This window comes from Amycolatopsis sp. NPDC039088 (genome assembly GCF_055598845.1).
The window spans coordinates 1-57,671 of record NZ_JBVKAE010000041.1 but is presented as its reverse complement, the minus strand read 5'-3'; the positions used below and the strand labels follow the sequence as shown (position 1 = coordinate 57,671).

43 protein-coding genes (1 of these 43 running past the window's edge) are annotated in these 57,671 nt (G+C 69.3%); 16 read left to right on the top strand and 27 right to left on the bottom strand.

Going from position 1 to position 57,671, the window contains the following annotated elements; genetic code table 11:
* The 10 genes from atpA to ACZ7KI_RS36470 form a co-directional block, all read right to left on the bottom strand.
* A protein-coding gene (gene atpA / locus ACZ7KI_RS36515; protein ID WP_470277576.1) for a F0F1 ATP synthase subunit alpha crosses the window boundary here: on the bottom strand, positions 1–371 show its 5' end (the start). Its footprint begins 1,267 nt before the window's first position; the window shows 371 of its 1,638 coding nt (coding positions 1–371); it begins with the start codon at positions 369–371; the stop codon falls past the left edge of the window.
* A 53-nt stretch (positions 372–424) separates the two neighbouring features.
* Positions 425–1,246 (bottom strand): F0F1 ATP synthase subunit delta, encoded by an 822-nt coding sequence (locus ACZ7KI_RS36510; RefSeq protein WP_470277575.1) that lies wholly within the window; start codon positions 1,244–1,246, stop codon positions 425–427.
* A 6-nt stretch (positions 1,247–1,252) separates the two neighbouring features.
* A complete protein-coding gene (locus ACZ7KI_RS36505) occupies positions 1,253–1,813 on the bottom strand; it encodes a F0F1 ATP synthase subunit B (RefSeq protein ID WP_470277574.1) in 561 nt (186 codons plus the stop codon).
* Positions 1,814–1,846: 33 nt separating this feature from the next.
* Positions 1,847–2,101, bottom strand: a complete 255-nt coding sequence (locus ACZ7KI_RS36500; RefSeq protein ID WP_044852450.1) for an ATP synthase subunit c family protein — start codon at positions 2,099–2,101, stop codon at positions 1,847–1,849.
* A 61-nt stretch (positions 2,102–2,162) separates the two neighbouring features.
* The gene (gene atpB / locus ACZ7KI_RS36495; RefSeq protein WP_470277573.1) at positions 2,163–2,960 is read right to left on the bottom strand and encodes a F0F1 ATP synthase subunit A; all 798 of its coding nucleotides are present in this window, start codon (positions 2,958–2,960) and stop codon (positions 2,163–2,165) included.
* Positions 2,961–3,339: 379 nt separating this feature from the next.
* Positions 3,340–3,795 carry a hypothetical protein gene (locus ACZ7KI_RS36490; RefSeq protein ID WP_470277572.1) on the bottom strand — a complete coding sequence of 152 codons (456 nt, stop codon included), beginning with the start codon at positions 3,793–3,795 and terminating at the stop codon, positions 3,340–3,342.
* 56 nt (positions 3,796–3,851) lie between these two features.
* The gene (locus ACZ7KI_RS36485) at positions 3,852–5,003 is read right to left on the bottom strand and encodes a glycosyltransferase family 4 protein (protein WP_470277571.1); all 1,152 of its coding nucleotides are present in this window, start codon (positions 5,001–5,003) and stop codon (positions 3,852–3,854) included.
* Positions 5,004–5,075: 72 nt separating this feature from the next.
* The gene (locus ACZ7KI_RS36480; protein WP_470277570.1) at positions 5,076–5,726 is read right to left on the bottom strand and encodes an L-threonylcarbamoyladenylate synthase; all 651 of its coding nucleotides are present in this window, start codon (positions 5,724–5,726) and stop codon (positions 5,076–5,078) included.
* Positions 5,727–6,365: 639 nt separating this feature from the next.
* Positions 6,366–7,379, bottom strand: coding sequence for an NAD(P)H-dependent glycerol-3-phosphate dehydrogenase (locus tag ACZ7KI_RS36475; protein ID WP_470277569.1), 1,014 nt, complete (start codon positions 7,377–7,379; stop codon positions 6,366–6,368).
* Positions 7,379–8,083: a lysophospholipid acyltransferase family protein gene (locus ACZ7KI_RS36470; RefSeq protein WP_470277568.1), complete on the bottom strand. Its 705-nt coding sequence runs from the start codon at positions 8,081–8,083 to the stop codon at positions 7,379–7,381. The genes ACZ7KI_RS36475 and ACZ7KI_RS36470 overlap by 1 nt, the downstream gene beginning before the upstream one ends.
* Positions 8,084–8,179: 96 nt before the next feature.
* Here ACZ7KI_RS36470 and cofC point away from each other — a divergent pair, with 96 nt between their 5' ends.
* From cofC to ACZ7KI_RS36455, 3 genes are read left to right on the top strand one after another with little or no spacing between them, the layout of a single operon-like run.
* Complete coding sequence (gene cofC, locus ACZ7KI_RS36465; RefSeq protein WP_470277567.1) at positions 8,180–8,809, top strand: 2-phospho-L-lactate guanylyltransferase; 630 nt, start codon at positions 8,180–8,182, stop codon at positions 8,807–8,809.
* A gap of 58 nt (positions 8,810–8,867) precedes the next feature.
* Positions 8,868–11,186, top strand: a complete 2,319-nt coding sequence (locus tag ACZ7KI_RS36460) for an RNA degradosome polyphosphate kinase (protein ID WP_470277566.1) — start codon at positions 8,868–8,870, stop codon at positions 11,184–11,186.
* Complete coding sequence (locus ACZ7KI_RS36455; RefSeq protein ID WP_470277565.1) at positions 11,183–12,118, top strand: NUDIX hydrolase; 936 nt, start codon at positions 11,183–11,185, stop codon at positions 12,116–12,118. The genes ACZ7KI_RS36460 and ACZ7KI_RS36455 overlap by 4 nt, the downstream gene beginning before the upstream one ends.
* Positions 12,119–12,206: 88 nt before the next feature.
* Here ACZ7KI_RS36455 and ACZ7KI_RS36450 read toward each other — a convergent pair whose 3' ends face one another.
* The 4 genes from ACZ7KI_RS36450 to leuC form a co-directional block, all read right to left on the bottom strand.
* A complete protein-coding gene (locus ACZ7KI_RS36450; protein ID WP_470277564.1) occupies positions 12,207–14,960 on the bottom strand; it encodes an AfsR/SARP family transcriptional regulator in 2,754 nt (917 codons plus the stop codon).
* A 176-nt stretch (positions 14,961–15,136) separates the two neighbouring features.
* Positions 15,137–15,808: an HU family DNA-binding protein gene (locus tag ACZ7KI_RS36445; protein WP_470277563.1), complete on the bottom strand. Its 672-nt coding sequence runs from the start codon at positions 15,806–15,808 to the stop codon at positions 15,137–15,139.
* 253 nt (positions 15,809–16,061) lie between these two features.
* Positions 16,062–16,664: a 3-isopropylmalate dehydratase small subunit gene (gene leuD, locus ACZ7KI_RS36440; protein WP_470277562.1), complete on the bottom strand. Its 603-nt coding sequence runs from the start codon at positions 16,662–16,664 to the stop codon at positions 16,062–16,064.
* 32 nt (positions 16,665–16,696) lie between these two features.
* On the bottom strand, positions 16,697–18,115 hold the full coding sequence (gene leuC, locus ACZ7KI_RS36435; RefSeq protein ID WP_470277561.1) for a 3-isopropylmalate dehydratase large subunit: 1,419 nt from the start codon (positions 18,113–18,115) through the stop codon (positions 16,697–16,699).
* A gap of 79 nt (positions 18,116–18,194) precedes the next feature.
* On the opposite strand from leuC, the gene ACZ7KI_RS36430 reads away from it, so the two are divergent.
* Positions 18,195–18,896, top strand: coding sequence for an IclR family transcriptional regulator (locus tag ACZ7KI_RS36430; RefSeq protein WP_005158149.1), 702 nt, complete (start codon positions 18,195–18,197; stop codon positions 18,894–18,896).
* 96 nt (positions 18,897–18,992) lie between these two features.
* Here ACZ7KI_RS36430 and ACZ7KI_RS36425 read toward each other — a convergent pair whose 3' ends face one another.
* Positions 18,993–19,385, bottom strand: a complete 393-nt coding sequence (locus ACZ7KI_RS36425; RefSeq protein ID WP_470277560.1) for a hypothetical protein — start codon at positions 19,383–19,385, stop codon at positions 18,993–18,995.
* Between the two features lie 62 nt (positions 19,386–19,447).
* Positions 19,448–20,428, bottom strand: a complete 981-nt coding sequence (locus ACZ7KI_RS36420) for a helix-turn-helix transcriptional regulator (protein ID WP_470277559.1) — start codon at positions 20,426–20,428, stop codon at positions 19,448–19,450.
* 64 nt (positions 20,429–20,492) lie between these two features.
* On the opposite strand from ACZ7KI_RS36420, the gene ACZ7KI_RS36415 reads away from it, so the two are divergent.
* Positions 20,493–20,942: a hypothetical protein gene (locus ACZ7KI_RS36415; RefSeq protein WP_470277558.1), complete on the top strand. Its 450-nt coding sequence runs from the start codon at positions 20,493–20,495 to the stop codon at positions 20,940–20,942.
* 51 nt (positions 20,943–20,993) lie between these two features.
* Here ACZ7KI_RS36415 and ACZ7KI_RS36410 read toward each other — a convergent pair whose 3' ends face one another.
* Genes ACZ7KI_RS36410 through ACZ7KI_RS36400 form a run of 3 tightly spaced genes read right to left on the bottom strand, consistent with a single transcriptional unit; the run spans position 20,994 to position 23,968 of the window.
* Positions 20,994–21,656 carry a winged helix-turn-helix domain-containing protein gene (locus tag ACZ7KI_RS36410; RefSeq protein WP_470223017.1) on the bottom strand — a complete coding sequence of 221 codons (663 nt, stop codon included), beginning with the start codon at positions 21,654–21,656 and terminating at the stop codon, positions 20,994–20,996.
* Between the two features lie 9 nt (positions 21,657–21,665).
* The gene (locus ACZ7KI_RS36405; RefSeq protein ID WP_470277557.1) at positions 21,666–23,315 is read right to left on the bottom strand and encodes a right-handed parallel beta-helix repeat-containing protein; all 1,650 of its coding nucleotides are present in this window, start codon (positions 23,313–23,315) and stop codon (positions 21,666–21,668) included.
* A complete protein-coding gene (locus ACZ7KI_RS36400) occupies positions 23,315–23,968 on the bottom strand; it encodes a helix-turn-helix transcriptional regulator (RefSeq protein WP_470277556.1) in 654 nt (217 codons plus the stop codon). Before ACZ7KI_RS36400 ends, ACZ7KI_RS36405 begins: the two co-directional genes overlap by 1 nt.
* A gap of 178 nt (positions 23,969–24,146) precedes the next feature.
* Between ACZ7KI_RS36400 and ACZ7KI_RS36395 the strand changes: the two genes are divergently transcribed.
* The 4 genes from ACZ7KI_RS36395 to ACZ7KI_RS36380 are packed head-to-tail and all read left to right on the top strand — an operon-like array spanning position 24,147 to position 27,331.
* Positions 24,147–24,812, top strand: coding sequence for a response regulator transcription factor (locus ACZ7KI_RS36395; RefSeq protein WP_470277555.1), 666 nt, complete (start codon positions 24,147–24,149; stop codon positions 24,810–24,812).
* The gene (locus ACZ7KI_RS36390; RefSeq protein ID WP_470277554.1) at positions 24,809–26,062 is read left to right on the top strand and encodes a sensor histidine kinase; all 1,254 of its coding nucleotides are present in this window, start codon (positions 24,809–24,811) and stop codon (positions 26,060–26,062) included. Before ACZ7KI_RS36395 ends, ACZ7KI_RS36390 begins: the two co-directional genes overlap by 4 nt.
* 10 nt (positions 26,063–26,072) lie before the next feature.
* Positions 26,073–26,429, top strand: coding sequence for a hypothetical protein (locus ACZ7KI_RS36385; RefSeq protein WP_470277553.1), 357 nt, complete (start codon positions 26,073–26,075; stop codon positions 26,427–26,429).
* The gene (locus ACZ7KI_RS36380; protein ID WP_470277552.1) at positions 26,414–27,331 is read left to right on the top strand and encodes a DUF6177 family protein; all 918 of its coding nucleotides are present in this window, start codon (positions 26,414–26,416) and stop codon (positions 27,329–27,331) included. Before ACZ7KI_RS36385 ends, ACZ7KI_RS36380 begins: the two co-directional genes overlap by 16 nt.
* A 57-nt stretch (positions 27,332–27,388) precedes the next feature.
* On the opposite strand, the gene ACZ7KI_RS36375 is transcribed toward ACZ7KI_RS36380, so the two are convergent.
* The 4 genes from ACZ7KI_RS36375 to ACZ7KI_RS36360 are packed head-to-tail and all read right to left on the bottom strand — an operon-like array spanning position 27,389 to position 42,749.
* On the bottom strand, positions 27,389–29,578 hold the full coding sequence (locus ACZ7KI_RS36375; protein WP_470277551.1) for an ADP-ribosylglycohydrolase family protein: 2,190 nt from the start codon (positions 29,576–29,578) through the stop codon (positions 27,389–27,391).
* A gap of 5 nt (positions 29,579–29,583) precedes the next feature.
* The gene (locus ACZ7KI_RS36370) at positions 29,584–42,051 is read right to left on the bottom strand and encodes a toxin glutamine deamidase domain-containing protein (RefSeq protein WP_470277550.1); all 12,468 of its coding nucleotides are present in this window, start codon (positions 42,049–42,051) and stop codon (positions 29,584–29,586) included.
* Positions 42,052–42,066: 15 nt separating this feature from the next.
* The gene (locus ACZ7KI_RS36365) at positions 42,067–42,420 is read right to left on the bottom strand and encodes a hypothetical protein (RefSeq protein WP_470277549.1); all 354 of its coding nucleotides are present in this window, start codon (positions 42,418–42,420) and stop codon (positions 42,067–42,069) included.
* The gene (locus tag ACZ7KI_RS36360) at positions 42,417–42,749 is read right to left on the bottom strand and encodes a YbaB/EbfC family nucleoid-associated protein (RefSeq protein WP_470277548.1); all 333 of its coding nucleotides are present in this window, start codon (positions 42,747–42,749) and stop codon (positions 42,417–42,419) included. Before ACZ7KI_RS36360 ends, ACZ7KI_RS36365 begins: the two co-directional genes overlap by 4 nt.
* Before the next feature lie 170 nt (positions 42,750–42,919).
* Here ACZ7KI_RS36360 and mycP point away from each other — a divergent pair, with 170 nt between their 5' ends.
* The gene (gene mycP, locus ACZ7KI_RS36355; RefSeq protein ID WP_470277592.1) at positions 42,920–44,182 is read left to right on the top strand and encodes a type VII secretion-associated serine protease mycosin; all 1,263 of its coding nucleotides are present in this window, start codon (positions 42,920–42,922) and stop codon (positions 44,180–44,182) included.
* A gap of 488 nt (positions 44,183–44,670) precedes the next feature.
* Here the strand turns inward: mycP and ACZ7KI_RS36350 are convergent, their stop codons facing one another.
* Both ACZ7KI_RS36350 and ACZ7KI_RS36345 read right to left on the bottom strand, forming a co-directional pair.
* Positions 44,671–44,979 (bottom strand): hypothetical protein, encoded by a 309-nt coding sequence (locus ACZ7KI_RS36350; protein WP_470277547.1) that lies wholly within the window; start codon positions 44,977–44,979, stop codon positions 44,671–44,673.
* Between the two features lie 19 nt (positions 44,980–44,998).
* Positions 44,999–45,328 carry a hypothetical protein gene (locus ACZ7KI_RS36345; protein WP_470277546.1) on the bottom strand — a complete coding sequence of 110 codons (330 nt, stop codon included), beginning with the start codon at positions 45,326–45,328 and terminating at the stop codon, positions 44,999–45,001.
* A 129-nt stretch (positions 45,329–45,457) separates the two neighbouring features.
* On the opposite strand from ACZ7KI_RS36345, the gene eccCa reads away from it, so the two are divergent.
* The 5 genes from eccCa (at position 45,458) to ACZ7KI_RS36320 (ending at position 52,992) form a co-directional block, all read left to right on the top strand.
* On the top strand, positions 45,458–49,429 hold the full coding sequence (gene eccCa / locus ACZ7KI_RS36340; protein ID WP_470277545.1) for a type VII secretion protein EccCa: 3,972 nt from the start codon (positions 45,458–45,460) through the stop codon (positions 49,427–49,429).
* Between the two features lie 83 nt (positions 49,430–49,512).
* Positions 49,513–49,890: a hypothetical protein gene (locus tag ACZ7KI_RS36335; protein WP_470277544.1), complete on the top strand. Its 378-nt coding sequence runs from the start codon at positions 49,513–49,515 to the stop codon at positions 49,888–49,890.
* 9 nt (positions 49,891–49,899) lie between these two features.
* Positions 49,900–51,330, top strand: coding sequence for a hypothetical protein (locus ACZ7KI_RS36330; RefSeq protein WP_470277543.1), 1,431 nt, complete (start codon positions 49,900–49,902; stop codon positions 51,328–51,330).
* Between the two features lie 12 nt (positions 51,331–51,342).
* The gene (locus ACZ7KI_RS36325; RefSeq protein WP_470277542.1) at positions 51,343–51,759 is read left to right on the top strand and encodes a hypothetical protein; all 417 of its coding nucleotides are present in this window, start codon (positions 51,343–51,345) and stop codon (positions 51,757–51,759) included.
* A 9-nt stretch (positions 51,760–51,768) separates the two neighbouring features.
* Positions 51,769–52,992 (top strand): hypothetical protein, encoded by a 1,224-nt coding sequence (locus tag ACZ7KI_RS36320; RefSeq protein WP_470277541.1) that lies wholly within the window; start codon positions 51,769–51,771, stop codon positions 52,990–52,992.
* Between the two features lie 73 nt (positions 52,993–53,065).
* Here ACZ7KI_RS36320 and eccB read toward each other — a convergent pair whose 3' ends face one another.
* Positions 53,066–54,499, bottom strand: coding sequence for a type VII secretion protein EccB (eccB, locus tag ACZ7KI_RS36315; protein WP_470277540.1), 1,434 nt, complete (start codon positions 54,497–54,499; stop codon positions 53,066–53,068).
* A 4-nt stretch (positions 54,500–54,503) separates the two neighbouring features.
* Complete coding sequence (gene eccD / locus ACZ7KI_RS36310; protein ID WP_470277539.1) at positions 54,504–55,886, bottom strand: type VII secretion integral membrane protein EccD; 1,383 nt, start codon at positions 55,884–55,886, stop codon at positions 54,504–54,506.
* A 102-nt stretch (positions 55,887–55,988) separates the two neighbouring features.
* Between eccD and ACZ7KI_RS36305 the strand changes: the two genes are divergently transcribed.
* Positions 55,989–57,413 (top strand): serine/threonine protein kinase, encoded by a 1,425-nt coding sequence (locus ACZ7KI_RS36305; RefSeq protein WP_470277538.1) that lies wholly within the window; start codon positions 55,989–55,991, stop codon positions 57,411–57,413.
* Positions 57,414–57,671 lie beyond the last annotated feature (258 nt).

The following is a 57,671-nucleotide window of genomic DNA, read 5'->3' as shown; positions in this document are numbered from 1 at the left end:
ATCTCGCCGAGGCCGTCGATCGGGGCGCCCAGCGGGTTCACGACGCGGCCGAGGTAGCCCTCGCCGACCGGAACCGAGAGGACCTGACCGGTCCGCTTGACCTGCTGGCCTTCGACGACGGTCTCGAAGTCACCGAGGATCGCGGCACCGATGGAGCGCGCGTCCAGGTTCAGCGCCACCCCGAGGACCCCGCCGGGGAACTCGAGCAGCTCGTTGGCCATCGCCGAGGGCAGGCCCTCTACGTGGGCGATGCCGTCACCGGCGTCGATGACGACGCCAACTTCTTCCCGGCTCACGTCCGGGGCGTAACTCGAGACGTAGTTCTCGATCGCGCTACGGATCTCATCCGAGGAGATCGTCAGCTCCGCCATTTCAATCCCGCTCTCGCTTCGTTCGTGCCAGTGTGCAAAGTCGTTGTGGTGGGTCAGCCGGCCAGCCGGCGACGCAGGGCGTCGATGCGCCCCGCGGTGCTGCCGTCGATGACCTCGTCGCCGACGCGGACGACGAGTCCGCCGCCCAGTGACGGGTCGACCTCGACGTGCAGCGCGAGCTGCCGCCCGTAAAGGGCGTTGAGCTTCTCGCTCAGCCGAGCGTGCTGCTCGTCGGACAGCGCGCTCGCGCTGGTCACCTGGGCGACCGAGCGCTGACGGCGTTCCGCGGCCAGCTGGACCAGCCGCTCGAGGGCGTTGGCGACCCCGCGGCCCTTGGCGCGCAGGACGACCTGCTCGACGAGGGTCTCGGTGACCACGTCCACCTTGTCGGCGAACAGGGTGCGGACGAGGGTCCGCTTCGCCTCGGCGGGAGCGGTCAGGTCGGACAGCGCCTGTTCGAGCTCCGGCGCACCCGCAACGATACGAGTGACCCGGAACAGCTGGTCTTCGACAGCGTCGATGTTCCCGGACTTCTCCGCACTGGTGAGCAGCGCCGAGCGGCCGAGGGCCTCGAGCCCGTCGGTCATTTCGCGCGGGCTCGACCAGCGGCTGCCGGCCACGGAGTCGAGCACCTGCAGGGCCGGTTCGGAAACCTTGCCCGCGAGGATCCCGCGAGCGAGGCCGATCCGGGCTTCGGGCGTCGCCGAACCGTCGGCGACGGCCCGGCGCAGGCCGATCTCCCGGTCCAGCAGGGCGACGACCGAAAGCAGCTCGTCGCCGACCGTCGCCGGGTCGGTACCCGCGGCGGCCAGTACCTCGCCGAGACGATTCTCGGCGAGGTCGAGCGCTTCACGGCTCGCAGCATGCAGCGTCATTCTGGTCTACTTTCCCGCTCCGTTGGAGGCGCCCGCGGTCTCCAGCTCGGCAAGGAACCGGTCCACGGTGCCGTGGCGGCGCGCGTCGTCCGCGAGCGACTCGCCGACGATGCGGCTGGCCAGCTCGACGGAGTTACGGCCGAGTTCGGCGCGCAGCTCGGCGATGATCTGCGCCTTCTGGGCCTGCAGCTGAGCCTGGCCCTGGGCGACGATGCGCTGGGACTCGGACTCCGCCTCGGCCCGCAGCTCCGCCTTGATCTGCTCGGCTTCGAGCCGGGCGTCGTCGCGGATCTTCGCGGCCTCGGAACGGGCTTCCGCCAGCTGCGCCTTGTACTGCGCAAGGTTTTCTTCGGCTTCGGCCTGTGCCTTCTCGGCCCGCTCGATGCCACCCTCGATCAGCTTGGTCCGCTCTTCGTAGGCCGTCTCGAAACGCGGGACGACGTACTTCTTCAGAACGAACAGCAGCAGAAGGAAGGCGATGAAACCGAGGATGAGCTCGGGAATGTGCGGCACGATCGGGTTGGGCGGCGCTTCGGCGGCGGCCAACGCCAATTCGGTCTTCAGCACAACGTCTCCTTAAGCGGTGAGCGGAACTCAGCCTTAGGCGGAGGCGAGGAAGTAGATGACGATACCGATCAGCGCGAGCACCTCGGTCAGCACGAAGGTCGAGAAGGCGATGCTCTGCAGCTTGCCCTGCGCCTCCGGCTGACGGGCGGTGCCGTTGATGACCGCGGCGAAGATCAGACCCACACCGATACCGGGGCCGATCGCGCCGAGGCCGTAACCGATGGCGGCGAGACCCGGGTTGATGTTGGTAGCGGCCTCGGCAGCCTGCGCAAGAACGATGTTGCTCACGTGCGTTTCCCTTCAAACTCGGTCCGCGCGACTCACGCGGATCGGGGGCTTTTGGTGTTTCTCAGTGCTCCGACGCCAGCGCGGCGCCGATGTACCCTGCGGACAGCAGTGCGAAAATGTATGCCTGCAGGACCTGGATGAATGCCTCCAGGAAGGTCATCGCGATGGCGAAGAGGAACGCCACCGGCGACGCGACCTTCACGATTCCTTCGCCCTCGGTCAGCAGGAAGCTCCCGCCGAGCGTGAAGACCATGATGATCAGGTGACCGGCGAACATCGCGGCGAACACCCGGATGGCCAGGGTGGCCGGTGCGATGAAGAACTTCTGCGCGAACTCGATGGTGGAGTACAGCGGCAGAACGAATCCGGGAATACCGGCCGGCGCCAGTTCCTTCTTCAGGTAACCCTTGAAACCGTGGCGTTTGAACCCGACGTAGTGGTACACCGGGTAAACGACAAGGAACGCGAGAGCGACCGGGAAGCCGATTCGCGCCATAGTCGGGAACTGGAAGAACGGGAGGATCCCGAAGATGTTGTTCACCAGCACGAAGCTGAAGAGGCCGAGCACGAGCGGGATGAACGGCTTGAAGTCGGCAGAGCCGATCTGTTCCCGCGCGATGTTGTTGCGGCCGAAGTTGTAAATCGATTCGGCGATGAACTGTCCCTTGCCCGGGACGACCTTCAACCGGCGCGAAGACACCATGAAGTAGGTGACGAGGATGATCAGGGAGATGACCACCAGCAACATCGGCTTGGTGAAGCTCAACCAATAGCCGGAGCCGAACAACGGCGGTAGGTTGAAGTCTTTGACGCCAGGCGGCGTGAACTCCGCACCCTCGGCTAGTACCAGCGCGCCCACTGGGCTCCTTCCGGTTCTCCCGGCCGGCGTTCACTCCGCCGGGGGAATCGTCACGATCTGGACTTAACGTACCCGACACGTATCGGGCCGTCGGAGGCGGCCACCCCACGTTGTGCTGAACACGGTTTCACGTTCCGCACACGAGGATTCTCGATGCAGTGCTCCCGGGAGACAGACGCCTACCAGCGGGTACGAGGGGACGATTCAACACCGTCGCCACACTGCTGTTCGGGGTTCGTCATCGGGAGCCGGCAGCCGAGGCCGCCGCCCATACGCGGACCATATCAGCAGGTACCGGCGGGCCGTACAGGCGTACTACATTGCCCCCGATCGGCCGAGGACCTAGGTCCCGACCCAGGTCAGGACCTCGGTCCCGCGATCAGCGGGAAGCGGGGATGATCGTCGGGATCTTGGTCTTGCGGAACGCGGCGAACTCCACGGCCGCGGCCACGAGAATCGCGACGATCATGGTGACGCCCAGCGCCATCGGGTGGATCGAGGTCACTCCGCGAAGCAGGCTCAGCGCCGCGAAAAGCAGGACGATCTTGAGCACGTAACCACCGAGAGCGATCACCATCACGAACATCGGGTCCATCCCCGCGCTGAAGCGCATGAGGCCCAGCGTCGCGAGCGCGGACACGATGGCGAGCACGCCGCCGATGACCGAGCCGAGCAGCCCGGGGAGTCCATTGAGGATGGTGAAGACCACGATGCACACGAGCACCGCGGGCGGGACCAGCATCAGGGACGCCTTCATCATCGCGTTGGCCGCCTGCAGAACCACCTTGGCGTGGGGGTTCTCCTCCGCCTCGACGGTCTTTTCGGTCTCGCTCACAGAAAGCTCCCTGGTCGTCTCAGCCCGCCAGTGTAGGCCCGCGCCGATCCCCGCTTTCAAGCAGTCCGGTTCCGCGACCGCAGCCTCGGGATGACCGACACCAGGGTCGCCAGCAGGAAGCCGAATCCGACAATCCAGAAAACCGCGGCACTGTCGAACAACGTCACGGAAACGGCGCCGAACGCGAGCAGGCCCGCCCACAAGTAGATGAGCAACACCGCGCGGCGCTGCGAATGGCCGATCTCCAGCAGGCGGTGGTGCAGGTGCATCTTGTCCGCGGCGAACGGGCTCTCGCCGCGACGGGTGCGGCGGATGACCGCCATGATCAGGTCGAGCAGCGGCACGAACAGCACCGCGGCGACCACGACGAGCGGTGAGAGCAGCGCGAGCGCGTCCTTACCGCTGAACTGCGGGTACGGCACGCGGCCCGACGCGGACGTCGTCGCACCGGCCAGCATGAGCCCGATCATCATCGAGCCCGAGTCGCCCATGAAGATCTTCGCGGGCTGGAAGTTGTACGGCAGGAAGCCCAGACAGGCCCCGGCGAGGGTGGCCGCGATGAGGGCGGGCGGGTACGCGCCGACGTCGCCACCCGAGGAGTCGAGCAGGCCGAGGGAGAACGAGCACGTCGCCGCCGCGGCGATGAAGCCGAGGCCGCCGGCGAGACCGTCGAGGCCGTCGACGAAGTTCATCGCGTTGACCATGACGACCACCAGCACGACGGTCAGCAGCGCGCCCTGGTTCTTGTCCAGCACCAGCACCTGGCCGAAGGACTCGCCGCCACCGCCCCACGGCACCCAGAACGACACCCATTGCACGCCGAAGATCACCAGGATCCCGGCGCACATGACCTGGCCCGCCAGTTTCGTCCAGGCGTCCAGTTCGAAGCGGTCGTCGAGCGCGCCGATCAGGGAGATCACCCCGGCGGCGAGCAGGACGCCCAGCGAGTCGAAGGAGAAGTCGAAGCCGCGGCTCAGCGCGGGCAGCTGGTGCGCGAGCCCCATCGCGGCGGCGACGCCGAGGAAGATGCCGATCCCGCCCATCCGCGGGATCGGGGTGACGTGGACGTCACGGGCCCGCGGGTTGGCGATCGCGCCGATCCGGATGGCGACCCGGCGCACCACGCCGGTGAGCAGGAAGGTAACGGCCGCCGCGGTGAGGGCGACGAGGAGGTATTCCCGGATCGGGAGGCCTTGCGTAGGAGGCATGGTGCGTTACGCCGCCGAGGTCCAAGTCACTCGAACACGCTACCGCGCTGGGGGGATACGCCCGGACACGGTCTAGGCGAGTGACTCCGCGGGCACACCCAGTACTTCCGCGACCGCGGCGCGGCTGACCGCGCCCTCCCGCAGGATGACCGGGTCGTCGCCGGTGAGGTCGACCATCGTGGACGGAACGGGCGCGCCGGTGGATCCGGCGTCGAGGTACACCGCGACGCTGTCACCGAGCTGGTCGACCGCTTCCTGCGCGGTGGAGGCGGGCGGCTGACCGGACACGTTGGCGCTGGAGACCGCCATCGGGCCGACGTCACGCAGCAGCTCCAGCGCGACCGGGTGCAGCGGCATGCGCAGCATCACCGTTCCGCGTGACTGGCCCAGATCCCACTGCAGGCTCGGCGCGTGCGGCAGGACGATGGACAGGTCACCGGGCCAGAAGGCCTCCATGAGCGCGCGGGCCTGCGGCGGCGTGCCGAGCACCAGTCCGTCCACAGTGGACCAGGAGCCGACGAGGACGCCGACCGGCATGTCCGGGCCGCGGTTCTTGGCCCGCAGGAGCGACTGGACGGCGCCGCCGTCGAAGGCGTCCGCGCCGATGCCGTAGACCGTGTCGGTCGGAAGGACGACGAGGCGGCTGGAGCGCACCGCGCTCGCCGCCGCGGCGAGCCCGTCGGCCCGCGTTTCACGCTTGCTGCAGTCGTACACCGCGCTCATGGCCTGTGAGCCTAGCCTGCGGCCTCGTGAGTGGTAATGACGGTTCTATTGAGGGGTAAGGCAAACGTGTCGTGTCTCGGGCGAGACGGTGATCTCGCTAGTCACGCCCTACCGAAGTACATGAGGGCCCCCTTCCTTGCGCCTAGCGCCAATGCCAGGAACTTAAGGGCGGTGGCGTGGTGCTGTTTTAGCGTGTTTTCCCTGGTCTGGTGGTCCGGCTCCAGCGGGAACCGGACGTTCGGGCGGCGCTGGTTCGCCGACGAGGGTTGGTGGGTCTGTGAAGGCCTCCTTGAGGGACCCAGAGTCCCTCAAGGAGGCCTTCACAGACTTGGAAATACGGGCAAACTGGACGTAAGCGGACATTTCTCCTTGAATGGCGTCCTGTGGACGGTCCGCGAAGCTGGAGAGCCCGCCCTCGAGCCACCTATCGAGGGGTAGTCAAACGTGACGTATTCGGCTCACTGCCTGACGGGAGGCGAAGAGCTCCCCGTCAAGGCAGGGGCGACTGTCCACAAGGGACACCGGGGCGCGGCCCGGCTTCCGTCAGTCAGCCGGTCCCGCACCAGTGCACACCTTGCCCCTCGACAAGACCAAGCCACCGACCTTGAGTTCCCAGCGCGTGAAGGCGGCTCCAGCCCCTCAGGACCACTCGTGCTTCTGCGACCGTCCGAGCAGCTCCGCTCCCGCGCGCCGCGGGTCGACCCCTTCGTGGCACACGCGGTGCATCGCGTCGGTGATGGGCATGTCGACGCCGAGGCTCAGCGCGAGTTCCCGGATCGACGTGCACGACTTGACGCCCTCGGCCACCTGCCCGCCCGCGGCGTCCAGCGCCTGCTGCAGGGTCTCTCCCCTGCCCAGCCGCTCGCCGAAGGTCCGGTTGCGCGACAGCGGCGAGGAACACGTCGCCACCAGGTCGCCGACGCCGGCGAGCCCGGCGAAGGTGAGCGGATCGGCGCCGAGTTTCGCGCCGAGCCGCGCCATTTCGGCCAGTCCTCGGGTGATCAGCGTCGCCATCGTGTTGGTGCCGAGCCCCAGCCCGGCGGCCATCCCGCAGCTCAGCGCGATGACGTTCTTGCACGCGCCGCCCAGTTCGCAGCCGACGACGTCGGTGTTGGTGTACGGCCGGAAGTACTGGTTGAAGCTCGCCTGCTGGATCGCCTTGGCGTTGTCGTGGTCCGTGCACGCGACCACCGCGGCCGACGGCTGCCCCAGCGCGATCTCCTTCGCCAGGTTCGGCCCGGAAACGACCACGATCCGGCCGTCCTCCACGGCCGCGATCTCGGCGATGACCTGGCTCATCCGCTTGAGCGTGCCCAGTTCGACACCCTTCGCGAGACTCACCAGGATCGCCTCGCGCGGCAGCAGACCGGACCACTCCAACAGATTGGTCCGCAGCGTCTGGCTCGGCACCGCGAGGACCACGGCCTGCGCACCGTCGAGGGCTTCGGCCGGGTCCGCCGTCGCGGTGATCCGCGAGGGCAGTTCGATATCAGGCAAATAGGACGAATTCCGGTGCTGGTCCCGGATCTCCGCCGCGACCTCCGGCCGCCGGGCCCAGATGGTCACGTCGCGGCCGGCGTCGCCGAGCACCTTGGCGAACGCCGTGCCCCACGATCCGGCGCCGAGTACGGTCACCCGCTGGACCTCGGCCATCAGGCGTCGTCCTCCGGCTTCTTCGCGGGCGGTTCCTCCTGGCGGATCTCCGCCAGCAACGCGGTGATCTCGGTCATCATCTGCTCGGTGACCTCGCGCAGTTTGGACGCGCTGCGCGTGGAGCCGTCCTTGTAGGCCGACAGGTCCATCGGCTCCCCGACCAGGTGTGTGATCGTCTTGCGCGGGAACGGCGTGAACTTCTTCGTGTACCCGTTGAAGATGTGGTTCGTGCCCCAGCGGGCGATCGGGATCACCGGCACGTCGGTCTCCAGCGCGAGCCGCGCGGCGCCGGTGAACGGCTTCTTCGGCCAGCCTTCGGGGTCCTTGCTGATCGTCCCCTCGGGATAGATCACGACGACCTTGCCGTCGCGCAACGCCTGGTGGGCGGCCTTGAGACTGTCACCGGCGGCGGCCGAACCGCGCGAGACCGGGATCTGCCCCGCGCCGACGAAGATCTTGCCGAAGAGCGGCGTCCTGGTCAGGCTCTCCTTGCCGAGGAACCGCGGCACCCGCTTCTGCCGGTGCACGAAGACCGCGTCCACCGCCGGGTCCATGTGGGACACGTGGTTGAGCAGCAGCAGCGCGCCGCCTTCGCGGGGGATCCGCTCGGCGTTGCGGTAGACGCGCTTGGCGATGGCCGTCGCCGGGTAGAACAGTGCGGCGGCGATGCCCACCCAGATGCCGCCCTTCTCACGCCGGGCCAATTCGTCCTCCTCGAAGTCGCACGTGCCGTCCCAGACCCCTGATCCTGCCGCCCGCGTACGAGCGGGGTCCAGGGAGGGTCGGGTAAGAATGCAGATGTGGACGTGGACCTGATCGTGCCGATGAAACGCCCGGCGCAGGGCAAGTCGCGCCTTCGCGGCGCGGTCGTGCCCGAGCGGCACCCCGAACTGGTGCTGGCGCTGGCGTACGACACGCTGGCCGCGGCGACCTCGGCGGACGGGGTCCGCCGGGTACTGGTGGTCGCCGCCGACCCGGCGTCGGTGGCGGATCTCGTCGAACTCGGGGTGGAGATCGTCGCCGAGCCGTCGCGAGGCGGATTGAACGCCGCCCTGCGTCACGGCGAAGAACTGCTTCGCCGGGACACACCGTCCGGTCTCGTCGGTGCCCTGCAGGCCGACCTGCCCGCGTTGCGGACCGAAGACCTCACCGCGGCGCTCGCCGAGGCCGCCGGAGGACGGGCGTTCGTCGCGGACCGGCAGGGAACGGGCACGACGCTGCTGCTCGCGGCGGCCGGTCTTCCCCTCGCCCCCCGCTTCGGCGAGGGTTCCGCGCGGGCACACACCGCTTCCGGTGCGACGCCGCTCACGATCGCCGCCGAATCGCTCCGCGCCGACGTGGACACCGCGGATGATCTCGCTCACGTCCGCACCCTGGGTGTCGGAAAGCGCACTTCAACGCTGTTGGGAACACCCTGCGTGGCGATGTGACGAGAGTTCACCACGGCGACGCGCGCGCGGCGCACATAATCGCTCCGAGTGGTGAACAATGAAGTCCGTGAGCACAAACGACGGCGGCACCCCGAACTCGGCAAGGAAGCGGAAGACCTCCGCCGCGAAACCGGAACCGGACAACAGCGGCACCAAGCCCGCCAGGGCGAGGAAGATCAGTCCCGCGGTGAAGACGAACAGCACCCCGCGCGCGGCCATCCGCGCGACGCGCGGCGGTTCGGCGAGCCGTCCCGCACAGGAGTTCCGCGCGCTGCCGGCCGCGCCGCCCGCGGTGACCTCGGCGCCGACCGCCGTCGAGACGCTGCCCGACGACCGGTACTTCAACCGTGAGCTGTCGTGGCAGGACTTCAACGCGCGCGTGCTCGCGCTGGCCGAGGACGAATCGCAGCCGCTGCTCGAACGCGCCAAGTTCCTGGCGATCTTCGCGTCCAATTTGGACGAGTTCTACATGGTGCGGGTCGCCGGGCTGAAGCGCCGCGACGAGACGGGCCTCCCGGTCCGCAGCGCGGACGGGCTCACCCCGCGCGAGCAGCTGGCCTACATCGCCAAACGCAACCAGGACCTGGTCGAGCGGCATACGAACGCCTTCGAACTGCACCTGCGGCCGCGACTGGCCGACGAGGACATCCACATCGTCGGCTGGAACGACCTGACCGGTGCCGACCAGCTCCGGCTGTCCAACTACTTCAGCGAGCAGATCTTCCCGGTGCTCACACCGCTGGCCGTGGATCCCGCGCATCCGTTCCCCTACATTTCGGGCCTTTCGCTCAACCTCGCGATCACCGTCCGGGACCCGGAGGCGGGCACCGAGCGGTTCGCCCGCGTCAAGGTGCCGAGCAACGTGCCGCGGTTGATGCGGATCGAACAGCAGCCGAGGGAGAACCGCACCGCGACCTTCCTTCCGCTGGAGGAACTGATCGCCGCCCACCTCGGTGAACTGTTCACCGGGATGGAGGTCACCGAACACCACGCGTTCCGGGTCACCCGCAACGCGGATTTCGAGGTCGAAGAGGACCGGGACGAGGACCTGCTCCAGGCGCTGGAGCGCGAGCTGGCGCAGCGCCGGTTCGGCCCGCCGGTGCGGCTCGAAGTCGCTCAGGACATGAGCGAGCACATGCTCGAACTGCTGCTCCGCGAGCTGGAGGTCGACCCTCGCGACGTCGTCGAGGTCCCCGGTCTACTGGACCTGACCTGCCTGCACCAGCTGTCCGGAGTGGACCGCAAGGAACTCAAGGACCGCCCTTTCGTCCCCGCCACCCATCCGGCGTTCGGTGAGCGCGAGACGCCGAAGTCGGTGTTCGCGACGCTGCGCGAGGGCGACGTCCTCGTGCATCACCCGTACGACTCGTTCTCCACCAGCGTCCAGCGGTTCATCGAACAGGCCGCCGCGGACGACAAGGTGCTGGCGATCAAGCAGACGCTGTACCGCACCTCCGGGGACTCCCCGATCGTCGACGCGCTGATCGACGCGGCCGAAGCGGGCAAGCAGGTCGTCGCGCTGGTGGAGATCAAGGCGCGGTTCGACGAACAGGCCAACATCACCTGGGCGCGCACGCTGGAACGCGCCGGCGTGCACGTGGTCTACGGGCTCGTCGGGCTGAAGACGCACTGCAAGGTGTCGATGGTGGTGCGTCAGGAGGGTTCGACCATCCGCCGCTACTGCCACATCGGGACCGGCAACTACAACCCGAAGACGGCACGCCTCTACGAGGACCTCGGCCTCCTGACCGCCGATCCGACCATCGGCGCGGACCTGACGGATCTGTTCAACGTGCTCACCGGGTACTCCCGGCAGGACACCTACCGCAACATCCTCACGTCGCCGCACGGGATCCGCCGCGGCATCGTGCGCGCGATCGGCGAGGAGATCGAACTCGCGCGCGCCGGGCAGACCGCGGGAATCCGGATCAAGTGCAACTCGCTCGTCGACGAGCAGGTGATCGACGCGCTGTACCACGCGTCGCAGGCCGGAGTGCCGGTCGACATCGTGGTGCGCGGCATCTGCGCGCTTAAACCGGGTGTCGAGGGACTGAGCGAGAACATCCACGTCCGCTCGATCCTCGGCCGGTTCCTGGAGCACTCGCGCATCTTCAACTTCCGCGCGGGCGGCACGCAGTGGATCGGCAGCGCGGACATGATGCACCGCAACCTGGACCGCCGCATCGAGGCGCTGGTACGGGTCAAGGATCCGAAGCTGACGGCGCAGCTGGACTACATCTTCGAGTCCGCGCTGCACCCGTCGACCCGGTGCTGGGTGCTGAACTCGACCGGCGAGTGGACGCCGTTCCCCGCCTCCGGCGACGACGTCCGCGATCACCAGGTCGAACTGGCGAAGCGACACGGAGCCGCCGGATGAGCGCGGTCGTGCGGGCGGCGGGTGCCGTCCTCTGGCGTCGTGACGGGGATCGGATCGAGGTCGCGCTGGTCCACCGGCCGCGCTACGACGATTGGTCACTGCCGAAGGGAAAGCTGGATCCGGGCGAGACCATCGCGCAGGCCGCGGTCCGCGAGATACACGAGGAGACCGGCTTCGAGGCGGTGCTCGGCCGGTATCTGGTCCGGACCGAGTACACCGTCGCGGGTGCGCCGAAGACCGTCGACTACTTCTCCGCCCACGCGGCTTCGGGCGAGTTCGCCCAGAACGAGGAAGTCGACGAACTGCGCTGGCTCGCCCCGGAGACCGCGGAGAAACTGCTGACACGCCCTGGCGACGTGCGGGTGCTGCGCGAGTTCTCCGCGCTGCCGCCCGACCTCACCACGGTGGTACTGGTGCGGCACGCCAAGGCGGGTAAACGCGACGAGTGGAACGGCGACGACGACCTGCGGCCGCTTTCGGACGCGGGCCAGCGTCAGGCCGAAGCACTGCGTTCGCTGCTGCGGCACTACGGGCCGACCAGGGTGCTCTCGGCGCCGCGGCTGCGTTGCGTCCAGACGGTGAACGGGCTCGCCGAAGATCTCGAGGTCGAGATCCGGCACGAGCCGCTGCTGTCGGAAGAGGGCTACTGGCCGGATCCGGTGCTCGGCGTCGCACGGCTGCTGGCCATCGCGGGCGACGGCGGGACCCCGGTGGTCTCCAGCCAGGGCGGCGTGATCCCGGACGTGGTGAGCGCGCTGGCCGACCGCGACGGCGTCGACCTGCCCGCCGCGCGTGGCGGGGTGGTGCCGTCGAAGAAGGGCTCGTTCTGGGTGCTGTCCTTCCGGTCGCCGACCGAAGAAGACGGACCGGTGCTGGTGGCGGCGGACTACTTCGCGTCGCCTCTGCCCACGCCGGCGCCCGCGCATCCCTGAGTCCCCCGCGGTGACAGCGAACTGACAGCGCCCCTTGGTTTACTCCACCCGTGTCCCCGCTGGGGGGTCGCGACGCGGTACTCGCCGTTCAGCCTGGGGGTGGAACGGACAGCAACGTCCGTACTTCGTCGGCACGGGGATCACCGAGGCGCTGGCATACGGCCAGCGCCTCGGCTCCGTATGCCTTGGCCTCTTCGGTCCGGCCCGTGCTCAGCATGATCTTCGTCAGCGTGATGAGCGTGTCGATGGTCCCGTATTCGGCGCCGAGGCCGTGGAGTTCGGCCAGCGCGTCGGAACAGCTCGCCTCCGCTTCTTCGAACCGCTCCGCACCCGCGAGTGCTTCGCCGGAGTTGGAGAGGGCGAGTGCGGCGTGGTACCGGTCGCCGAGATCGGCGAACGCCTGTCTCGCTTCCAGCGCGGCTTCGACCGCGCCGTCGTAGGCGCCCATCCCGATCCGGCTCGCGCTGATGTTGAGGAGCGCGTGCGGGACGAAGGTGCGCTGCCCGGTGGCGGCGGCGAGGCGCGCGGCTTCGGCGGCGACCTGTTCGCTCTTCTCGAATTCCGAGCGGAGGTGGTAGGCCCCTGACAGATTCGACAGGATCGCGACCGTGACCTCGGAGCCGCCGGTCTCCGCGGACGCCTTCCTGGCCTCTTCCAACATCTCCAGCCCCTCGTCGGGGCGAAGTGCCCGCAGGTAGGCGGACCCGAGGTTGTTGGCCGCGTACTGCAGGCCCAGCGGATCGCCCGCCGCCCGGGTGGCCTCGACGGCGATCTTGCCGGTGCTGAACCAGTCCTCCTGATCGTGCCGTTCGGTGTAGAAGGCGCGCAGCAGCCACGTGAGTTTCCAGGCGCGGGTGGCCCAGCCATGGTCGGCGGCGCTCCGGACCAGCGCGGCGAGCGCCTGGCGTTCCTCGACGTACCAAGCCATCGCTTCGGCGCGGTCGGCGAAATCGAGCCGCGGCCCGTCGACCGGTTCCAGCGTGACGTCCGAAGTGAGCAGGTCCGGCCGGATGAGTTCGTTCGCCGAGGCGACGGTGGCGGTGTACCAGTCGATCAGCCTCCGCAGCGCGGCTTCGCGTTCACCGGGCAGATCGTCTTCGGCGAGTTCCGCGGCGTAGACCCGCAACAGGTCGTGGAACCGGTACTGGTCGGTACGGGGCTGGTTCAGCAAATGCGCCGACGCCAGCTGGTCGATCAGTTCTCGTGCTTCGAGGACGCCTGTTCCCGACGCGACGGCCGCGGTCGCGATCCGGATCGACACCCCGGGGAACAGCCCGAGCATCCGGAACAGCCGTGCGGCCTCCGGGCGCAACGCTTTGTAGGACCACGAAAACGCCGCTCGCAGATCCGTGCCCGCGTCCTGTGGGTCCCGGAGGGTGTCGAGCCGGACACGCTGATCCCGCAGTTCGTCCACGATCCAGGCCAGTGAGGTTCCCGAAAACCGGGACGCCCGCTCGCCCGCCAGTGCCAGTGCCAACGGCAGGCCACCGCACAGCTGCGTGAGTTCCGCCACCGCGCCGGGTTCGGCGTCGAGCCGGGCGTGGCCGACGCTTTCGGCGAGCAGAGCCTTGGCGGCGTGCTCGTCCAAGGAACGCAACGGCATCCGTCGCGCCCCTTCCCTGGCGACCAGGCCCCGCAACTGGTTCCTGCTGGTGACCACGACCAGATTGCCCGAGCCGGGCAACAGCGGCCGGATCTGGTCGGCGTCACGCGCGTTGTCCAGCAGCAGCAGCATCCTGGTCTCGGCGAGCCTGCCGCGCAGTGCGGCCGACCGTTGCTCCACTGTGGAGGGCAGTAGGTCGGCGGGCATACCGACCGCCTGCAGGAACTCCGACAGTGCGTCCATCGGAGTGACCGGCGTACCGGCGGAATGCCCGCGCAGGTCTACGAAGAGTTGTCCGTCAGGGAATCTTTCCCGGAGCCGATGCGACCAATGGACGGCGAGGGCGGTCTTTCCGACCCCCGCCGTCCCTTCGATGACCACGATCCGTGTCGGCCGGTCCTGGCCGAGGAATCCGTCCAACCGGGCCAGTTCGGTTTCTCGGCCGCTGAAACCCGTGACGTCGAAGGGAAGCTGGCGCGGTACCGGGACCACCGGTGCCGCGGGCTCCGCGTGCACGTCCGCGGCGAGCAGTCCGGCGTGCAGCCGCCGCAGTTCCGCGCCCGGTTCGACACCGAGTTCCTCGACGAGAAGCGACCGCAGCCGGGCGTATCCGGCCAGCGCTTCGGCCCGCCTGCCCGAGCGTGCGAGAATCCGCACGAGTCTTTCCCATAACGATTCCCGGAGCGGATGCCTGCCGACCAGATCGGTCAATTCGGCGACGAGATCGGCGTCCGCCGCCACCCCGGTATCCAGGTCGATCCGCCTTTCGACGGCGAACAGATACCGCTCGGTGAGCAGCGGGCCCCATTCCTCGGCGAGGGTGGGGGAACCGACGCCTTCCAGCGGTGTCCCACGCCAGAGCGCGATCGCCTCCGCCAGCAGTTTCCGTTCCTCGGCCGGTTCTTTTCCGGCGGCCTCGTCGAGCAGGCGCAGGAATCGCAGCGCGTCGACCCCGGCGGGCGCGGAAATGAGACGGTAACCGTCCGGTTCGGTGACGACGATGTCTTCGCCGAGCAGCCGCCGCAAGCGCATCACATTCGTCTGCAGGCTGCCGCGGATCCGTTCCGGGGGTTCGGGTCCCCAGACGCCGCGCGCGAGCGTGTCGATGGAAACCAGACGGCCGCACGACAGGGCCAAGGTGGCCAGCAGGGCGCGTTGGCGGGCACTGCTGAGCGGGCGCGGTACCCCGTCCACGATCACCCGGAACGGGCCGAGAAGCCGGATTTCGATGATGGCCACCCCCAGTCCTGCCAGTATTGTGTTCTCCCGCCTCGCTCCCCCGCGAGAAGCGTGACACAGCGAGACAGCGGCCGGACGGGGTTCCCCCACATTCCGTGGCGAAGCCCGGGAAAACAGCGGCAGGGCCCCGCGCCGTGCGCGGGGCCCTGCCGTTGGCTCACTCGTGGAGAGGGAGCTTACTTCTTCTTCGCGGCCGCCGAAGTCCGCTTGGCCGGAGCCTTCTTCGCGGGAGCCTTGGCGGTGGTCGCCTTGGCGGCCGGCTTCGCGGCGGCCTTGGTGGCGGTCGCCTTCTTGGCCGTGGTGGCGCGAGTCGTGGCCTTCGCCGCGGTCTTCGGCGCCGCCTTGGTGGCGGTCGTCTTCGCGGCGGCCTTGGTCGCGGTCGCCTTGGCGGCCGGCTTCGCGGCGGCGGCGCGCGTCGTGGTTGCGGCGGCGCGGGTCCGCGTGGTGGTGGAACGCGTCGCGGCCGGGCGGCTGGCGGCCGTCCGGGTCGTCGTCGCGCGGGTGGCGGCGGCCCGAGTGGTGGTGGTGCCGGCGGTCGCACGCTTCACAGCGGTGGCCTTCGGCAGCTTCTTCGAACCGCTGATGACGTCCTTGAAGGTCGTCCCCGCGCGGAAGGCGGGCACGTTGGTCTTCTTGACGCGAACGGTCTCACCGGTGCGCGGGTTCCGCGCGGTGCGGGCGGCGCGGGCGCGCTTCTCGAACACACCGAAGCCGGTGATGTTCACCTTCTCGCCCTTGTTGACCGTCCGGATGATGATGTCGACAAGGCCATCGACGGCCTCCGACGCGACCTTCTTGTCGCCCAGGCGCTCCGACAGCGCCTCGATCAGCTGGGCCTTGTTGGCCATTCCAGTCCTCCAAGAAGAACTACTTGTACACGGCCCCGTCGGCCGACTTAGCGCACACGGTATTACCAATGCAGCACAAATTCCAAACGACGCGCGGAAATTTCCCTTGTCTCGGGGGCTGTTCCGCCTCTTGAGGGACCCCTCCAGGGCCTCTTGAGGTGCCGTTCGGTGTGGTTTCGGGGCTGTCTTGGAGAGCCTCGGCCGGGGTGCGGATTCCCTGCTCAGCAAGGGAATCCGCGCCCTTCGGCGGGCCTTAGGAAGCGGCCGCCGGGAGGGTCACCGGCTTCCAGGAGGGGCGCTGGGACTCGAAAGTGTCGATCTCATCCGCGTGGCGGAGTGTCAGGGCGATGTCGTCGAGCCCTTCGAGGAGCCGCCAGCGGGTGTAGTCGTCGATCTGGAAGGGCGCGGTGAAGTCCTTGGCTCGTACCGTCTTCGACTCGAGGTCCACCGTGACCTCCGTCCCAGGCTCGTTTTCGAGCAGCTTCCACAGCAGTTCGACGTCCGCCTGCTCGACCTGAGCGGCGACCAGGCCCTGTTTGCCCGAGTTCCCACGGAAGATGTCCGCGAACCGGGAAGAGATCACGACCCGGAAGCCGTAGTCCATCAGGGCCCAGACGGCGTGCTCGCGGGAGGAACCTGTGCCGAAGTCCGGGCCCGCGACCAGGACCGACCCGGTTTTGAAGGGCTCCTGGTTGAGGATGAACGACTCGTCGGAGCGCCAGGCGGCGAAGAGCCCGTCCTCGAAGCCGGTGCGGCTCACGCGCTTGAGGTAAACCGCCGGGATGATCTGGTCAGTGTCCACGTTGGACCTGCGCAACGGGACTCCGACGCCGGTGTGGTGGGTGAACGCGTCCATGGTGATGAAACTCCTCAGCGAGGTCGGCGATGTCAGCTGGCGGTGACGGACAGCAGGTCTTCGGGGCTGGACAGGGTTCCCCGCACGGCCGTCGCGGCGGCCACGAGCGGGGAGACCAGATGCGTCCGGCCGCCCTTGCCCTGCCTGCCTTCGAAGTTGCGGTTCGAGGTCGACGCGCTGCGCTCGCCGGGCTTGAGCTGGTCCGGGTTCATGCCGAGGCACATCGAGCAACCCGCCTGGCGCCATTCCGCGCCCGCGTCGATGAAGATCCGGTCCAGGCCTTCGGCTTCGGCGGCCTTCCGGACGCGCATCGAGCCGGGGACCACGAGCATCCGGACCGACTCGGCGACCTTGTGCCCGCGCAGGACGTCCGCGGCGGCCCTCAGGTCCTCGATACGGCCGTTCGTGCAGGAGCCGAGGAAGACGGTGTCCACCGCGATCTCGCGCAGCGGCGTGCCGGGCTTGAGGTCCATATAGGACAGGGCCTTCTCGGCGGCGACGCGCTCGTTCTCGTCGCCGATCTTCTCGGGGTCGGGTACCTCGGCGCCCAGCGGGAGACCCTGGCCCGGGTTCGTGCCCCAGGTCACGAAAGGCGTGAGCTCGTCGGCGTTCAGGTGCACCTCGGCGTCGAAGACGGCGTCGTCGTCCGTGCGGAGTTCACGCCAGTTCTCGACGGCGGCGTCCCAGCCCGCGCCCTGCGGCGCGTGCGGACGGCCCTTCAGGTAGGCGAACGTCGTCTCGTCGGGTGCGATGAGCCCGGCGCGCGCGCCGGCTTCGATGGACATGTTGCACACCGTCATCCGGGCTTCCATCGACAGGTTCTCGATGGCCTTGCCGCGGTATTCGAGGACGTAGCCCTGCCCGCCGCCGGTGCCGATCTTCGCGATCACCGCGAGGATGACGTCCTTCGCCGTGACGCCGGGACGCAGCTCCCCGTCGACGGTGATCGCCATCGTCTTGAATGGACGGAGCGGCAGGGTCTGGGTCGCCATCACGTGTTCGACCTCGGAGGTGCCGATCCCGAACGCCATCGCGCCGAACGCGCCGTGCGTCGAGGTGTGACTGTCGCCGCACACCACGGTCATCCCGGGCTGGGTCAGGCCCAGCTGCGGGCCGATGACGTGCACGATGCCCTGTTCGGCGTCGCCCATCGGATGCAGCCGGACGCCGAACTCCTTGCAGTTGTTGCGAAGGGTGTCGACCTGGGTACGGGACACGGGATCCGCGATCGGCAGCTCGATGTCGATCGTCGGGACGTTGTGGTCCTCGGTCGCGATGGTGAGGTCGGGACGGCGCAGTTTCCGGCCTGCCAGGCGGAGTCCGTCGAACGCCTGCGGGCTGGTGACCTCGTGCAGCAGGTGGAGGTCGATGTAGAGCAGGTCGGGCTCGGCCCCCTCGCCGCGCCGCACCAGATGCGACTCCCACACTTTCTCGGCCAGTGTCCGGGGCATTTCCGGCTCCTCACATGCGGTGAAATCGGTACTTCCCACCATCTGGACATCTCAAACTTCGGGAAGATAGTATCGGCTTGTGGGACAGCATAGCGGTATCGGAGTACTCGACAAGGCCGTGGCCGTGCTTCAGGCCGTGGCCGAAGATCCTTGTGGCCTGGCGGAACTGTGCACGCGGACCGGTTTGCCGCGCGCGACGGCGCATCGGCTCGCGGTCGGCCTCGAGGTGCATCGTCTGTTGCGCCGCGGCCCCGACGGGCGGTGGCGGCCGGGTACCGCGCTCGCGGAACTGGCCGGCGGTTCGACCGACCCGCTGCTCGACGCGGCGAGTTCGGTGCTGCCGAAATTGCGCGACATCACCGGGGAAAGCGTTCAGCTCTACCGCCGGGACGGCGTCCAGCGCGTCTGTGTCTCGACAGCGGAGCCGCCCAGCGGTCTCCGTGACACCGTGCCGATCGGCTCACGGCTGCCGATGACCGCGGGCTCCGGCGCGAAGGTCCTCGCCGCGTGGTCGGATCCGCATACGCAGCGGACGATCCTTTCCGAGGCGGTCTACGGCGAACGCACACTGCTCGAGGTCCGCCGACGCGGCTGGGCCCAGAGCGTGGCGGAGCGGGAACCGGGTGTGGCGAGTGTCTCGGCGCCGGTCCGGGATTCGACGGGCACCGTGGTCGCCGCGGTGTCGGTTTCCGGGCCCATCGAACGGATAGGGCGTAAACCGGGGGCACGCTGGGCAGCGGACCTGCTCGCCGCCGCGGACGCGCTGCAGGAGCGCCTCTGACCCCTCGAACCACGTGAAGAGGCCCCCTTACCTCGGCCCTGGTTTCGAATGACCAGCCGAGAGAAGGGGGCCTTCACGCGAAGTACGACCGTCCTATCAGAACTCGTCGGCCTTGGTCAGCTCGTGTTCGAAGGTGTCGGCACGCGCGACGAGGGACTTCAGCGGGTGTTCGAACTCGTTGACCAGGTTCAGGTCGACCAGCGGAATCGTGTGCTTGAGCAGTGCGACGCCGTCCACCACGGCCGCGCCGCCGACCGAATCGCCGCCGGCCAGTTCGAGCAGGCGCCGCAGGTCGATCTTGTCCGCCCAGCCGACCGGAGACGAGATCTCCACCCACTCCGCGCCGTCGTGGTCGGGCAAGTGATGCAAGGACACCTGCTGGCCGCGGCCGTCGCCGGTGTCGACCCGGAACCGGAGCCAGCCGTCCCGCTCTTCGAGCACCTCGTACCGCGCCCGGACGAAATTGATCACGCCTGCCCAGATGGACACCCTCGTCACCTCTCGGTTTCGCCGCCTCGTGCGCTGTCGAGCATGGCACATCCGAGGCGGGTTCAGCTCGTGGGATACAGCGCCGACATCGCCCGGATGGTCTCGGCCAGGTGGGTGACCAGGCAGGCGGGTTCCAGCGCCTGCGCGTCGAGGCCGAGTTTGAGCAACCCCGCGGCGGCGTGGGGCACGCTTTCCATCGGAATGGTGGCACGGCACCAGCCATCCTCGTCCGCCGCGGTGAGCGTGCGCCGAGCGAGACGCGCGGCCCTCGGGCCGAGGATGTCGGGCAAGGCAGCGATCCCCTGTGGCGACAGCCGGACGAGGGCGGTCGCGGTCTCCTCGGCCTCTTCGTAGGTTTCGACGTGTGCCCGCCAGAACGCGGAGAGTTCGAAGCCGTCGGGCCGCTCGGCCTTCTCCGGCAACGTCCGCAGCCGCTGGATGGAGGAGACCTTGTACGTACGCGGCTGATTCCGCCGAGTGGCGATGAGATACCAGACACCCGCCTTGAGCACGAGGCCCAACGGATGCAGCCGCCGCGTGACCACCTCCGGCCGCGGCGACCAACGGCGATACCGGACTTCCACGACCTGGTCCCGCCACAGCGCTTCCGCGACGGCGGTCAGATGCGGGACGGGATCCGCTTGCCGGTACCAGCCGGGCGCGTCGAGATGGAACCGCTGCCGGATGCGCGTCGAAGCGTCCCGGTACGGAGTGGGCAACGCGGCCGTCAGCTTGAGCTCGGCGGCGGCGACCTGGGCGCCGAGCCCCAGTTCCGCGGCGGGCTCCGGCATCCCGGTGAGGAACAGCGATTCCGCTTCACCGGCGGTGAGCCCGGTCAGGTGGGTGCGGTATCCCTCCATCAGCTGGTAACCGCCGGAAGGCCCTGGCTCGGCGTAGATCGGCACACCCGCGGCGGAAAGTGCCTCGACGTCACGGTAGACGGTGCGCGAAGTCACGCCGAGTTCCCTGGCCAGCTTGGCCGCGCTCATCCGCCCCCGGTTCTGCAACAGGAGCAACAGGGACACCAGCCGGTCGGCACGCACGGCCCGGAGTCTGTCAGCGACCACTGACAGAAGATGTCAGTGGTGGCGCCGCAGGATCACTCCCATGAACGATTTCGACTTCTTCACCGGCACTTGGCACGTCGTCAACCGGCGCCTCACGACGCTGTTCGAGGGCAGCGACGATTGGCAGGAGTTCCCCGGCACTTCCGTCTCCCGTCCGATCTTCGGGGGCGGCGGCAACATCGATGAGATCGATTTCCCGACGCTGGGCAGCAGCGGCCTCACCCTTCGCCTGTTCGACGTCGAGCGGAAGGAGTGGTCGCTTTACTGGGCGAGCAGCCGGACGGGCTTGCTCGCTCCGCCGGTGGTGGGCACCTTCATCGGCGGACGGGGCGACTTCTACGGTGACGACAGCCACGAGGGGATGCCGATCAAAGCGCATTTCATCTGGTCGCGGATCACCGAATCGTCGGCGCGGTGGGAACAGGAGTTCTCGGCGGACGGCGGGCGGACCTGGGAATCCAACTGGGTGATGGAGTTCAGCCGCGCCTGAGGTGGCAGGTGGGTCGTGAGTGTTTTGGGTCGTTCCAGCGACCCGAAACACTCACGAGGGCGCCAAGCGGTAACCCGAGCCCCGCACGGTGTGGATCAGCGGCGGATCCTTGAGTTTCCGCCGCAGCCGCGCGATGACGACGTCCAGCACGTTCGACGCCGGATCCGCCATCTCGTCCCACGCGTACCGGATCAGCTCCTGGCGCGAAACCGGTCGCCCGGTCGCCGCCAGCAGCCGTTCCATGACCAGATACTCCTTGCGGGTCACGGTGAGCAGCACGCCCGCGCGCGAGATCTGGTGCCTGCCGGTGTCGAGCTCGACGTCGGCGCAGCGCAGCACCACCGCCTGCCCGGCCATGTCGCGGCGGCACAGGCTGCGGACCCTGGCGATCAGTTCCGGCATCGCGAACGGCTTGACCAGGTAGTCGCCGCCGCCGACACGCAGTCCGTCGATCCGGTCGGCGACGCTGTCGCGCGCGGTCAGGAACAGCACCGGCATCGGCCAGCCCGCGCCGCGCCGGTTTCGCACGTACGCCAGCGCGTCGCCCGAAGGCAGCATCCGGTCGAACACCGCGCAGTCGTAGGCGTTCACCATCAGCGCCTCGTCCGCGCCGGGCAGGTCGGCGGCGGTGTCCACCGCGAACCCGTCGCCGCGCAGGGCGAATTCCAGCGCCACCCGCAAATTCTCGTCGTCCTCGGTCACCAGCACCCGCACACCCGAACGTTAGCGTGCGGTGGCCGCCAACACGTCGGCCACGTGCAGTCCGCGCAGTTCCTCGACGGCGGGCATCCGGCCCAGTAGGCGCAATCGTTGCGATTGCGCCTTGCGCACCTTCTCGAACAACCGCCGCGCGTCCCGCGCGTTGCCGAAGTTGACGTCCCCGGCGATGAGCCGGAAGTGCTCGGTCAGCACCGGAGCGGTGCCCGGATCGAGTACGTAGTCCCCCGACGACGCCATCCGCCCGAAAATGGCGAGCAGTTCGTCGGGACTGTAGTTCTCGAACTCGATGGTCTTGCCGAACCGGGACGCGAGGCCGGGGTTGGCGGCGAGGAAGTCGACCATCTCATCGGTGTACCCGGCCACGATCACCGCCACCTCGTCACGATGCTCCTCCATCAACGGCACCAGGGTGTCGATCGCCTCCTGGCCGAAGTCGCCACCGGAACCGGCGAGCCGCGACAGCGTGTACGCCTCGTCGATGAACAGGACGCCGCCCTTGGCCTCCTCGAACACGCTCCCGGTCTTCTCCGCGGTATGCCCGATGTACTGCCCGACGAGATCGCGGCGGGACACCTCGCGGAACTGGCCGTCCGGCAGAACTCCCAGCGCCTTCAGCAGTTTTCCGTAGATCCGGGCGACCGTCGTCTTCCCGGTGCCGGGAGCCCCCGCGAAGATGAGGTGGTGGCCGGTGGCTCCGATCGGCAGCCCGGCCCGGCGGCGCCATTCGTTGACCTGCAACTCGTCGACCAGTGCGCGGACCTCTTCCTTCACCCCGGGAAGGCCGATCATCGCGTCGAGTTCGGCGAGGATCTCGTCCAGTGCGCTGTCGCCGACCGCGCCCGGAGCCGCGGCCTCGGAGAGCTGCGGCGTCGCCCCCTCGGCGATCGAGATCCCCGGTTCCGCGGTGTTGGCGACCCGGCACGCGGAGATCTCGCCACCACAGCCGGAAGCGAACGCGATCCCGGAGCCACGGGTGTCGGTGACCGTGCACCGCTCGATCACCGGCGCGCCGTGGTGCGCCACGGCGATGCCCTCGTAACCGGTGTGCGAGATCACGCAGCCTTCGATGACCGGCCGTGCGTACTGGTAGACGTAAAAGCCGCGCAGTCCGCAGCCGGTCACCGTGCACCCGGTCACGACCGGGTCGGCGCCCTGCCCGAGGGTGATCCCGTCTCCCAGCACGTCTTCGACGGTGGTGTCTTCGATCCTCCCGGGCGCCCCGTCGACGAGGATCCCCTGCTCCGCGCCCGAAATCACGCTACCGGTCACGGTGAACGCCGTCGTGCCGCGGATCGCCATCGCCGGCCCGCGACCGCCGGAGACGCTGCAACGCTGGACGGTCAGTTCGGTGGCTTCGGTCTCGATCGCGGACGCGCCGCCTGCCAGGATTTCGATCCCTTTCAGGGCAAGCGATCCACCGGTGGCGCGGAAAACGGGCCGGTCGGCGCCCCTGCCGTCGACGACGACGGTCGCGCCGTCGGCCGCGGCCAGGGTCACCCGCAGACCGTTCAGTTCGACGGTCTCGGCGTATTCACCGCTCGCGATGGTGACGACGGCGCCGTCGGAGGCGTCCGACAAGGCGTCGCCGATGGTCGGATACGCGCCGGGTCGTGGTGCCACCAGCAGGACGCGGCCTGGGGTCGAAGTGGTCATCAGCCCGCCTTGGCCATCAGCCAGCCGCGGTCGACGGCCTTGGCGCCCGCTTGGAAGCGGCTCCGGGCGCCGAGCCGGTTCATGATGTCGGCGACCATCCGGCGCACCGTGCGCACCGAGACACCGAGCCGCGCGGCGGCGGATTCGTCGGTCGTGCCGGAGAAGAGCAGGGTCAGCAACTCCTGCTCGCGGCAGGTCAGCATCGAAGCGTCCTCGGGTTCCGCGAGGTCCAGCGGGACGAGCGGGGCGGCGGCCTGCCAGATCCGCTCGAACAGGCCGACCGTCGCGGTGACCACGCCGGGCAGCCGGAACACCGCGGCACCGGTCTGCCTGCCGTCGGCGGGGAGGACGACCGAGGTCCGGTCGATCACCAGCGCGTCCATCGGGACCTCGGCGTCGGTCCGCACCTCGGCCCCGGCCCTCGAGACCCGGTTGAGCGCGCCGGACATCCGCGCGGCGTCGGGGAAGAGCACCTTGTACCGCACTCCGGGGCGCACGTTCGCGAGCGCGATCCGCTGGAACGTGGAGTCCGTTCCCGCGCTCATGATGAGTACTTCGCTCCTCGCGGCCGCGAGGAGCTCGGCCAGTCCAGCCCGGTCACGAGCCGGTTCCGATCCCACGACCAGGCTGAGCCCGCCGGTCTGAACGCCCATGGCGCTGTCCCTCCCTTTGCCCCGCGCGGTACCGCCGACCACGTCCTGTTCATGCCAGTTCCCGCCGTCCGGACGGCCAGGGATGCCCGACGCGTTAGCGTTCAGGGGCAACACGGCCGGCGCGGCGGGTCGGTGAAACTGCATGCGTCTACTTTCGCTGTCCGAACATGAGGTTTTGATGACACGGGTGATGGTCGTCGAAGACGACGAGAATCTGCGGCTCGCGCTGGTCACGCAGCTGCGCGCGGCCGGCTTCGCCGTCGACGACGCGGCCGACATCGCGACCGCGGACAGGTTGCTGCGCGGAACGCACCACGACTGCGTGGTGTTCGACCGGATGCTGCCGGACGGCGACGCGATCGAATACGTCCACATGCGACGGCAGCTGGGCTGGCGAGCGCCGGTGCTGTTCCTCACCGCCCGTGACGCGCTCGCCGACCGGGTGGCGGGCTTCGAGCACGGCGGTGACGACTACCTCGTGAAGCCGTTCGTGATGGCCGAACTGACCGAGCGGGTGACCAATCTGTGTCACCGCTCCGCGTTCGACCGGCCCTCGGTGCTGCAGTACGAAGACCTGGTGATGGACTGCGCGCGGCGTGAGGTGCGCCGGGCGGGCGTGCTGCTCACCTTGACCAACAAGGAGTACGCGGTGCTCGAATACCTGCTGACCAGGGCGGGGCTGCCGGTGCAGCGGGCGGATCTGATCGAGCACTGCTGGGACGCGCAGGCCGATCCGATGTCCAATGTGGTCGACGTCGTGGTGAAGCGGTTGCGCCGCAAACTGAAGGAGCCCGAACTGATCCACGCCGTCCGGGGACTCGGCTACCGGCTGGGCGCCCGATGAACACGCACTCCTCGGCCGATCGGCTGCGCAGGCTGCGCTGGCTGCTGACCGCGTTGTTCACCGTGATGAACACGCTGGGGCTGGTCGTCTTCGCGTGGCTGCTCATCGCCGAGGACGGCGATCAGGGCGAGGAACGGATCGACGCCACGCTGATCCAGGTCACGTCTTCGGTCAGCAGGCTGGTCGCCTATGACGGCACCGTGGGCTTCGACCTGGTCAACACCGACGTGCTGAACGATCGCTGCCCGCAGTTCGCGATCCTGCCCGGCGGCGCGCCCGCGTTCCAGCCGCACCTTTCGCGCGCGACCTGCGTCCCGATGACTCCGCAGTTGTTGAACGGTCTCGCCGCCGAATCGGTGCGGACCGGCAGACTGGTGCAGGGCCATCAAAAGGCGACCGACGGCCAAGTGGTCAAGGTGCGCGCGGAACCGTTGCGGGACAAGAACGGCAAGACGTTCGCCGCCGTCGTGGCGGTGCAGTCCACGGCGGCCGAAGACGACGCCCACACCCAGTTCACGCTGCTGGTGATCGGCGGCACCGTGCTGCTGATCGCGGTACTCGGTTTCGCGGGCCACCTGCTGTCCGGCCGCTCGATCCGGCCGGCGGCCGCGGCCTTGCAGCAGCAGGAGGTCCTGCTCGCCGAAACCGCGCACGACCTCCGCACCCCGGTCGCCGCCCTGCGCGCCCTCGCCGAAACCGCGATGGTCAACCCGGCCCAGTCGGCCGAACTCCTGCCGCGAACCGTCCGTCTCGCCGCGAGAATGGGTGGCATCATCGACGACCTCCTCGTCCGCGCCCGGCTCGCCGCGGGCGTGGAACAGCTGAGCATCCAGCCGATCTGGCTCGACCAGCTGGTGGTGGGCGTGGTCGAGGACAACGCGACCGACAACGCCGAAGTCACCGTCACCGCCGCGCCCACGAAGGTCAACGCCGACCCCGCGCTGCTGCAACGGGCGATCGGCAACCTCCTCGACAACGCCGTGCGCTACGGCCGCCAACCGGGCGCGAAGGCGTTCGTGCACCTGACCGTGGCCGGCGGCACCGTGACCGTCGCGGACCACGGCCCTGGCATCGACACCACCATGGCGGACGACGCCTTCGACCGGTTCGCCAGCACCGGCGGGTCTTCCGGGCTCGGGCTGTCCATCGTGCGGTGGGTCGCGCAGGCACACGGCGGCACGCTCGCGGTGTACAACGCCGACGAGGGCGGCGCGATCTTCGAACTGAGGCTCCCGGTCAGCACGAACTGAGGCGAGGAACGTGACCTTCGACATCATCGGCCTGTGCCGTGAGGAACCCGGCCCCGACACCGTCCTTCCTGCCTTGGCGGCGGCGGGTGAGGAGCTGCGGGCCGACTTGCGGGACGAGCCGCCGCTCATCCGGCTTCTCCATCCAGACGGGAGGCTCCTGGTCACCGTCGAGGACGTCCATCTGGTCCGTGTCGAAGGCGAAGCACAGCGGGTGCTCGGTATCGGCGACGAGGTCGAAGTGCCGCATCCGGTGTGGTGGGTGGAAGTCCATGCCCCAGAGGGCGATCCCGAAGCGGAGGCCGCCGCCAGGACGTTCACCACGGCGCTGGTCGCCGGGACCGGAGGGTTGTCATGGTCGAACCGCTGAGGGAAGCGCTGGTCTTCGAGCAATTCCGTACCGTGGTCGCCGCCTCCCCCAGGTTGATCGACGCCGCTTGGACAGCCGTCGAGTCCGGGCGGACGCTCCAGGTGGTCACCGCCGAAGACAGCGGAATCACCTATCCGCTCGAAAAGCTGCTCTCGGAGATCGGGAGCGAGTGGGTGGTGCGCGACGGCCGAGGGCGGCATCGCGAGGGCATCAGCGGAATCCCGCTCACCTGGAACGGTGGCCGGTTCGTGCGCGAGGCGGGCGCGTCACCTTCGCCTCCCGACACCACGGTGGGTTCGGGAGAAGTGGAGATACAGATCACCGCCCTGCACCCGGCAGGCCGGCCGCTCCGGCTCGGCGAGATCGTCCAGGCGGTCGTGTCGGTGCTCACCGGTGCCGAGCCGACCGGCTGGGGTGTCGCCGAGCCGGCGACCGAACCCTGGTCGGCGGCCGAGCTCGCCGCGTTCTGCCGGGACCACGCGCCCGAACCGAACGGGCTTGTCGTCGTCGGCCAGGGGATCTCGGGGCGTCTGCGGGTGTCCACAGTGGATGGCGGCCTGCTCGAAGAGATCGAGCTCGCCGGACCGTCCGCCGGAACGGTACGGCAGGAGGCCATCGAGACGCTGGCCGTGGCACTCGCCCCTCTCGTGCGGCGGATGCTGGTCGCCGCACACCCCGGCAGGCGAGGCGGCCTACGGTCGAGCACACCGACGCTGCCCGCCATTCCCTACGGCATCCTCATCGGACACGAGACTGTCGGCGCGAAGGAGCCCCTTCCGGACGCCGAGGTGAAGATGCTCGGCATCGAAGGCCGCGAGGCCGCCTGGTTCCGGCTCGACTCCGGCCGCCGGTCCCCGTTCGAGGAACTCGACGAGATCCTTCGCCACTTCGCCGTCTCGTGAGCGGCTGGTCGTTCCAGGGGCGTGACCGGGGCATCGGATCGCGGATCAGGACATGGCCTAGTTGCGTGGGTACCGCCGGGCCCATTCCGCGGCGTAGCGCTGGTCCCTCGACGGCGGCTGCGCCGAGAAGTGCCAGAACGCGTCACCGGCGACGGTTTCCACCAAGTCGGCCGCCGCGAGCCGGTCGAGCCATCCGGGCGGCAAGCCGGGGATCCCGACCCGCGCGCCGACCACCGCGCCGGCGATCGCGCCCGTGATCGCGCTGCGGCCAGAATGGTCGACCGCGGCCTGCATCGCCCACTGAGGGTCGAAGAACCGTCGCGTCACCGCGATCATGGCCCGGCCCAACGCGTCGACGGCGGTGTCACCCCTGCCGACCCTGTCCAGCTCTTCGGAATCGGTGCGGACCAGTTCCTTTCGCGCACGCACAGCGTTGGCGAGGACGTCCGTCACCGGGCCGGGTGCGGGCCCGCGCCGGACGATCTCCTGGAGCAGGGTGTGCGGCGGCGATGGTTCCTCACGCCGGAACAACCGGCCGAACAGCGCGGCGACCACCCCTGCCGTTTCGGCGGTGGGGCCGTCGGCGCCGCCGCCCGCCGCCAGCAGGCGGCCCACCCGTGCCGCGGTGTCCACATCGGATTCCGGGCCGCCACCACAGAGCGCCGCGGCCAATCCCGGTACGAGATAGGCGACGTCGTCCGCGGTCGCGGGCGCGGCCTCGCCGGGCACACACAGTTCCGGGACGTGGGAGAGCCAGCCGTCGCGTTCTCCCCGCTGGGCGTCCTGCCAGCGCTGCACGGACAGCGCGCCCAGCGCCATCAGCCCGCCGGCGGCCGCGCCGCCGAACGGGGCGGGCAGCCCTCGCATCAAGCCCTCGGTGTGGAACAGCAACTGCCGGGTCAGCGGGCCGATCTTCCCGGTGGGTTCGAGGATCCCGGCCTCGCCGTACCGCGCGCGGATCTCCGGAAGGCTCAGTGCGTCCACGGCCGAACCCAGCGACTCCCCGAGCGCGAACCCGGCGAAGGCGCCGACGACGCGGTGCCAGGCGAAATCCGTGCCGTCGGCGTCCTGCCGGAAGAACTTGCCGGAAGTCGCCGCATGTGGCCGGAGCCGGCCCGCCGCGTCGTATCCCGCGGTAAGGCCGTTGGCCCGCAACTCGGACGGCCACCGCTGACCGGAGACGTCGTCGTCCGGCGAGTCGACACCGGTGGGTGCCACCCGGTTGCGCTGCTCCCAGGCTCGGCCGCGGACGAACCGCACACAGTCCTCAGTGGACAATTCGAATCCGGCGGACCTCGCCTTGGCCGCCGCTTCCGGAAGCCCGGAGACGGGTTCGGCGAGGCCGAGTTCCGCCCGGATCCCGTCCGCCGCTTTCGCCACCTCCACCGAATATTCGGGCGAAACCTCCACAGCCCGAACGGCCGTCCGGAAGTTCGGCCACTGCTCGCGGGTCCTCGCGAGTTCACCGGCGGTGACGACGTCCGACGGGAAGGCGCCCGGATTGATCGCCAGCCCGGTTCCGGGGAACTCCGCGGCGAGGGACAGCACGTCCGCTCGCACCCATTTCGTGGTGCCGGGCGGCAGCCGCCTGCGAGAGCTGAACACCGTCAGCATGCGCTTGTTCTCTTGCCACAGCGCGGGAAGCGGGTCCTCATTCCGGTGGTCGACGGGATAGTAGAGCTCTGCGGACAGCAGGCCGACCAGGTAGCGCGCCCGGTCGAACCGCCCCGTCTCCAGGCAACCGAGCAGATGCTCCGCGGTGGTGTCCATGGCCGGATGACCGAGCCGTTCGGGCCCGAGCCGGTAGTCCGGGTTGACCCGGATCTCCCCGCCGTCAGGGCCTCGCTTGCGCCAGGCCATGATCGCGCTTGCCGGGACACCAAGGTGCGCCACCCCGCTCCGCGCGAACTCCGGTTCCAGGATCTCCTCCCAGGCGTCATGACCGGTGACAGCCACCGCGACACTCGGCCCGGTGCCGTCGGGACCGGGGTCCGGATGGCGAAGGCTCCCGTCCTCACGCACGATCAACGCGGGTTTGGGGACGAGCGCCGCGAGCCGTTCACCGCCATCCAGCGCGCGAACCGCGTCATAGGGCACGAACCAGCCCTCCGGGATTCGGAGCAGATTCTCGTGGTCGACCCGCACCGCGTGCTTCCCAACGGTCAGGTCGACCGGATTCCCCGCCCTCAGCCACTGTTCGACCTTGGCGATCGCTTCGGAAGCCCGCACGATCAGTCCTCCCGCCATGTCCCTCACTTGAACTCCCTCACCAGTTTCCACTCGTGGTCCCAGATGCGGGCAGGCCAGGTCTGCCCGGCGATCCGGCCCAGCCGCTGGATCTCTTCAAGCCGTTCCCGCGCGCCCTCGGCCGCCTCGTCACCGATTCCGGTCGCGAGGAGCATCCGGACCAGCCAAGCCGGGTCGATCGCCCGGATCGCCGCGAGCACCTGGTCGTCGAACGGCTCATCGAACCAGGCGGCCACGAAACCGGACCTGATCCCGACCAGCGGATCGACGTAGTCCGGAAAGGACTGGCCGTTGTCGATCACGATCGCTTCCCCGTCCGGACCGGTCAGGCAGTCGCTCGGGCTTCTGTCCATGCTGGCCGCGACGTAGTCCAGGAAGGCGATCAGCTGTTGCTGCTCACGCGGATAGGCGGACACCTCCAGCGCCGGACCGGCGTCCCCTCGCCACACCTGGCTGGAACCGGGTCCCAGCGGACCGTCGATACAGGCGGTCGGCGGGACGGCGTCCGAGCCGACGACCCGCGCGAGCCGGTACATGGCGTTCTCACGGAATCCCTGTCCCGCCACGGGAAGGTGCGATCCCAGCGCGCGCGTCTCTCCCGAAGCCGGTTTGTAGATCGTCCGCGGATGGTCGGCGTAGGTCAGGTGGTAGGTGGCGTTGGCGCTCTGGCGACCATCGCCGAACTCCACACAGCCGAGCGGTTCGGCCGCCGCCATCGCGGTCTCGGCCGCGTCCCCGAACGTTTCCGGTCCCGGCGGCGGCGGCGAGGGCAGGCCACGCTTCGTCGCCTCGTCGAACAATTCGGACCTGCTCCGCAGGAGCACCACCTCCAGGGCCTCCTCGGCACGCGTCAACGGGCGCGTCCGTTCTTCGGCCCTGCCGATGAGCGTGCCGACTGTTTCGTCGAGCACGCGCGCGGTCTCCGCGACCTCCTCGATCGCCTTGAGCCTCAGCTGGAGTTCCGCGAGGTGCCCGCTCGGCAGCCGCAGGACCAGCCGGAGATCGCGGTAGCCGTCGTGCCGCGGCCGGAAGAAGCGGTCTTCGAGGCCCACGATCTCCATGGATTCGCTGCCCAGCCGTTCCCGCACGACGTCCAAGGCCTGATAAACCCAAGACACCTTGTCGAACACGACGAACGCGGCGGCTGCCTCACCGTCACCGTGACCCGGGGTGCCACCGGCGGCTTCCGCCAGCCAATCGGCGAGCTCGTTCACCCGCTCCTGGTCCTCCGGCCGGAACTCGGCGACGGGGGGACTGTCCGGGATGCCGTCGACATTCTCGCGCGCGGCCCGGACGGCGGCCCACTGCGCGTCGGTCAGGTCGATCGGACCGGGAGGAGCCGCCAGCACGCTCTCGCGCAGGATCTCCTCCGCGCCACGCCGCGCCACCTCGGCGGTCGCCGCCGTGAAGATCGCGGCGTCTCCGCGCGGGGGCAGCTCCGCGTCGGTGAAGGTCAGCAAGCCGATTCCGGTCACCCGCTTCGGCAAGCGCATCAGCCAGCCGTTGTGCGGCTCCAGGAACACGACGCCGTTCTCGTCCCGGCTCACCAGCGCGACGTGGTCCCGGACCGAACCGCCCCGCTCGGTCGAGGTCACGTGGATGACGGCCAGCGCCCCGGCCGGCCGGTCTGTCATCGCGGCGATGACGCTGTCGTAACTCGTGCCGTGGCCGTGATCCCAGGTCCCGCCGAGCCGATCCGAGATGTACTCCAGGCTGGACATCTCCAGCAACCGGTCCAGCGGCACCGGCGGCGCCGTCACGTCCTCGCCGCGCAGGCGCCGCACGTAGTAGACGACGGCACGGGTGCAGTTGGTGAGGTAGCCCTCGTCGAGGGCGTCCGGCGAGTAGTAGTGCGGGTTGGTGCCGGGAAGCTGGGGATATTTCGAGAGCAGGTAGGAAACGGCGGCGGTCCAACGGCCGATCACGGTCTTCGCGTGCATCGCGGGCAGTGCGTTGCGCCGTGTGGTCCGGAACAACGCGGAGACCTCACGCGGCCCGGAACCCGCCCGATTCCCGCTGTCCCGGTAGGCGGCATGGCCCGGCTTCCGCGCATGGACGGCTTCCACCTCGGCCGGGCCGAGCCGCACTTCGTCGTCCTTGCCGTGATATCCGTTCCCCTCCGACGGGACCCCGGCAGCCTGAGGCTCCGGCAAATGGATATCTCCGCTCGGCTGCCGGGCGCCCGCCGTCGCACCGGCGGGAGGCAGCTCCACATCGGTGAAGGGCAACAGGGCCAGCGCGACCGGCTCTTTCGGCAGGCTCAGCAACCAGCCGTCCTGCGGGTCGAGGAAGACGATCCTGCCCGCGTCGTTGGTCACCAGCGCGACGTGCCGTTTCAGCCGTCCGTCCGCCAGGCGATATTCCATCGCCAGCGCGGCCATCGCGCCGGAAGGACGGCGCAGCATCGCGGCGATGACACTGTCGTAACTGGTGCCATGACCGTGCTCCCAGGTCCCGCCGAGCCGATCCGAGACGTACTCCAGTGTGCCCAGCGCGGCGGAATCCGCCGGACGCAGCGGTGGGGCTGTCACGTCCTCGCCGCGCAGCCTTCGCACGTAGTAGACGACGGCGCGCGTGCAGTTGGTCCGGTAGCCGTCCAGGTACGCGCCGGGCGCGTGGTAGTTCGGGTTCGTGAGGGGCAGTTCGGGGTGGTGCTCCCGGATGTACCGCGCGATGTCGTGGATCGCCGGAAGGCGGCGAGCCGGGCCGCCTGCTCGCGCGGACGAGCCCTGCCAGCCTCCGGGGCCCCCGATCGCGCTCCGCCGGACCTGCGGATAGCGGTACCGCAGATGCCTGATGGCCGCTTCTTCGGCCTGCTTCACCTCCGGATCGTCGCCAGGACGACGAGGAGCGTCCGGCGCCGGATCCGGTTCCTTCGGCCACTCGGGCGAGTACAGCCAGAGATACCAGTCGACGGCGTTGCTCAGGTCGGCGTTGGCTTCCCAGACCGGCAGGCCGTTCCCGGTCCGGTGATAGTCGGCGAGGTACGTGGCCGCTCGTTCGGCGAGGGCGACGAGTTCCACGATCGCCAGCCGCCGGTCACCGAGCGTCCGGTAGTCACCCCAATCCCGTCGCGGCCGGTTCAGGCCCAGTCGCGCCGCCTCCGCGCCGAGGGAATTCCGCAGGTCCCCCAGGGCGGCTTGGTATGCGCTCGCCCAGTTCCCGTACGGATACTTGTGCGGGTCGATCCTGATCGCGGTGAACTCCGGGGCGGCCGTCCCCACCGGTCCGGCCTGTCGCGTGACCGACCGGCCGGGCCGTTCCAGCTCGGCCATCACCGTCGCGGCGGAGAGGATCACCTGGGAGTCCACGAAAGCCGACGCGGCCATCTGCTCCGCGACGCGTTCGGCCGCCTTCCCCTTGTTGGTCTCGGCGATGTCCTTGTCGCTCAGTGCCAGTTCGTGTTTCCGGTGCCACCACTTGCGCCAGCCGATCACCGGGCCGTACAGGCCTGCCGTCAGCGCGGCCACCGCGAGTGATTGGGTGACTCCGAACGCCTCCACGAAACCGACGGTCACTCCGGTGCTGACGACCGAAACCCTCGAATAGGTCTTCACGAACTCGGCCCATGGCGCGAACGTCGGCCGGGTCTCGATCGCCGGAGCGCCCGGAACGACCGAGCGCACCGGTTCCGGCCGCGGTCGCCCGAGGAAGGGAAGCGCCTCGCGGAACCGCCGCAGCAGGCCGGGTCGCCGCGGGGCGATCATCTTTTCGACCTGCTCAAGCAACGCCATGCGCTCCGCGAACACGTCCGGCCTCATCAGCCGTCGGATGTCCCGCTCGTCGAAGAACTTTCTGTCCACTGTGTACCCGAGCTCGAGCTGGTCCAGTTTGTTCAGCTGCCAGATCGCGATCGGCAGCATGAGCAGGCTCTTCCCGGCTCCATAGGCGCCAAGCGCCTGGAACAGCGTCAGATGCTGGGACAGCAGCGCGGTGTTGTCGATCGTGCCCGACGCGGTGGGCCGCAGCCCTCGCCGCAGGATCTCGCTGACGTACTGGGAGAAGTCCGGCAGATTGGCCATGATGCCCAGTTCGGGCACGGACCGGCCGACGCCGTGCGGGTCGGGGACTTCGTCCGGCTCGGGCGGCCGCTCCAGGCCGAGCCGCTGCCCCATGGCCGCGTAGACGTCCGCCTCGGCCTTGTCCAGTCCCCTGGCCCGCTTGTCGATCTCCTTGAGTTCCACCCCTTTCTGGACGCGGGTGCGGGCGCGCTCGGCGAGGGGCAGGAAGACCGCGGCGCCGACCGCGTACACGGTGAGGCTGAGCCAAGAGGGCAGCCCGATTCCCGTGCCCGCCCAGATTTCGAAGGGCACGGCGGCCGCGGTGCCCGCGCCGAGCGCCGTCAACTGCGGGACGCTGAACCGTGCCCAGTGTTTGCGCAGGGGCTGGGCGAGGTCGGGCCGGGGACCCATCGCCTGTTTGCCCGCCGGGGCTTCGGGGCCTTCTTCCGGGGCCCAGCCCAGGACTTCCAGCAGTGCACGCACCCGCTCGGCGGGCGCCGCGACGGCGTCGATCTCGCGGGCCTTGGCGTCGTATTTCCGTACCTCCGCGACCTGCGCGTCCTTGTTGATCTCCCACTGACGGGCGAGGAAGCCGCCATAGACGGCGTTGACCAGGCCGAAAACGCCCCACGCGACGCCGCTGGCCGGTGAGCCCGAGGCCGCGAAGACCACCGCCGCGCTACCGGATGGCAGGAAACCGGTGATGAGGCCCGTGGCGACATGGGTCCGCGTCGCGAGGTAGCCGTCCGTGACCTTGGGCGGGAGGTGACGCTTGATCAGCGCGGTGACGGGTTCGCTCCCCAACGCGGCGAGGCGGTGCCCCTGGTAAGCCTGGTTCGGATCGAGGCCGAGTTTGCCGATCACATCCCGGATCTCCGTCCGGAGGCGGTATCGCCGCGGGAGGTTCCACTTCGCGCCGTCGAAGGCACGTCCGAGGATGACGAGCTGGGCCAGATAACCGCGGTCGGCGGCGGTCGGCCGCGGCAGGGCGTCCAGATCCCCGTCCGGGCTCAGGAATCTCGCGCTCGCGTCGGCGGTGGGTTCGTCCGTCAGGTTCGTGTACCCGGCGATGAGTCCGTGCACGGCCACGCGGAGGGCGACGTCGAGCGGCATCCGGGTCGACGCGGCGATCCTGATGGTGCCCAGCATCGGGCTGTGCTCCGGGTGGCGGTTCGGTACCGACCACTGGCCAGCCGCGTCCTCGAGGTCGGCGAGGTCGAGGACGACGCCGATCGTGCGTCCCCGCGGATCGGCGACCGTGATCGACCGGGGGTCCGAGCTGACGATCGTCATCCCGACGGCTTTCACCGCTTCGGGGAACGCGTGCCACAACGCCTGCTGGACCTTCTCGGGAGAGGTCTTTCCCTGCACCGGCTTGCCCGCCTCGATGGGGACAGGGCCGGCCGCGGCGGGAGCGGGAGCGGGCCGACCGGCCGGAAGTACGACCGGTGCGGCCGGTGGCAACGAGCCGATCGCCGCGGACAGCTGCCGGGCGAGGACGCCGATCAGCTCCGGATGTCCTCGCAGGTCCACGATCTGTTCGAGGATCCCGCCCTGGTGGGTGGTCAGGCCGGCGACCCGCTCGATCAGTTCGCCCGTGGCCGCGGCCGCACCGACGGCCGTGATCAATTCCGCGAAGGGGTGCTGCACGGTGGCCGGAAGCGCGTGCCAGACCGGAGCCCACTCCGGCGGGAGACCCGCCGGAGGAGCGACCTGTGCCAGCCAGTGGGCCAGTGCCTCCCCCGCCTTCTCGGGGAAACCGTTCTTTCGGGCCAGCAGCGTGGTGAAGTTCTTCAGCACGGGAAGTCCCGCCCTCGGTCCCACCTCCGCGGCGAGATCCGCGAGCGCACGACGGTCCTCCGGCCGCAGCGCCATCCAAAAACCCGTCAGCTCGGCGGGTAGTCCCGGCGGGAGGGGCGCTCCCCCGTGCCGGGGATGCGGTGCCTGCCGCTGGGGATGCCGTGGCCGCTTCCCCGGCTGCCACGGGGCACCGAAGTCGACAGCACCGTGCCCATCGATCATCGGGTCCGGCCACAGCAGGTCGCCCGGGCCCACGGACGGCCGTGGCGGAGGTGGCGGCATTTCGGGCTGGATCGCCGGCGAAGGTGGCTGGTACTTGGCCGCGAACGCGGCCGGATCGGCCTTGAACTCCTGGACGGCCGGGGTCTCGATCCGCGGGTGGAGCGGATCGGTGACGGCCCGCCGGATCCGGACGGCGTCGCTTTCGTGGCCGAAGCCGATCTCCCGCTGCTGCCCGAACAGCGCGGTCCGGCCGGCTTCACCGAGACGACCGGACTCGATGCCGATGACCCGGCCCATCCAGAAGGCGTCCCATTCGGCAGGCGGCACCCGCAACGAACGCGGAACGACGTCGACGCGCAGTTCCCGCGGCACGACCGAACTCTCGGCCCCGGCTCGCAACGCCTCGACCACCAGGAGTTCGCCGCTGCGCCCCTGGAATTCGTGCGATGCCTGGATGAGGGTCTCGAACCATTCCCCGGCGAGGCCGCGGTACAGGTTGACGGGCTTCGGCTCCTGCATTCCGTGGACCACGCACTCGTGCACCAGCGTGGTCACGAGCTCGCCAAGACCTGCCTCCGGGCGGATCAGGCTCACTCCCAGTTCGGGCAAGGCCACCGCTCGCCGCTTCAGCTGGCCGAAAAGCGTGTCCTCACCGATCTCGGCCAGGATTTCGTCCCGCCTCGGATGGCTCGCGATCGACCGGCTGGTCCAAGGCACCGCCGTTTCGGTGAGGCCGTGCGCGAAATCCACTCCATCCGGGCCGAACATCACTTCGAGCCAGTGGCGCGTGATCGCTCGTGTGACCACGTCGAACCGGCCGTTCCCGGTCACCGATGGCTGCAGGAAACGCATGCGGTGCGGATCGAGGAGATCGAATCCGGCGACCTCCACCCAGGCCGGCACCGCGGAATCCGCGTGCTCCCTGGCGTAGGCGCGCAGGGAATCGCCGAGGGCGCGCAAAGAATCCAGCACCGGCCGCACGTCCTGCGTGCGTTCCGCGCCGGCGATCGCGTCCCGCAGCTCAGCGGCCTGGGCGACGAAGCCTGCCCACGACGCCGTCCGCCGCTGGACCACCTCGGGCGAGAGCGTGCCCAGCGCCGCTTCCTGTTCCAGCAGTGCTGATACCTTCGGGGCGGCCTCTTCGAGCTGCCTCGGCAGCTCGTCCGGAGGATGCGAACCGGGCTTGTCACCGGCATCGAGGAAGACGGCGAAGTACTTTTTCGCGACGAGCGTCTTCTCGTCGATGGAGTACGCCCCGTCGCCGAGATCCCTCAGCAGCGGTTCGAGGTTCTCGGGCATGGTCTGCCGGACCCGGTCGAGGAGAGCGCCGAACTCGCGACGGAAGACCGGGAGTTCGGGCGCGTAGGCGTCCAGCGCCGCCAGGTATTCGCGTTCCGGGCCGGTCAGATCCCAGCCACGTCCGATCCCGAGCGCGACGTTGTCGAGATGGTTCTCCCGTGCCGCCGCGGACCACGCCGGCCGCTCGATGCCCTCACCCAGCAGATCGGCCAGCCTGCCCGCGTCGACACCGGCCGCCGTACCGGCTTCCTTGAGATAGGCGAACAATTCCGGGTTGTTCTCCCTGAACACCGCGAAGACATCGTCAGGGGCGACCGACGCCCCCGCCTCGTCGGCGAGTCGCTCGTACAGCCCGGCCATCCCGTCGGCCAGCGCGCGGAACTCGGCCAGCCATTCGGCTTCCGAGATCTCTTTCGGCGCCGGGGGCTCGTTCTCCGGTTCCGGCGCCATCGGCTCGCGGGGAGGAGCGGCGAGCAGCTTGCCCTTGAGTCGGGGATTCGGCGTCAGGAGGGTGAACGGCGAGTCCTTCCCCGGCGTTCGCGGCCCTTCCCAGTTCTGGCGATACAGCACGCCGGTGAACCGTCGTCCCGGCCCTTCCGTCAGCTGCCGGGCGATCTCCGTCAGGCCGGGCTGGTCGTTCCAGGCCGCCGCGCCGTTGATCACCAGGAAATCGCGTTTGCCGAAGGGCCGGTTCGCGAGATCTTCCCGTGCCCGCCGCAGCAGATCCTGATGAGCGGCGTCGGCCACCGTGACCCGCGCGAGGCTGCCGTCGGCGAGCCGGACGACGACCCACGGGAAACCGGTGGACCTGCCATGTGCGTCCAGGTCCGGGCGCACGACGTGGACGATCTCGGCGCCCACTAGCAGCGCGTCGGCGAGTTGCCCGGTGTCGAGCCTGCGTAGATCGCCCGCGAGCGCTCGCTCAGGCGAGTGCCGCTCGACGAACTGCCTCGCCCTCTCCGCCGCTTCCTCACTCAGGGCCTTGGCCAGTCCCGGGGAACGCATCGGGCGATCGGCGATCACCGTCGCCTTCTCCGGGAACGAATTCGTCGTGTGCGGCAAGGAGTCCAGCACCGAGTACGGAGCCGCCTCCGCTTCCCTGCCATGGAACTCGCGATGCTGGAAAACCGCTTCGAAACCGAGGGCCATCAGCTCTCGGGACAGCGACGTCGTTTCGGGATCCGTGCCCACCGGACGCCTGCCGTCGAGCACGGCGCTGTTCCGCACGCCGTCCGGGGCCGCGTCGAGCCAGGCCCTGGCCCGATCGACCGCTTCCTGGCGGGCCGCGGATCCCTCACGAAGGTCGCGCGCCGGGACGATCAGGATCCGCAAGCCGGTGAGCCCGGCCAGTCTGCCGGCGACTTCCACCATCCCGGTCGGCTCACCCCGCTCGTCCAGCACAGGTCGCGGTTCGCCCTTGATCTCCGCACCGGCGAGCCAGCCGGGATTCTCCAGGATGAGCTCGTACAAGGCGTCCAGCGCGAGGTCTTCCCCGCGTATCCGCTGAGCCCGGTAGGCGAGGATCTCGCGGAGCGCCGCCCGTTCGCCGTCGCTGAGCGGGTTGTTCACCGGGTCGGCCAGATACGCCGCGAACCGCTGGAGAGCTTCGATCTCCTGCCGAGTCCGCTCCTCGGCGTCGGCGAATCCCCAGGGACCCAGCGAAATCGGCATACTCTGGCGCGCGAGAATCCCGCCGCCGCCACGTTCCGGTCGTGCCGTCCTCGGTTTCTCCGGCCGCGTGCCGGTCAGCTCGGCCAGCCGCTCGCCGAGCCATTCGCGCTCTTCATACTCCTCCAGGAACTTCAGCTTTTGGATCAGATCGGCGTTGCGGGAGATCATCCGTCGCGGCTCGCCGGGCCGGGGGTGCAGGATGAGCCGGTCGACGATCTCGTCGAGAACGCGGTGCAGCACCTGCGCGGCGTTCCAGCCGAGTCCGGCGGCCAGGTTCCGCAGCGCCTCGCGCTCCGCGTCGGTCAGTTGTTCCAGTACTTCGGGCGGGACTTCGGCGAGGGGATCGGCTTCCGGGTCGACGCCGCCTTCGTCTATACCAGGCCAGGCGGGGATTTCCGGCGTGAGCGGGCCCGGCCGGTCGATCCGGAGCGGGAACTCTTCGGGCCACCCGGGCACCGACGGCCGCGGAAGACCCGGTGCGACGGGATCCCCGGGCCGAGCGGGTGCCTGCGGCAACGCGGGGGGATCATGCTCCGGCCGGGCGGGAAGCTCGATCGGCGTCGGCTTTTCGGGTTGCGGCGGCCGGTGGAGAGGAAGATCGGGAGCAGGCGGCTTCCCCGGTGCGGGACCGGGAAAGTCGCCAGGCGGCACGTGCGTCGCTGGGGAATCCAGCGGACGGACAAGCCGGTGATCCAGATGCTTCGGCTGGGGGAACTCCGCGGGCCGCACCGCCGGGAACCCGTCGGGAGGGCGGGGTACGACGTCGGGTTGCCGCACCGAGGGAAACGCCGCGGGAGGACGCGTCCGCGCGGCCTCGCGCGGAGTCACTGTCTCGTCGGCGGCGCGTGACAGCGGCCCCGCGGCCGGACCGTCAGCCCCGCGAGCGGGCTGCCGAGACGGGGCATCCGGCTCCGGGGTGATCCGACCCGGCGGGCGTGGAGGCGGTGAAACCGGTGGCTCAGCGGGAAGACGGGCCGAATCCCCTTGCGGTAATCGCTCCTCTTTCCAGAATTTCAGTTCTTCCGGCTTGGGCCGGGCAAGGTCCACCGCGTCTTCCGGCTTCGCGGCGTGCTCCCTGACACCCATGGGCTCGGCTTCGCGAAGCCCGGCGACAGGCCCGTGAGGCAACGGCTTGGGCGTCACGGTGGCCGATCCCGTGCGATCCACGGCGCCCCGCGCGGGCGAGCCTTCGAGCAGGCCGACCGACGACGGACTCGACGCGGCCGCCGACGCACCGGTGCCGTCAGTCGGTCGCGGTGCCGGTTCTATCGGCTTGCCACCGCTGGGCCCCACGCCGTCGCCGGGGCCGTCTTCCCCGTGACGCTTGGCGTACTCCTCCGGCATGTGCTTCTTCGCGAACTCGTCGATCGGCGTTTCGAACCGCTCGCGCCGTTCTCGGAGAGCCGGCTCGTCGTCCTTGACGCGATCGGCGGGACCGCCGTCCTCTCCGTCACGCTCGCCACGCGCGCCGTCCCGGTCGCCGACGGCGCCGTCTTTCGAGCCGTGGCCTGCCTCTTCGGCGACCGGATTCCAGCGATCGACCGGCCCGTCTTCCCCGTGCTTCCCGGCGCGGGTCTCCCCTGGCTGTCCGGTTCCGCGGTCGCGGAGTCCATCCAGGACCTTCGCGGGCGCCGGTCCCTCACGCCCGAGGTTCCTCAGGTCGTTCCGGGCCATGTTCGCCGCGTCATGCCCGATCGCGCCGTCGCGGACATCTTCCTTCGTGACGGAGTCGCGAGACAACTTCGACTGCGGAGGGTCGATGTCCGCCTTGCGGATCGAGTCGATGATCTCCATGCGGATGCCGTGGCCGAGGTTGGGCGAAACGTGCCCCGTCGCCCGCCAGAAGGCGAATTCCTCCCGCACCCTCGGCGGGTAGCCGGACTGAGCGGACTCCTGCCACGCCTTGTCGAACAGGCCGGTTTGCCCGGGGCCGAGCTGATCGCGGAGGCCATGCGGTGGTGCGTCCACGTTCGGCTGCGCGTGCCCGTCCTGGCCTTCGAGGCCGTCACGGGACGGGGAGGCGTCGGCGCCACGGTGGGGCTCCGGCGGCGCCTTCGGCTCGGCCGCGGGCGGCTGGCGATCCGCTTGCTGTACGGGATCCGGTCCACCGTGCCGATTCGGGGAGGCACCGTGGTGATCGGCAGGCGTTCCACCGTGCGACGGAGTGTGCGTGGCTTCGGAGGTCCGCACGAGATCGTGGGGAGAAGGGACGAAGTCGCCGCCGGAACGCTTGTGCGCGTCGAGGAAGTTCTTCTCGACGCCCTGCCGGAGCGACTCCTTTTCGTGCGGCGTGGGGAGCGATGGCTCTCCGTCGCGCGGTGGCCCCTGCTTCGGTGGTTCGGGGCCGGCACCCGGTGCCGTCGGCTCGACCGGCCGTGCGGGAGGCGTGGCGTCGTTGCCGTGGGGCACCTTGGGCGCGGCTTCTTCGCCCCGGTGGAAATTGCGGATGCCGTCGACGACGTGAGCGGCCTTGCCCAAGCCGTACTTGGCCGCACCCGTGAGATTCGCCTTGCTGACGATTTCCCCGACCTTGTGGAGCCCCTTCGGGAATCCGGTGAGGTCGGCCGCTTTGGCACCTTTTCCCAGTGCGCGCGCACCGCGGGCGATACCCGCCCCGGCGCCGCGGGTGCCGATCAGGCCGATGATGTTACCGGTGATGTAGCCGGCGACATGCCATCCGTCCTTTCCCCAGGCACCGTAGTCGACGAAGTTCTTGCCGAATTCCACGAGCGTGTCACCGAGCACGCCCTTGAACAGCTTGTCGTCGAGGAATCCGCCCAGCTCCGGGTCCAGGCCGTACAAGAGCGCGCCGCCGACCAGCATGCCCAGGTTTCCCCAGGACTTCTCGATGTTGTAGAGCGACCAGCCGCCCTCGCCGAATCCGGCGAGCCCGATGAACGCCTGGAACTGCACCACGGCCGAATCCCAAAGGCCACCCCAGAATCCGTCGTGCGGTGTCGGATCCGGCTCCTTGGGGTTCCGCATGTTCGCCGCGGTTTTGCTGATCATGTCCTTGATGTCCTTGGCCACCCCTTCCGCCAGCTTCCGCCGGTAGTAGCCCCGCACCCCCGGAAGATTGCAGCCCAGCGCGATGTAGATCAGGTGGTTGCGGTCGTAGGTTTCGTGGATCGTGTCCTTGACGTCGACCAGGAGGTTCGCGTACGACTCGTACGCACCACCGATGGAGTCCAGACCGACGGCTATCTGGTGGATGCCGTTCTCGCCGTTGTTGTTGTTCTGGACGAGGTCGCGCATGCTCGCGCCGCCCCTGTCCCGCCACGCGGTGCTGTGCAGGCGGGTCACGATGTCGTTCGTGCTCGTCACGGCTTGCTGCACATGCCGTCCGGCGTCCTTGAACCCGACGGCCTTCTCGTGCGCGTGGACGGCGCTGTCCGGGGGGTAGTAGTCGTCGACGGTCCCGCCGCCTTCCGACAGGATCAGGTTCCAGAAATCACCCGACGGCGGGGCTTTGTCCTCCATGACCGCGAGCGCCGATCAGCGGTTGACCGACGCCCAGATGGCACTGGCGGCCTCGGCGTCATGGGCGAGATAGACCGGCACCAGCAACCCACCGATTTCCGCGACATTGGCATAGAAGCCGGGAACCGTGCCCACGGCCGACCTGGCCTTCTCCGGCGCGAATTCCCCCGTCTCGTTCGTCAACAGTTCATGGAACGTCTTGCCCAGCAGGCCTCCCCCGACCCGCGTGGCGGCGACGATCCGGTTGTTGTCGCGGGTCCAGGCGTCACGGAGATCCGCGGAAGCGCCACGCAGGTTCCCCATGAAGGTGTTCGTCGCGTCCGGGTCCATGTCGGCGACGTCGTCACCGTTCAGGCTCAGCCAGGTCATCGGTGCTCCCCCGCGATCTGCCGGTCGAGTACGTGCAAAGCGGGCCCGAACCGCAGATCGGCCACACCGGGTTCGGGCTTGTCCGGCAGGTGGCCCGCGACGAGCTCGGCACACTGCTCCTGCGCGCGTTCATGGGCGCGGTGGATCGTGTCCGTTATGGACCGAGACAGTTCGGCGGAGTCGGGGACGCGGTAGACGCGTGGATCCAGGTGCAGCTCCACCAGTTCGCCGTAGCCACCGACGGTCGCGCTGATCAGCCCGTCGTCGGATTCGGCGGTGACCCGTAGTCCCGCGATCCGGTCTTGGGCGGCACGGAGTTCCTCTGCCATTCGCCGATAATCGTCGTACCTGTTGACGGACGTCTCCACGGTGCCTCCCACCTGTCTCCAGGCCAGTTTGCGGCCGTCAGGGCGCGGTGACCGCGCCGTGGCAGGTTGCGGCCAGCCGGCACCGGTGCGCCGGTCGACGTCCGACGATCGCCAGGGTGAAAAGACATCGGATGCTCGCCGCCGCGACGGCGCTGGCCGCACTCCACTGCGGCACCGTCTCGGTACCGGCGTACGCGGCCCCGCCCGCGGGGGCCTGCCGTGATCCGGAGCCGGCGCATGCGGAGGTCCAGGCGGAACCCTGGGCACAGCGCCTGCTCTCGCCCGAACGCGTCTGGCCGTACAGCCGGGGCGCCGGGGTGCTGGTGGCGGTGGTGGACTCAGGGGTCGACGCCGATCATCCGCAGCTCAACCGACCCGGAAAAGTACGTCAGGGCAGGGACTTCTACCTGCCGGGCGGACTGCCGGGTTCGTTCGACTGTGTCTCGCACGGCACCGGCGTGGCCGGCGTCATCGCCGCCGATCCCGTGCCGGGCATCGGTTTCCACGGGATCGCCCCGGACGCGGAGCTCCTCCCGGTCCGGATCACCGACCGGGATCTGAGCGACCAGGGCGATTCACTGCGGATCGACCCGCAGGTGGTGGCCAACGGAATCCGGTACGCGGCCGACCAGAACGCCAAGGTGATCAACCTTTCCCTGGCCGGGCTGAGCGACTTCGCGGTCATCCGCGACGCGGTCGCGTACGCCGTCGGGAAAGACGCGGTGGTGGTCGCCGCCGCGGGCAACTCCCAGCGGGACGCGAACTCCGGACTACCGTCCTATCCGGCGGGCTACCCCGGCGTGCTCGGGGTGGGCGCGGTGGACATCGACGGTGCCCGGATGCCCGCTTCGCAGATCGGCCCTTACGTCGGGATCATGGCGCCGGGCGCGAAGGTGCTCGCGACGACCCGCGTGGCGGGCCACGCCTACGTCGACGGAACCAGTTTCGCCGCGCCGTTCGTCTCCGCGACGGCCGCGCTGGTGCGGTCCGCGTGGCCGGAATTGTCCGCCGCGCAAGTCGTCCAGCGGCTGAAGGCGACGGCGAACCCGGCACGGGGCGGCCGGGCGAGCGCCGCATACGGCGCGGGACTGGCCGACCCCTACCGCGCGGTGACCGATGGACTCGACCCGGCGAAACCCGCGGCCCTGCCGGTGTATGTCCCCGGGCCGGTCGACCAGGCGGCCCTCGACCGGGCCGACCGGCTCAGGGAAACCGGGGCGGCCGCGAAATGGCTGACCGCCGCCGCGATCGCCGGGATCTTGGTGGCCGCGCTGGGAGTGGCCCTCGTGATGCGCGGCCGACGACGTCGCTGGCGGCCGGGCCGGGTCACACCTTTGCCGGCCGAACCGGCCGCGGTGGAACCGCCGGAGCAGATCTTCCTGCTCTCCAAGTGATGAACCATTCCTCGTGGGTACCCGCCGCTCAAACGAACCCGAACAGACCCACTCACGAGAAAAGGTCCCTGGGTACCGGCAAAGTCGAGATCTTGCAGGTCGGGGCGACTATTCCTGCGCTGTCACGGGCCCGCGCGCACCGGTGGCGGAGTTGATCAACGGAAGATCGGGCTCGATTCTGAACACCGGCGAGGCTTCGGTGTCCACAAGGGACACCGCCGAGCATTTGAGCATCCGATTGATGCCGCCATGTACGTTTCCGCATGGGGTCGCGAGGGGCGATTCGGGTTATTATAGAACAACCCACATCACTCACAACCCCCTCGCGAAACCGTGCAAGTCACCCAAACCGGGAGCATTTGTCTCGAAAAGTGTCTCTTGTGGATAGTCAAGAGCCGACCAGCACTTATGTGACTTCGCCGGGACCGTGAGAAAGGTCCCGGCGAGCCGAGCTCGCCGGGACCCTTTCGTCCTCAGTGGATGCTTATTCAGAGACCCCTGAGCAACTGCGCCGCTTGACGAGGGGCGTCGAGCAGGGTTTCGAACGCGTCACGCGTACCGCGCGCCTGCCCGATCTGGGTGTGGAAGGTTTCACTGGCCTTCGCCATGTCACCCTGCACCTGCTGCATCAGATCGTGACCGAACCCGGAACGAACCTCCGAGTCGTACAGGAAGCCGAATTCGTTCCGCTGCTGGCTGACGTTGTCGATCTGGTGATTCGCGTCGTCGGTGAGAGCGGTCGCCATCGTGTCGCCGGTTTCCCGGTGCGCGGTGACGCGTTCGGAATTCATCGCCATTATCAGTCTCCTTTCCGGATTACATCCTGGCCGCGAGGCCGTAGGTCGCCGATCCCTGAGTCAACCGCGACGCTTCCGAATCGTGGTCGACGATGATGCCCGCCGCGGTCATCATCCCGTCCGAAGTGTCGGTCGTCTGCCCGACGTGGACACCGGTCTCCCCGCGCCGCGACGAATCCACGTCACACATGGCGGGAACGAACGTCCCACTGCACGCGGCCGCTCCCTCGTCGACCGCGTTCGCGACCCGCTTGGAGCCGTCCGCCATGGTCTGGCCGAATTCCGAGAAACGCGACGACTGGGCGCGCAACGCGGCGGTGTTGTCGTCGATCAAATCCCAATACGACATGCTCGGTTCTCCTTTCCGTGCTCTCGCACTCTTCCCAGAGGCTAGGTCGCCTTACCGCCGTATTCCGGCCCGCGGCAAGTTCCTGCCATCGCCACCGGACGGGCCCGGTCTTCACGGACTATCGGTGACGTGGCGACAATCATGGTGAAACGGCCGAGCCGTCGGCCCGCTCCGGAAATGCCGGCCGGTGAGCTGATCCTGCAGCCACCGCCGGAGATCCCGCCGCCGCCCGCGCGGCAGTGGACGCAGATCTTCATGGTGTTGCCGATGGTGGCGATGATGGCGGCGATGCTGCTGATGTACTCCGGCAGCATGACCGGGCAGATCCGGTTCGTCATCTACGGTCTGATGGGCGTCGGCATGCTCGGCATGGTCGTCACCGGATTCCTGCAAGGCGGCGGTCCGAGCAAACGGGAAATGGCCTACGCGCGGCGAAAGTACCTGCGCCACCTGTCTCAGCACCGGCTGCGGCTGCGCCGTTCGGTGCGCCGACAGCGCGAGGCGATGGAGTACCTGCATCCGGATCCCGCCACGTTGTGGTCGCTCGCTTCGAGTTACCGGCTGTGGGAGCGGCGCAAGAACGACCAGGACTTCGGCGTCGCCCGGATCTGCCGAGGTCCGCAGGCTCCGACGCTCGCCCTGATCGCGCCCGACACCAAACCGCTCGAAGAGCTCGAACCGTTGTCGGCACTGGCTTTGCGCCGGTTCATCACCACCTACACCACGGTGGGCAGGTTGCCGATCGCGATCGCGGTCAACGGCTTCAGCCGGATCTTCCTCCGCGGCGACCGCACAGCGTCACTCGGCGTCCTGCGTGCGATGCTGGCGCAGCTGGTCACCTTGCACTCGCCCGACGACCTGCGCGTCGCGGTCTGCGTCGGCGAAGACCGGCGCGCCGACTGGGACTGGATCAAATGGCTGCCGCACGCGCTGCATCCGGAGCGTACCGACGCGCTCGGCCCGCTGCGCCTGGTCGCGGCCGGCATCCAGGGCCTGGAATCGATGTTGGAGGAGGAACTTGTCAAACGTCCACGCTTCGACCCGGAGGTGGACGTTCGCGTTCCCGGTCCGCACGTGGTCGTCGTGCTCGACGGCGGATCGGTCGCGGGCTCAGACCATCTGATGACCGGCGGTGGCGTCGAAGGGGTGACAGTGGTCGACCTCACCACGATGCCGCCGCGCGCACTGGACCGGACCTCGGTGGTGCTGGCGGTGGACACCGACGGCACGCTGGTCAGCGAAACCATCGACGGCGAAACCCCGCTCGGGCAGGCGGATACGTTCGGCGAAGTAGCGGCGGAAGGCCTGGCCAGGCAACTGGCTCCCCTTCGCCTGACGGCGGGCCTGCGCGGCGAGGCGCCGCTGACCTCGGAATTGGGACTCGCCGAACTGCTACAGCTCGGGGATCCCTACGAATTCGATCCGGTCGACACCTGGCTGCCTCGGCCGAACCGGGACCGGCTGCGGGTGAAGCTCGGGATCCAGGAAGACGGCACCCCGATCGAGATCGATCTGAAGGAGTCGGCGCAGGAGGGGATGGGGCCGCACGGACTTCTGATCGGCGCCACCGGTTCCGGTAAATCCGAGCTGTTGCGGACGCTGGTGCTGGCGCTGGCCGTCACCCATCCGCCGAACTCGCTGAACTTCGCACTGGTCGACTTCAAGGGTGGAGCCACCTTCGCCCGGCTGGACGCGCTCCCGCACACCAGCGCGGTGATCACCAACCTGGCCGACGAACTGCATCTGGTCGACCGGATGACCGACGCGATCAACGGCGAGCTCATCCGCCGCCAGGAACTGTTGCGCGCGGCCGGCAACTTCTCGTCGTTGCGGGACTACGAGAAGGCACGGGCCGCGGGCGCCCCGCTGCCCGAAGTCCCGACGCTGCTGGTGATCTGTGACGAGTTCTCGGAACTGCTGTCCGCGAAACCCGATTTCATCGACATGTTCGTCCAGATCGGCCGCGTGGGCCGTTCGCTGGGGGTACACCTTCTGCTCGCCTCGCAACGGCTCGACGAGGGCAGGCTGCGCGGGCTCGAGGCCCATCTGTCCTATCGCGTCGGCTTGCGGACGTTTTCCGAAATGGACAGTCGCGCGGTTCTCGGCGTGGCCGACGCGTTCCATCTGCCACGAGCACCGGGGCACGGCTTCCTCAAGGTCGGCACCGAGCCGATGGACCGGTTCCGCGCCGCCTACGTGTCCGGCGTCTACCAGCGCGAAACCGGGATCCCGGTGCCGTCGACCGGACGGGAACAGCTGGAACTGCACGAGTACACGACGTCGTATGTCGCTCCGGAGGTCGGCTTCGACGACGAAGTGGAGGACACCCCGGAGGACGACGACACGGCTGTCGGCGAGACGCTCCTCGACATCCTGGTCGACCGGCTGGAAGGCCAGGGCACTCCCGCGCACCAGATTTGGCTGCCGCCGCTGGACGAGTCGCCGACGCTCAACGGGCTGCTGCCCGGCCTGCTCGTCCACCCCCAGCGCGGGCTGACCGCCGGCTCACCCGAGCGGGCGGGCGCGCTCCGGCCGACGCTCGGCATCGTCGACCGGCCGTTCGAGCAGCGGCGCGATCCGCTGGTCCTCGACCTGTCCGGAGCGGCGGGCCACTTGATGGTGCTCGGCGCGCCGCAGACCGGCAAGAGCACCGCCGTGCGCACGCTGATCACCAGCCTCGCCCTCACCCACACCCCGCGGGAGGTGCAGTTCTACTGCCTGGACTTCGGCGGTGGCACGCTCGCCTCGATCAGCGGCCTGCCCCACGTCTCCGGTGTGTCCGGCCGGCTCGACACCGGCGCGGTCCGCCGCACGGTCGCCGAAGTGGCGGCCCTCCTGGCCCAGCGGGAACGGATGTTCGCCGAACACCGGATCGACGGCATCGTCACTTACCGGCGGCTCCGGGCCGAGGGCAAGTTCCCCGAAGACCCGCACGGCGACGTGTTCCTGATCGTCGACGGCTGGCTGACGCTGCGCAACGACTTCCCGGAACTGGAGGACATCGTCAACGACATCACCGCGCGCGGCCTGTCCTTCGGTGTGCACGTGGTGGCCTCGTGCACCCGCTCGTTCGATCTGCGGATGAACGTGCGGGACCTGTTCGCCAGCAGGCTCGAATTGAAGATCGGCGACCCGATCGACTCGGCCATCGACCGCCGCGCCGCGATGAGCGTGCCCTCCGGCGCGCCGGGCCGGGGGCTCGCCATGCAGGGGCATCAGATGCTGATCGCCCTGCCCCGGATCGACGGTAGTCCCGATCCGGAAGACCTCGCCGACGGCCTGGCCGCCTTGGTCGAGGCGATCCACAAGGCCTGGCCGGGCGAACCCGCGCCCTCGGTCCGCCTCCTGCCCGGTGTCCTGGGGTACGAGGAACTTCCCGAGACCGACGAGCTCACCGGCGCGAACGCCGGGCTCACCGTCGGGATTCACGAAAAGGACCTCTCACCGTTCCGGCTCGACTTCGCCGCCGACCCGCATTTCCTCCTGCTGGCCGACACGGAGTCCGGCAAGACCGCGTTCCTGCGCTTGCTGGCCCGGCGGATCACCCGTACCTACACCCCTGAGCAGGCGAAGATCGTGCTCATCGACCACCGGCGGGGCCTGCTCGGTGAAGTCGGGGACGAACACCTGCTCGCCTACGGCACCGGCGACACGCACAGCCGCGGCATCCTGACCGAACTGGCGGGGATCTGCGAACAACGGCTGCCCGGCCCCGACATCACGCCGGAGCAGCTGCGGGCACGCGACTGGTGGCAGGGCCCGGAGATCTTCGTTCTCGTCGACGACTACGACATGGTGGCCACGCACAAGGAACATCCGCTGCTCCCCCTGCTGAATCTGGTCGCGCATGGCTCCGACGTCGGACTACACCTCGTGCTGGCCCGCCGGACGGGCGGCGCCGGCCGTGGGATCTTCGAACCGTTCTTCGGCCGGGTCAGGGAAGTCGGGGCGCCCGGTCTGATGATGTCCGGCGACCGGGATGAAGGCCCCTTGCTCGGCGGGATGCGGGCGCAGGTGCTGCCACCTGGCCGGGGCTGGCTGATCGACCGGCGCGGCACCAAGGGCCTGGTCCAGCTTGGCTGGCTGCCACCGACGGCGTAGGACCGGCCGGTTCCTGTCGCGGCGGCCCGCCGTGGCTGGGGAAGTGATTGCCTTTCGGTAAGACTCGAATTCGGGAGTGGAAAATGGGACTCGGCGATCTGACCGATGCCGATACGGCGGCGATGGAGGTGTTCTCGGCCAGGGTTCTCGCGCTGGTGCAGGACATCCCCGAGACTCTCCGGTACCGGGTGGAACCCGCGTGTGCCGGAGGTCTTGGCGAATGCGGGGACCTGACCGACATCGAAGCCAAGGTCACGCATCAGCTCCAGAAGTTCATCACGGACGTCAGGTACGGGTTACACGCGTATGGCCTGTTCGTCCGCGACGAAGGAGCGAAATACCTCGCCGCCGCAGAGGCCGGCAGGCGGGAAATCCTCTCGGGCATCGCCAAACGGCAGGACAACGGTCTCCCTGAGATCGCGCCTGAGTTCCCTGTCGCCATCGTCGGCCAACAGAAGTAGGAGAGGCTGATGACCTACGCGGGCTTCCGGGTGGAGGATCAGTTCGCCCGGATCCGGGCCGAAGTCCAGCATGCCGACAAACTGGACAACACGGCCAAGATGATGGACGAGGCGAACCAGTGGATCGAAGGCAAACTCGTCGGGTTCGGCAACGAGGTCAAGACACTCGTACACGATGGCAACTGGGGTGACTCCGCCGGCGGGGAATTCGCTAGGCGCGCGGAGGAGGACCTCGGCTCCTTACGTACGTGGACGATGGAGACCAGGCAGGTCACGGACTACCCGATACCGGTATCGCCGACGCAGAACGCCTACGCCGTCCGCGATGCCGTCGACGGGATCTCGCTCACCGGTGTGGCCCGGATCCTCAGGACGCTGGCGAGCCATGTCCGGTCGACCTACGACTACGTGGCGGGACAGTACGCGGACTTTTCCCGCCTCGACGCGGAACAGAAGGCCCAGCACGAGAGGGAGTACAGCGAACGCATCGGCGGGCAACTGGACCAGCTGGCTTCGGAGTACTTTCTCGTGTCGTACTACGTGATGCCCCAAGCGATCGGCAAGGACTGGACCGGACCGAGGGCTTTCACTCCGTCGGACCCCGCGAATCCGGCCGGTGACGGCACCGGCCCGTCGGGAACCGGCACGAACGGAACCGGGGCAGAGGCGGGGACACCCGCCGAACCCGCGACTCCGGTCGAACCCAAAACCCCCACCACACCGGAAACCCCCGAGAACAAGGAAACCCCGCAATCCCTCATGAACGCCGCGTCCTCGTTGCTGGACAGCGGTTCCCAGGCCCTGGAGGCGGCGAGCGGGCTGTTGCAACAGGTCGGTGGCACGGATATCGGCGGTGAACTCGGCCGTCTCGAACCAGCCGAATTGTCCCCGCTGGCCCCCTGGCCAGATCCCCTGGACTCCGTTGGCCTGCCGAGTGATTCTTCTGGACTTCCCAGTCTGGCCGGTCTCGACGCGGGCGCGGCCGGAATCGGCGGCGGAGGTGGCGGCGGCATGCCCTCGGCGACGGGCTCGGTACCGATGTCCAGTACGGCAGGCCTTGGCGCTTCGATGCCGGGAGCACCGCTTCCCAGCGTCGGAACGACGGCAGGGGCCGCAGGCGCGTCGCGCGCGGCGGCGGGCGGGATGGCGAGTCCGGGGATGATGCCCGCGATGCACTCGCCGCACGCAGGCGGCGCGAATTCGTCGAACGGGATCCGCCCCGGAGCCGCCGAGCAGGTCAACGCCGTCCGATCACGGAAACCCGACAGCACACCGGGTGTGTCGCTGAGGGGCCGGACAGGGCGGCCCAACGCCGTCACGCCGCCACCCGCCGCCGAACGGCGCTGGGACGGCGAGAACACCGTCCAGTTACTCGACGAGGAACTGTGGCAGGTCGGCCCGGCCGGGCACGACGAACCGAAATACCGCACCGGACAGTGAAGGAGGGGGCTCATGCCCGATTACGTCGACGGTGATACCGAAGCGATGGCCGCCTATTCGGGTCAGCTCAAAGCACCGGACATGCCCGGTTCACTGGGCAGGCTGGGGAACGGACTGAACGCGACCGGATTGTTCGAGGGGATCGCGATGTCCTTGCTGGACAAGGCCGCGACCGCCGAGATGACGGCGTTCCTGACGAAGATCACCACGGACCTCGCGACGGATTCGACGAAGGTCAAAGCCATCTCCGCGGGCTACACCGCGGCGGACGCGGCGAGCGCACTGACACTGGCCTCGTCGTCCTTCAAGATCGCGCAACAGGGTTTGAGTCTGCTGCAACAGGCGTCGAGCTCGATCAGTCAGGCCCCGAAGTCCCCGACCGAACCCACCGAGACACCTGGAGCCGACGGCTCGCAGGCGAGTGTCTAGGAGCCGACGATGATTCCTTACCAGCTGCTTCCCATCGAGATGCACTTCGAGATGGCTCGCGCCGAGGCGCGCAAGGCCGGGGACCTGCTCCAAGCGGCGAGCATGTGGACCGACGTGCGCCGCTGGATCGACACGACCACCAAGGAACTCGGTACCCGCGTGGCCGATCTCAGTCCACACTGGACGGACGAGGCCGGACGGCTGCACGAAGAGGAGGCTCAGCGTACCCTCGCCGAGCTCAAGTTCTGGGGCGACCGGATCGATCTGGCCAAACCCGCCGAGACCCTGACGACGCTCGCCTCTCACGTCACGACCACCGCGGCGGCGGTGGCGGGACTTTACGCGGAGTACCGCCTCGCCATGCTCACCCCGTTCGGCGCGGGGGCGGCGTTCGCACTTCAGCAGGCGTCGGGGGTGAAAATGACCGAACTGGGCGGGCACTTCGACACCTCGATGCTCACCGTTTGCGCGGCCTCGGGCATCGAGTCACCCGCCGACCTGGTGACATCGCAGGAAACCGTGTCGGCGGAGGGGAACTCACCGACCGACTTCCTCGCCGCGGCCGAGGCCGGGATGACCGCGCTCACCGAATTGCAGAGCCTCGCCGAGACGGCGGGTTCCCTGGGCGGTGGAACGGGCTCCGAACTCCCGGCCATCGAGGGGCTGAAGGGGGTGAACGGGGTGAACGGGCAAGACCCGTCCTCCGGGATTTCGCTGGCGGGGCTCGCTCCTCTTCCGGCCGCACCTGGCCCGCTCCCCTCTCTCGGCGGGTTGCCCGGCGGTTCCGGTGCTCCACCGATGCCGTCGGGCCTCCTCGGAGGCATCGGCGCGGCAGGAGGCTTCGGCGGTATTCCGACGGGCGCAAAGCCGGTCGCGGGGAAGCGGGCGCCCAGCCTGGCGTCGGAAATCCAGCCTGGTGCGGCGAACCCGGCGGGGGCAAAGGCCGCGGGGACAGGAGCCCCGCCGATGATGTCGCCCCACGGTGGTGGCGGACAGGCCACGGCGGGCACGCTGCGACCCGGCTCTCGCGACCAGCCGACCGGGCGGAACGGAGCGTCCCGGCGGGCGTCGTCCGGGAAGAGCGACGGCGTTCCGGCGAAGTTGCGCGGCCGCGCCGCCAACGGCAATCCGGACGCCGGGTTCACCCTCGCGAGGGGTCGCCAGTCCGCTGAGTCGGAGTCGGGCTCGGTGCAGATGCTCGACGAAGACCTCTGGCGGCCGAACGCCCGCTGAGCCGCACGCCGTGAAGGCCTCCTTCCCTACTCTCAAGGTAGGGAAGGAGGCCTTCACGGCTTTCGAGCGGCCCTCAGCCGCCCAGGGTCTGGCGCTGCGCGGCGGCGGGGTCCAGGCTCGGTCCCTCAGGCAACCTCGCCACCAAACCGGCCGGAAGCCGAACGGGACGCGCTGACGGATAACCGAGCATCTTCAGTACATCCGGCGAAGCCAGCGGATAGCGGCGCCCCATGTCGGTCACCACGGTGAGCGTCCCGGCCGGAGCCTGCGCGGAAGGCATCGCCTCGACGACGATCGCGCTGCCGGGCGGCACGTGGACGCGGTCCGCGAGCGGGGTCCCGGCGGCGGTCCGGCGGGCGGTGGTGGACATCGGATCCGCGGGCGGCAGTGCGGGATCGACGGTCAGCGAAGGCGCTGCGGCGTTGTCGCCGAAAGTGGCGCACACGGTGGCGTCCTGGTCGCGCAGGCGCGCGATCGCGGGCCGGGCGGGCGGCGCCGCGCCCGCATCGGCCTTGATCGGGTCCAGTTGCCGCGACATGGTCGCGAGAGAAGGCGGCAGCGGCACCGTTTTCGGTTCGGCACCGGGATAGGCGGCCATCATCTGGGCGCTCGCGCGCTGGACGTCGTACTGCAGTTCGGTGATGGGCCGCAGGGCGTCTCGTTCGGCGAGGTAGTACTGCCTGCCACCGCCGGAGGTCTGCACCATCAGCAGCATCCCGTTCCGGACGTCGGTCCGGCCCGGCACCGCGGTGGACGCCTCTCCCGCCGCGGCGACGGGAAGCGGGCCGATCGGCGCGCCTTCCGGGAGCACGTCGAGCCACGCCCGGCCGACGCGTGCCCACGGTTCGGCGGTGAGCGCGAGGCCGGTGCCGACGGCGCCGTAGTCGTTGATGCGGTGCCGATGCCCGCGCCACACGACGAACCGGTCGCCGGTCGACGTCGATTCCACCAGCAACGCCTGGTCTCCCAGGTCCGCACCGCCGGACGGCGAGGCGCCGGCCAGCAGGACCGACTCCTCGATCCGGCTGCCTGCCAGATCGCTCGCGGGCGCGGAGCACAGCGACCACGAGCCGGTGAGCAGTTTTTCGGGTCCGGGCAAGGCGTCCGGCGCGTCGGCGATGCCGATGCGGGGCCCTCTCGGGACTCCGGCGAGTGAATCGCGCGAAACCCGTTCCGTGGTGCCGTGTTCGCCGAGCAGCAACAGCGCGGACGCGTAGTTCGCGACGGGATGCAGCCGTTCGCCGAGGTAGACGTAGCGGGTCCCGGTCTCCTTCTCCACGATCACCGCGGAATTCTTGCGCCAGGCGTTGTTCCCGCCCGGCACGATCATTCCGTACACCCCGACGCACGCCAGCGCCACGATCGCCAGCGCGACCCCGGCGAAAGCGGCACCGGACGGACGGCGGAACGGCGGCTGTTCCGGATCGGTCTCCCTGGTCACGAGCGCGGAAATCGCGCGCTGCACCAGGAACTGGTACGCCTGCAGTTGATCTCGTTTGGACGCCACGGTTTCAGCCCCCCAGTCCGCGCACGTAGCCGTACAGGCCGAGCACCGAACACGCCACCGGCACGATGGCGATCGTCACCAGGATTTCGAAGTACTCGGCGATCCGGCCGAGATACGGGTTCGCGGCGCGCGTGCTCAGCACGACGCCGGACGCGACCACGACGGCGGCCACCGCCAGCGACAGCGGCCCCGCCAGGACGAGCAGCAGCGAGCGGTCCGCCATGAGGGGCCCGGCCAACAGGCATCCGGCGCCGAAGATCCCGGTCACCAGCACCAGCAGCCGCTGCCGCAGGATCGGATACAACCTCGCCCGCACCAGGAATCCGGCCGCGAGCAGGGCCACGAGGACGACCGCGGCCTCGCTGTCGCCGCGGATCAACCGCGACTGGCAGTACATGACGACGATCGCCGCACCGCCCAGCATCCCGGTGAGCAGCGCGTCCGCTCTGGCCACGGCGGCGTGCACGAGATCGAGCGGTGGCTGGGGATCGTCGCGGACGAGGTCGGCGGTCGAGCGCGGCAGCACCGGCATCGGCACCCGGCCGAGCCGCAGCGCCAGCGGCGCGAACGTGGTGGAGAGCACGAGCACACCGCCGCCGATCACGGCCGCCGAACGATAGCCCGCCAGGTCGTCGAACGTGGCCAGCCAGCCGCCGAGCACACCGAGCACGCCCACCGTGGCCGCGCCCGCGAACAGTTCCGGCGCGGCGGTCACCCCGAGGTGGCCGACGACGGCCGCGAGCAGCAGCGCCGCGCTCGCCAGCAGCAGGTGACCGGCGGACAGCTCGCCGAGGGGATCATCGCCCGCCAGCAGCAGACCGCCACCGGTGAACGCGAACGGAAGCGCGACGGCGGCGAGTACCGCACCGGCCCCCGCGTCGCGGAGCGCCCGCGCGAGCAGTACGCCCGCGGCCAGCAACAGCGCGGAAACGGCGAGGGCCCACGCCGCCGGGGTCGTCCAGGGCGGACCGGCGCGCAGGACCGCGACCAGACCGAAGAGCACCGCCAGCGCACCGGCCGCCAGTCCGGCCTGCCGCGTATGCCGCGGCCCCCAAGCCTTGCCGGTGCGGCCGGAACCGGTGGCGATCGCGTCCACGAGGTCGTCGTACTCGGGCTCCGGCCATTCGGTACGGCGCGGTGTCAGATGGAGGATCTCCCCGTCCCGGACCCGGTGCGCGCCCAGCGTCCGGTCCGGGTCGAAGGCGGTCCCGTCGGCGCGGCGCAACTGCCAGCCGCCGACGGCGACGCCGTCGTCCGCCATCCCCTCGCCTGCCCGCGCGAGCAGGCCGGGGAGGATTTCGGCGACGGACGCGTGTTCCGGCAGCGCCATGTCGATGCGCCGGTGCGGAGTGGTGATGGTGACCCTGACCAGGCCGGCAGTCTGCATGGGAAAAGGGTCTGCCAGCGACCGCTCCGGCGGGCCGCTTCGGCAGGAACCTGCCGCCGGGAAAGTACGCCGAAAGCGGTCTTCTTGCGCGACAATGGAGGCATGAGCATCGAGACAGGAGTCGGCGGACCGCGGCTGCTCGCGCAGGGCCCCGTCGCGACCGTCTACGCGGGGCGGGATCCCGCTACGGGCAACGACTTCGCGATCAAGATGTTCCCCGGTTCCTTCGACCGCGAGACCTCGGCGTGGCTCGAACGCGAGCGGAAGGCGCTGGCCGCCGTGCGGTCGACGCGGTCGATCCTGCAGATCGACGACGTCATGGCCTATCCCGACGGCCGCAGCGGTGTCCGCCGTGAACTGTGCCCGGGTTCACTCGCCGGACTGCTGGATTCCGGTACCCGGCTGGGGGTTTCCGACGTGCTCGCCCTCGGCGCCGCGATCGCGTCGGCGCTCGCCGCGGCGCACGGGGCGGACGTCGTGCACGGTGGGGTCAGCCCGCACAACGTGCTGTACCGGGCTTCCGGCGAGTTCGTGCTCGCCGATTTCTCGGTGGCGCTGCGACGGCGGTTCCCGCGCGACCCGATGCACGCGGTCGAGTACACCGCGCCGGAAACCCTGCGTGACGACACGCTTTCCGCCGCGTCCGACCTTTATGGACTCGGCGCGGTGCTCTACACCGCGTTGACCGGCGCGCCGCCGTTCCCCCGGCACACCGGGCAACAGCCAGGCGAACGGATCCTCCAGGTACTGCGGGAACCGGTGGCACCGATCCAGGACCCGAGCGTCCCGAGGGAACTCTCCGGCACCGTCCTCCGATTGCTGGCCAAGGAACCGGCCGACCGGCCGCAGGACGTTGCGTCGCTGGCGCGGCTGTTCACGAAGCTGCGTCAGCCGGGCGGCGAGGTCGTCACCGGAGAATCCGCCGACCTGCCAAGCGAAGAAGAGGAAGCCGACGTCGAATTCGACGACTTCGCCGAGGTTTCCCGGCCGGTCGCCGCCGCGCCGTCGGCCCCCCAGCTCCAGCCCGTGCGGGTGGTGCAGGCCCCACCGGCGGGTGGCCGGACCCTGATCCGCGAGTTCAGCGGCCCCCTCAAACGGGAACGCGAAATCCCCTGGCGGCCCGTCGCGATGGCCGGCGCCGGAGTGCTCCTCGCCGGACTGGCCGTGGTGCCCTTGGTTCTCGGCCCGGCGGAGATCGGCGGACAGGCCGTCCCGCTGGCGGCCGCGATCCCGCCGCCGTCACCGGCTTCCGCGCCCGCGCCGGACGTCAAGCTGGCCCTCGCCCCGCCGCAGGATCAGAGCGATCACGTCCAGCTGACCTGGACGGCGGAAGGGGAACTGGACTTCGTCGTGATCATGGCTGGCGAGCGGCTCGAGACGAAACAGCTCGTCGCGCACCGCCAGCGCGGCATGGACGTCCCGGTCGACCCGGCGCGTCGGTACTGCTTCCAGCTCAGGGCGACCGACGGCCGTCACGTCTACACCACCGACCCGATCCCGATCCGCGGCGCCCGCTGCAATCCCTAGCGCGTACGGAAGGGGCCTCACCTGGCTCCCGACTGTCCATAAGGGACACTTCTCGGGACAAATGTGTCCGATTTGGGTGAGTTGCGGGGTGTGGCGAGGGGGTCGTGAGTGATGTGGGTCGTTCTATTGAGGGGAAAGTCAAACGTGTCGTGTCGCGGGCTGCGGTCGCTGCTGCCTACGCGTTTCCCTGGTGGTGAAGGCTTCCTTGCCTACGCTGACGGTAGTGAAGGAGCCCTTCACTACCGTCAGGCGTGATCC

Excerpts from the sequence above, each read along its gene's own strand:
- ACZ7KI_RS36510 (WP_470277575.1), bottom strand. The coding sequence starts at position 1,246 with ATGACGCTGCATGCTGCGAGCCGTGAAGCGCTCGACCTCGCCGAGAAT.
- ACZ7KI_RS36485 (WP_470277571.1), bottom strand. The coding sequence starts at position 5,003 with ATGCCTCCTACGCAAGGCCTCCCGATCCGGGAATACCTCCTCGTCGCC.
- ACZ7KI_RS36480 (WP_470277570.1), bottom strand. The coding sequence starts at position 5,726 with ATGAGCGCGGTGTACGACTGCAGCAAGCGTGAAACGCGGGCCGACGGG.
- ACZ7KI_RS36475 (WP_470277569.1), bottom strand. The coding sequence starts at position 7,379 with ATGGCCGAGGTCCAGCGGGTGACCGTACTCGGCGCCGGATCGTGGGGC.
- ACZ7KI_RS36460 (WP_470277566.1), top strand. The coding sequence starts at position 8,868 with ATGAAGTCCGTGAGCACAAACGACGGCGGCACCCCGAACTCGGCAAGG.
- ACZ7KI_RS36455 (WP_470277565.1), top strand. The coding sequence starts at position 11,183 with ATGAGCGCGGTCGTGCGGGCGGCGGGTGCCGTCCTCTGGCGTCGTGAC.
- ACZ7KI_RS36445 (WP_470277563.1), bottom strand. The coding sequence starts at position 15,808 with ATGGCCAACAAGGCCCAGCTGATCGAGGCGCTGTCGGAGCGCCTGGGC.
- leuD (WP_470277562.1), bottom strand. The coding sequence starts at position 16,664 with ATGGACGCGTTCACCCACCACACCGGCGTCGGAGTCCCGTTGCGCAGG.
- leuC (WP_470277561.1), bottom strand. The coding sequence starts at position 18,115 with ATGCCCCGGACACTGGCCGAGAAAGTGTGGGAGTCGCATCTGGTGCGG.
- ACZ7KI_RS36415 (WP_470277558.1), top strand. The coding sequence starts at position 20,493 with ATGAACGATTTCGACTTCTTCACCGGCACTTGGCACGTCGTCAACCGG.
- ACZ7KI_RS36405 (WP_470277557.1), bottom strand. The coding sequence starts at position 23,315 with ATGACCACTTCGACCCCAGGCCGCGTCCTGCTGGTGGCACCACGACCC.
- ACZ7KI_RS36400 (WP_470277556.1), bottom strand. The coding sequence starts at position 23,968 with ATGGGCGTTCAGACCGGCGGGCTCAGCCTGGTCGTGGGATCGGAACCG.
- ACZ7KI_RS36395 (WP_470277555.1), top strand. The coding sequence starts at position 24,147 with ATGACACGGGTGATGGTCGTCGAAGACGACGAGAATCTGCGGCTCGCG.
- ACZ7KI_RS36390 (WP_470277554.1), top strand. The coding sequence starts at position 24,809 with ATGAACACGCACTCCTCGGCCGATCGGCTGCGCAGGCTGCGCTGGCTG.
- ACZ7KI_RS36380 (WP_470277552.1), top strand. The coding sequence starts at position 26,414 with ATGGTCGAACCGCTGAGGGAAGCGCTGGTCTTCGAGCAATTCCGTACC.
- ACZ7KI_RS36375 (WP_470277551.1), bottom strand. The coding sequence starts at position 29,578 with ATGGCGGGAGGACTGATCGTGCGGGCTTCCGAAGCGATCGCCAAGGTC.
- ACZ7KI_RS36370 (WP_470277550.1), bottom strand. The coding sequence starts at position 42,051 with ATGGAGGACAAAGCCCCGCCGTCGGGTGATTTCTGGAACCTGATCCTG.
- ACZ7KI_RS36365 (WP_470277549.1), bottom strand. The coding sequence starts at position 42,420 with ATGACCTGGCTGAGCCTGAACGGTGACGACGTCGCCGACATGGACCCG.
- ACZ7KI_RS36360 (WP_470277548.1), bottom strand. The coding sequence starts at position 42,749 with ATGGCAGAGGAACTCCGTGCCGCCCAAGACCGGATCGCGGGACTACGG.
- mycP (WP_470277592.1), top strand. The coding sequence starts at position 42,920 with ATGCTCGCCGCCGCGACGGCGCTGGCCGCACTCCACTGCGGCACCGTC.
- ACZ7KI_RS36350 (WP_470277547.1), bottom strand. The coding sequence starts at position 44,979 with ATGGCGATGAATTCCGAACGCGTCACCGCGCACCGGGAAACCGGCGAC.
- ACZ7KI_RS36345 (WP_470277546.1), bottom strand. The coding sequence starts at position 45,328 with ATGTCGTATTGGGATTTGATCGACGACAACACCGCCGCGTTGCGCGCC.
- ACZ7KI_RS36335 (WP_470277544.1), top strand. The coding sequence starts at position 49,513 with ATGGGACTCGGCGATCTGACCGATGCCGATACGGCGGCGATGGAGGTG.
- ACZ7KI_RS36330 (WP_470277543.1), top strand. The coding sequence starts at position 49,900 with ATGACCTACGCGGGCTTCCGGGTGGAGGATCAGTTCGCCCGGATCCGG.
- ACZ7KI_RS36325 (WP_470277542.1), top strand. The coding sequence starts at position 51,343 with ATGCCCGATTACGTCGACGGTGATACCGAAGCGATGGCCGCCTATTCG.
- ACZ7KI_RS36320 (WP_470277541.1), top strand. The coding sequence starts at position 51,769 with ATGATTCCTTACCAGCTGCTTCCCATCGAGATGCACTTCGAGATGGCT.
- eccD (WP_470277539.1), bottom strand. The coding sequence starts at position 55,886 with ATGCAGACTGCCGGCCTGGTCAGGGTCACCATCACCACTCCGCACCGG.
- ACZ7KI_RS36305 (WP_470277538.1), top strand. The coding sequence starts at position 55,989 with ATGAGCATCGAGACAGGAGTCGGCGGACCGCGGCTGCTCGCGCAGGGC.